Annotated in this window: 51 protein-coding genes, 2 tRNA genes and 2 pseudogenes (2 of these 55 only partly in view); 27 read left to right on the forward strand and 28 right to left on the reverse strand. The window is 48.5% G+C overall.

Annotated elements, in window-relative coordinates; translation table 11 throughout:
• Positions 1-672, reverse strand: partial view of an AAA family ATPase gene (locus tag AC0L4K_RS02350; protein WP_417224881.1) — the 5' portion only. It extends 174 nt beyond the left edge of the window; 672 of the gene's 846 nt are visible here — the first part of the coding sequence; it begins with the start codon at positions 670-672; its stop codon lies beyond the left edge, outside the window.
• A gap of 111 nt (positions 673-783) precedes the next feature.
• Positions 784-1,698, reverse strand: coding sequence for a DMT family transporter (locus AC0L4K_RS02355; RefSeq protein ID WP_473268056.1), 915 nt, complete (start codon positions 1,696-1,698; stop codon positions 784-786).
• Between the two features lie 115 nt (positions 1,699-1,813).
• Here AC0L4K_RS02355 and AC0L4K_RS02360 point away from each other — a divergent pair, with 115 nt between their 5' ends.
• Positions 1,814-2,731, forward strand: coding sequence for a LysR family transcriptional regulator (locus tag AC0L4K_RS02360; RefSeq protein WP_417224877.1), 918 nt, complete (start codon positions 1,814-1,816; stop codon positions 2,729-2,731).
• Positions 2,732-2,882: 151 nt separating this feature from the next.
• The gene (locus tag AC0L4K_RS02365; RefSeq protein ID WP_215952580.1) at positions 2,883-3,482 is read left to right on the forward strand and encodes a nitroreductase family protein; all 600 of its coding nucleotides are present in this window, start codon (positions 2,883-2,885) and stop codon (positions 3,480-3,482) included.
• 43 nt (positions 3,483-3,525) lie between these two features.
• Here the strand turns inward: AC0L4K_RS02365 and AC0L4K_RS02370 are convergent, their stop codons facing one another.
• A complete protein-coding gene (locus tag AC0L4K_RS02370) occupies positions 3,526-3,864 on the reverse strand; it encodes a DUF2956 domain-containing protein (protein ID WP_473268057.1) in 339 nt (112 codons plus the stop codon).
• Between the two features lie 78 nt (positions 3,865-3,942).
• On the opposite strand from AC0L4K_RS02370, the gene AC0L4K_RS02375 reads away from it, so the two are divergent.
• Positions 3,943-4,869, forward strand: coding sequence for a DUF808 domain-containing protein (locus AC0L4K_RS02375; RefSeq protein ID WP_473268058.1), 927 nt, complete (start codon positions 3,943-3,945; stop codon positions 4,867-4,869).
• Positions 4,870-5,009: 140 nt separating this feature from the next.
• On the opposite strand, the gene ppa is transcribed toward AC0L4K_RS02375, so the two are convergent.
• Positions 5,010-5,543, reverse strand: a complete 534-nt coding sequence (gene ppa / locus AC0L4K_RS02380) for an inorganic diphosphatase (RefSeq protein ID WP_215952577.1) — start codon at positions 5,541-5,543, stop codon at positions 5,010-5,012.
• Between the two features lie 112 nt (positions 5,544-5,655).
• Complete coding sequence (locus AC0L4K_RS02385) at positions 5,656-6,627, reverse strand: class 1 fructose-bisphosphatase (protein ID WP_417224869.1); 972 nt, start codon at positions 6,625-6,627, stop codon at positions 5,656-5,658.
• 274 nt (positions 6,628-6,901) lie between these two features.
• Between AC0L4K_RS02385 and mpl the strand changes: the two genes are divergently transcribed.
• The 5 genes from mpl to AC0L4K_RS02410 all read left to right on the forward strand — a co-directional run bounded on the left by mpl (position 6,902) and on the right by AC0L4K_RS02410 (position 11,496).
• Positions 6,902-8,290, forward strand: a complete 1,389-nt coding sequence (mpl, locus tag AC0L4K_RS02390) for a UDP-N-acetylmuramate:L-alanyl-gamma-D-glutamyl-meso-diaminopimelate ligase (protein WP_473268059.1) — start codon at positions 6,902-6,904, stop codon at positions 8,288-8,290.
• A complete protein-coding gene (locus tag AC0L4K_RS02395) occupies positions 8,290-8,928 on the forward strand; it encodes a flavin prenyltransferase UbiX (protein WP_417224865.1) in 639 nt (212 codons plus the stop codon). The genes mpl and AC0L4K_RS02395 overlap by 1 nt, the downstream gene beginning before the upstream one ends.
• A gap of 76 nt (positions 8,929-9,004) precedes the next feature.
• Entirely contained in the window at positions 9,005-9,706 is a 702-nt protein-coding gene (gene tsaB, locus AC0L4K_RS02400) for a tRNA (adenosine(37)-N6)-threonylcarbamoyltransferase complex dimerization subunit type 1 TsaB (RefSeq protein WP_473268060.1), read from the forward strand.
• Positions 9,707-9,843: 137 nt separating this feature from the next.
• On the forward strand, positions 9,844-10,647 hold the full coding sequence (locus tag AC0L4K_RS02405) for an undecaprenyl-diphosphate phosphatase (RefSeq protein ID WP_473268061.1): 804 nt from the start codon (positions 9,844-9,846) through the stop codon (positions 10,645-10,647).
• 36 nt (positions 10,648-10,683) lie between these two features.
• Positions 10,684-11,496: a class I SAM-dependent methyltransferase gene (locus AC0L4K_RS02410; protein ID WP_473268062.1), complete on the forward strand. Its 813-nt coding sequence runs from the start codon at positions 10,684-10,686 to the stop codon at positions 11,494-11,496.
• A 25-nt stretch (positions 11,497-11,521) separates the two neighbouring features.
• On the opposite strand, the gene AC0L4K_RS02415 is transcribed toward AC0L4K_RS02410, so the two are convergent.
• A complete protein-coding gene (locus AC0L4K_RS02415; protein WP_417224860.1) occupies positions 11,522-11,731 on the reverse strand; it encodes a SlyX family protein in 210 nt (69 codons plus the stop codon).
• A 200-nt stretch (positions 11,732-11,931) separates the two neighbouring features.
• On the opposite strand from AC0L4K_RS02415, the gene AC0L4K_RS02420 reads away from it, so the two are divergent.
• Positions 11,932-12,339: a cold-shock protein gene (locus AC0L4K_RS02420; RefSeq protein WP_417224858.1), complete on the forward strand. Its 408-nt coding sequence runs from the start codon at positions 11,932-11,934 to the stop codon at positions 12,337-12,339.
• Between the two features lie 81 nt (positions 12,340-12,420).
• Here the strand turns inward: AC0L4K_RS02420 and AC0L4K_RS02425 are convergent, their stop codons facing one another.
• A complete protein-coding gene (locus AC0L4K_RS02425; protein WP_473268063.1) occupies positions 12,421-13,035 on the reverse strand; it encodes a DsbA family protein in 615 nt (204 codons plus the stop codon).
• A gap of 133 nt (positions 13,036-13,168) precedes the next feature.
• Here AC0L4K_RS02425 and AC0L4K_RS02430 point away from each other — a divergent pair.
• Positions 13,169-13,245: transfer RNA gene (locus tag AC0L4K_RS02430), tRNA-Met, on the forward strand.
• Positions 13,246-13,501: 256 nt separating this feature from the next.
• Complete coding sequence (locus AC0L4K_RS02435) at positions 13,502-14,497, forward strand: IS110 family RNA-guided transposase (RefSeq protein ID WP_473269196.1); 996 nt, start codon at positions 13,502-13,504, stop codon at positions 14,495-14,497.
• Positions 14,498-15,031: 534 nt separating this feature from the next.
• On the opposite strand, the gene AC0L4K_RS02440 is transcribed toward AC0L4K_RS02435, so the two are convergent.
• Positions 15,032-15,706, reverse strand: coding sequence for a cysteine hydrolase family protein (locus tag AC0L4K_RS02440; protein ID WP_417224854.1), 675 nt, complete (start codon positions 15,704-15,706; stop codon positions 15,032-15,034).
• 62 nt (positions 15,707-15,768) lie between these two features.
• On the opposite strand from AC0L4K_RS02440, the gene AC0L4K_RS02445 reads away from it, so the two are divergent.
• Complete coding sequence (locus AC0L4K_RS02445; RefSeq protein WP_473268064.1) at positions 15,769-16,542, forward strand: DeoR/GlpR family DNA-binding transcription regulator; 774 nt, start codon at positions 15,769-15,771, stop codon at positions 16,540-16,542.
• Positions 16,543-16,583: 41 nt separating this feature from the next.
• On the opposite strand, the gene AC0L4K_RS02450 is transcribed toward AC0L4K_RS02445, so the two are convergent.
• Both AC0L4K_RS02450 and AC0L4K_RS02455 read right to left on the reverse strand, forming a co-directional pair.
• Positions 16,584-17,912, reverse strand: a complete 1,329-nt coding sequence (locus tag AC0L4K_RS02450) for an aspartate aminotransferase family protein (RefSeq protein WP_473268065.1) — start codon at positions 17,910-17,912, stop codon at positions 16,584-16,586.
• A gap of 11 nt (positions 17,913-17,923) precedes the next feature.
• Complete coding sequence (locus tag AC0L4K_RS02455; RefSeq protein ID WP_473268066.1) at positions 17,924-18,919, reverse strand: phosphotransferase enzyme family protein; 996 nt, start codon at positions 18,917-18,919, stop codon at positions 17,924-17,926.
• Positions 18,920-19,094: 175 nt separating this feature from the next.
• Here AC0L4K_RS02455 and AC0L4K_RS02460 point away from each other — a divergent pair, with 175 nt between their 5' ends.
• The 5 genes from AC0L4K_RS02460 to fabG all read left to right on the forward strand — a co-directional run bounded on the left by AC0L4K_RS02460 (position 19,095) and on the right by fabG (position 23,877).
• Positions 19,095-20,231, forward strand: a complete 1,137-nt coding sequence (locus AC0L4K_RS02460; RefSeq protein WP_473268067.1) for an ABC transporter substrate-binding protein — start codon at positions 19,095-19,097, stop codon at positions 20,229-20,231.
• 122 nt (positions 20,232-20,353) lie between these two features.
• A complete protein-coding gene (locus AC0L4K_RS02465; protein WP_473268068.1) occupies positions 20,354-21,415 on the forward strand; it encodes an ABC transporter ATP-binding protein in 1,062 nt (353 codons plus the stop codon).
• Complete coding sequence (locus AC0L4K_RS02470; protein WP_473268069.1) at positions 21,415-22,269, forward strand: ABC transporter permease; 855 nt, start codon at positions 21,415-21,417, stop codon at positions 22,267-22,269. Before AC0L4K_RS02465 ends, AC0L4K_RS02470 begins: the two co-directional genes overlap by 1 nt.
• Positions 22,269-23,084 carry an ABC transporter permease gene (locus AC0L4K_RS02475; protein WP_473268070.1) on the forward strand — a complete coding sequence of 272 codons (816 nt, stop codon included), beginning with the start codon at positions 22,269-22,271 and terminating at the stop codon, positions 23,082-23,084. Before AC0L4K_RS02470 ends, AC0L4K_RS02475 begins: the two co-directional genes overlap by 1 nt.
• Positions 23,085-23,097: 13 nt before the next feature.
• Positions 23,098-23,877 carry a 3-oxoacyl-ACP reductase FabG gene (gene fabG, locus AC0L4K_RS02480; RefSeq protein WP_473268071.1) on the forward strand — a complete coding sequence of 260 codons (780 nt, stop codon included), beginning with the start codon at positions 23,098-23,100 and terminating at the stop codon, positions 23,875-23,877.
• 199 nt (positions 23,878-24,076) lie between these two features.
• Here the strand turns inward: fabG and AC0L4K_RS02485 are convergent, their stop codons facing one another.
• From AC0L4K_RS02485 to AC0L4K_RS02500, 4 genes are all read right to left on the reverse strand, one after another.
• On the reverse strand, positions 24,077-25,129 hold the full coding sequence (locus tag AC0L4K_RS02485; protein WP_473268072.1) for a Glu/Leu/Phe/Val dehydrogenase dimerization domain-containing protein: 1,053 nt from the start codon (positions 25,127-25,129) through the stop codon (positions 24,077-24,079).
• A 33-nt stretch (positions 25,130-25,162) separates the two neighbouring features.
• Positions 25,163-28,639 carry an indolepyruvate ferredoxin oxidoreductase family protein gene (locus tag AC0L4K_RS02490; RefSeq protein WP_473268073.1) on the reverse strand — a complete coding sequence of 1,159 codons (3,477 nt, stop codon included), beginning with the start codon at positions 28,637-28,639 and terminating at the stop codon, positions 25,163-25,165.
• Positions 28,640-30,375: 1,736 nt separating this feature from the next.
• Positions 30,376-30,452, reverse strand: a tRNA-Met gene (locus AC0L4K_RS02495).
• 138 nt (positions 30,453-30,590) lie between these two features.
• Positions 30,591-31,772, reverse strand: a complete 1,182-nt coding sequence (locus AC0L4K_RS02500) for a magnesium transporter (RefSeq protein WP_417224832.1) — start codon at positions 31,770-31,772, stop codon at positions 30,591-30,593.
• 401 nt (positions 31,773-32,173) lie between these two features.
• On the opposite strand from AC0L4K_RS02500, the gene hpaD reads away from it, so the two are divergent.
• Positions 32,174-33,100, forward strand: a complete 927-nt coding sequence (gene hpaD, locus AC0L4K_RS02505) for a 3,4-dihydroxyphenylacetate 2,3-dioxygenase (RefSeq protein ID WP_417224830.1) — start codon at positions 32,174-32,176, stop codon at positions 33,098-33,100.
• 77 nt (positions 33,101-33,177) lie between these two features.
• On the opposite strand, the gene AC0L4K_RS02510 is transcribed toward hpaD, so the two are convergent.
• Positions 33,178-33,639 (reverse strand): DUF3237 domain-containing protein, encoded by a 462-nt coding sequence (locus AC0L4K_RS02510; protein ID WP_473268074.1) that lies wholly within the window; start codon positions 33,637-33,639, stop codon positions 33,178-33,180.
• 362 nt (positions 33,640-34,001) lie between these two features.
• Between AC0L4K_RS02510 and AC0L4K_RS02515 the strand changes: the two genes are divergently transcribed.
• The gene (locus AC0L4K_RS02515) at positions 34,002-35,015 is read left to right on the forward strand and encodes a TRAP transporter substrate-binding protein (RefSeq protein ID WP_417224826.1); all 1,014 of its coding nucleotides are present in this window, start codon (positions 34,002-34,004) and stop codon (positions 35,013-35,015) included.
• Between the two features lie 174 nt (positions 35,016-35,189).
• On the opposite strand, the gene AC0L4K_RS02520 is transcribed toward AC0L4K_RS02515, so the two are convergent.
• Both AC0L4K_RS02520 and AC0L4K_RS02525 read right to left on the reverse strand, forming a co-directional pair.
• Positions 35,190-36,167, reverse strand: a complete 978-nt coding sequence (locus tag AC0L4K_RS02520) for a 2-dehydropantoate 2-reductase (RefSeq protein ID WP_473268075.1) — start codon at positions 36,165-36,167, stop codon at positions 35,190-35,192.
• Positions 36,168-36,186: 19 nt separating this feature from the next.
• On the reverse strand, positions 36,187-36,957 hold the full coding sequence (locus AC0L4K_RS02525) for a class II aldolase/adducin family protein (protein WP_417224822.1): 771 nt from the start codon (positions 36,955-36,957) through the stop codon (positions 36,187-36,189).
• A 113-nt stretch (positions 36,958-37,070) separates the two neighbouring features.
• On the opposite strand from AC0L4K_RS02525, the gene AC0L4K_RS02530 reads away from it, so the two are divergent.
• Positions 37,071-38,030, forward strand: a complete 960-nt coding sequence (locus tag AC0L4K_RS02530; protein WP_473268076.1) for a LysR family transcriptional regulator — start codon at positions 37,071-37,073, stop codon at positions 38,028-38,030.
• Positions 38,031-38,195: 165 nt separating this feature from the next.
• Here AC0L4K_RS02530 and AC0L4K_RS02535 read toward each other — a convergent pair whose 3' ends face one another.
• The 5 genes from AC0L4K_RS02535 to AC0L4K_RS02555 form a co-directional block, all read right to left on the reverse strand.
• The gene (locus tag AC0L4K_RS02535) at positions 38,196-39,185 is read right to left on the reverse strand and encodes a porin (RefSeq protein WP_473268077.1); all 990 of its coding nucleotides are present in this window, start codon (positions 39,183-39,185) and stop codon (positions 38,196-38,198) included.
• Between the two features lie 241 nt (positions 39,186-39,426).
• The gene (locus AC0L4K_RS02540) at positions 39,427-40,188 is read right to left on the reverse strand and encodes a helix-turn-helix domain-containing protein (RefSeq protein WP_417224816.1); all 762 of its coding nucleotides are present in this window, start codon (positions 40,186-40,188) and stop codon (positions 39,427-39,429) included.
• A gap of 184 nt (positions 40,189-40,372) precedes the next feature.
• Complete coding sequence (locus tag AC0L4K_RS02545) at positions 40,373-41,686, reverse strand: sulfatase family protein (RefSeq protein WP_473268078.1); 1,314 nt, start codon at positions 41,684-41,686, stop codon at positions 40,373-40,375.
• Positions 41,686-43,629, reverse strand: coding sequence for a TRAP transporter permease (locus AC0L4K_RS02550; RefSeq protein WP_417224813.1), 1,944 nt, complete (start codon positions 43,627-43,629; stop codon positions 41,686-41,688). Before AC0L4K_RS02550 ends, AC0L4K_RS02545 begins: the two co-directional genes overlap by 1 nt.
• 52 nt (positions 43,630-43,681) lie before the next feature.
• Complete coding sequence (locus AC0L4K_RS02555; protein WP_417224811.1) at positions 43,682-44,677, reverse strand: TAXI family TRAP transporter solute-binding subunit; 996 nt, start codon at positions 44,675-44,677, stop codon at positions 43,682-43,684.
• Between the two features lie 115 nt (positions 44,678-44,792).
• Here AC0L4K_RS02555 and AC0L4K_RS02560 point away from each other — a divergent pair, with 115 nt between their 5' ends.
• Positions 44,793-45,716, forward strand: a complete 924-nt coding sequence (locus AC0L4K_RS02560) for a LysR family transcriptional regulator (RefSeq protein ID WP_473268079.1) — start codon at positions 44,793-44,795, stop codon at positions 45,714-45,716.
• Positions 45,717-45,740: 24 nt separating this feature from the next.
• Here the strand turns inward: AC0L4K_RS02560 and AC0L4K_RS02565 are convergent, their stop codons facing one another.
• Positions 45,741-46,361 (reverse strand): TetR/AcrR family transcriptional regulator, encoded by a 621-nt coding sequence (locus AC0L4K_RS02565; RefSeq protein ID WP_417224807.1) that lies wholly within the window; start codon positions 46,359-46,361, stop codon positions 45,741-45,743.
• Between the two features lie 150 nt (positions 46,362-46,511).
• On the opposite strand from AC0L4K_RS02565, the pseudogene AC0L4K_RS02570 reads away from it, so the two are divergent.
• Positions 46,512-48,538 (forward strand): annotated as a pseudogene (locus AC0L4K_RS02570) (2,4-dienoyl-CoA reductase FMN-binding domain-containing protein).
• Positions 48,539-48,670: 132 nt separating this feature from the next.
• On the opposite strand, the gene msrA reads toward AC0L4K_RS02570, so the two are convergent.
• Both msrA and AC0L4K_RS02580 read right to left on the reverse strand, forming a co-directional pair.
• On the reverse strand, positions 48,671-49,141 hold the full coding sequence (gene msrA, locus AC0L4K_RS02575) for a peptide-methionine (S)-S-oxide reductase MsrA (RefSeq protein WP_473268080.1): 471 nt from the start codon (positions 49,139-49,141) through the stop codon (positions 48,671-48,673).
• 398 nt (positions 49,142-49,539) lie between these two features.
• Complete coding sequence (locus tag AC0L4K_RS02580; RefSeq protein WP_473268081.1) at positions 49,540-50,265, reverse strand: SDR family oxidoreductase; 726 nt, start codon at positions 50,263-50,265, stop codon at positions 49,540-49,542.
• A gap of 113 nt (positions 50,266-50,378) precedes the next feature.
• Here AC0L4K_RS02580 and AC0L4K_RS02585 point away from each other — a divergent pair, with 113 nt between their 5' ends.
• Positions 50,379-51,293, forward strand: a complete 915-nt coding sequence (locus AC0L4K_RS02585) for a LysR family transcriptional regulator (RefSeq protein WP_473268082.1) — start codon at positions 50,379-50,381, stop codon at positions 51,291-51,293.
• 85 nt (positions 51,294-51,378) lie between these two features.
• On the opposite strand, the gene gatB is transcribed toward AC0L4K_RS02585, so the two are convergent.
• From gatB to gatC, 3 genes are all read right to left on the reverse strand, one after another.
• Entirely contained in the window at positions 51,379-52,836 is a 1,458-nt protein-coding gene (gene gatB, locus AC0L4K_RS02590) for an Asp-tRNA(Asn)/Glu-tRNA(Gln) amidotransferase subunit GatB (protein WP_473268083.1), read from the reverse strand.
• A gap of 84 nt (positions 52,837-52,920) precedes the next feature.
• Positions 52,921-54,369, reverse strand: coding sequence for an Asp-tRNA(Asn)/Glu-tRNA(Gln) amidotransferase subunit GatA (gatA, locus tag AC0L4K_RS02595; protein WP_473268084.1), 1,449 nt, complete (start codon positions 54,367-54,369; stop codon positions 52,921-52,923).
• Between the two features lie 39 nt (positions 54,370-54,408).
• Complete coding sequence (gene gatC, locus AC0L4K_RS02600) at positions 54,409-54,696, reverse strand: Asp-tRNA(Asn)/Glu-tRNA(Gln) amidotransferase subunit GatC (RefSeq protein ID WP_126158413.1); 288 nt, start codon at positions 54,694-54,696, stop codon at positions 54,409-54,411.
• 156 nt (positions 54,697-54,852) lie between these two features.
• Here gatC and AC0L4K_RS02605 point away from each other — a divergent pair.
• The 4 genes and pseudogenes from AC0L4K_RS02605 to AC0L4K_RS02620 form a co-directional block, all read left to right on the forward strand.
• A pseudogene (locus AC0L4K_RS02605) lies at positions 54,853-55,897 on the forward strand (rod shape-determining protein).
• Positions 55,898-55,976: 79 nt separating this feature from the next.
• Positions 55,977-56,882, forward strand: a complete 906-nt coding sequence (mreC, locus tag AC0L4K_RS02610) for a rod shape-determining protein MreC (RefSeq protein ID WP_473269197.1) — start codon at positions 55,977-55,979, stop codon at positions 56,880-56,882.
• Positions 56,875-57,360, forward strand: coding sequence for a rod shape-determining protein MreD (gene mreD, locus AC0L4K_RS02615; RefSeq protein WP_417224792.1), 486 nt, complete (start codon positions 56,875-56,877; stop codon positions 57,358-57,360). Before mreC ends, mreD begins: the two co-directional genes overlap by 8 nt.
• 60 nt (positions 57,361-57,420) lie before the next feature.
• Positions 57,421-57,671 carry the 5' end (the start) of a Maf family protein gene (locus AC0L4K_RS02620; RefSeq protein ID WP_417224790.1) on the forward strand. It continues 379 nt past the right edge of the window, so the window shows 251 of its 630 coding nt (coding positions 1-251); its start codon is at positions 57,421-57,423; the stop codon falls past the right edge of the window.

A 57,671-nucleotide genomic window follows, 5' to 3' on the forward strand; every position in this document is an offset into this window, starting at 1 on the left:
CGACGTGGAAGGTTTTTTCTTCAGGCCGTTGACCTCCCGTACCTGAAAGAATACTTCGAGTGCTTCATTCACCAGCGACTTTTGGATATCCGGGAAGTGGACATCAACGATCTGCTTCATGGTCTCGGCATCGGGGAAGTTAATATAGTGGAAGAAACAGCGGCGCAGGAACGCGTCGGGCAGTTCTTTTTCGTTGTTGCTGGTGATGATGATAATGGGACGGTGTTTCGCGACCACGGTTTCGCCGGTTTCGTAAACACTGAATTCCATCTTGTCGAGTTCGACCAATAGGTCATTGGGGAACTCAATATCGGCTTTATCGATCTCATCAATCAGCAGTACGACCTGCTCATCGGCATCAAAGGCTTCCCAGAGCATCCCTTTACGGATGTAATTCTTTATATCATGCACCCGATCATCACCGAGTTGGGAGTCTCTTAGACGGGATACGGCATCGTATTCATACAATCCCTGCTGGGCTTTGGTGGTCGATTTAATATGCCAGCGCAGTAATTTTTTACCAAAGGCTAACGCCACTTCATCGGCGAGCATGGTTTTACCGGTGCCAGGCTCACCTTTGATCAGTAGGGGGCGTTGCAGTGTGGCGGCGGCATTAACGGCCATTCGCAGGTCATCCGTTGCAACATAGCGCTCAGTACCTTCAAATTTCATCTGACTTAACCTCTGAGAAAACTGTTACCAAAGAGGAATATCTTAGCAGAAAAATAGTATCGGGATATGGGCTCTAATTGACTATTTAGGACAATAAACCCTACATCTAGGCTATGCGGTATGGGGCGAACGTTGCTCTTTTTGTACCAGTAACATGGCGATAATAACAAGCACAATGCCGGGTATTAGTGGCCATTGTAGCGATGTAGAGCCCATCAATATATTTAGGATTACCACGAACAAAGGGGTTAAAAAGCTATAGGCTGCCACTTGAGTTGCGCCCAAGATAAGCGTGCCGAGTTGTAATAAGAAAAAACTGACTAAGGTGGTGAAGATAGCCAGATATAAAATGCCCAGATAAACATTCATATCGACGGCGCGCCACTCAATAGCGGCTAAGCTAGGAAGTGATAGTAACAGTAGCCAGAAGCCGCCAATCGATATCACCCAGAATGTCATTACTTCCATCGGCTCGCCAGCATAAAATTTTCGTATCAGTGGGTTATAGGCTCCCATAAATAAGCAGCCGAGTATAAATAGGAGGTCTCCGCGATTCAGTTGTAGTTGCAGCAAGCTGCTTATATCGCCCCGTACGATAATCCACAGGGCGCCTAAGGTGCCCAGTAGTAAACCGGCTGCTCGGCGTTTGCTAGTTTTTTCTCGGTTGATAAGAAACACATAGAATGCGGTCATCGCGGGCACCGTGGTATAGATGGCACCGGTATTGAGTGCGCTGGTATAGCGTAGCGCTTCAAACATACACCAGAAAAACACCACTAAAGGGATGCTTAAAACAGCATACCCGAGCAATTGCTTACCTTTTGGGCGGTGCCAGCCGTTTTTAACGAAAACATAGGGTGCGAACATCAGTGCGGCCAGCAGAAAACGGATAAACATCATTACCTCGGGAGGCAGGGCGGTGGTAATGAGTGCGCCAACAGGAAATGAGCTGGCGATAAGCGCGACCATCAATAGCATCAGCAAGTGAATCACAACGCGGGGTGTCTGTTGGAATGGGTTGTTCATAAGGCGCTCTATGCAAAGGGATCTGAGGCTTGCTAGGTTAACTTGTTTTTAATTAGCTGATAATCTGTGTTTTTGGACAATAACTGTTGAATAAAAGCGAACAAAGGTTGGTGTGATGGATACGATTGCTGCAATTCCCGTTTTTGTTGCTGTGGTTCAGTATGGTGGATTTTCCCCTGCGGCTCGCTTTTTGGGTATCTCTAAATCGGCGGTGAGCAAGCGTATTACGTTGTTAGAGCAGCAACTGGGGGTCAAATTATTGCATCGGACAACGCGAAAGCTGAGCTTAACGGAGGTGGGGGAACGTTATTTTGAGCATGCGCTTAAAGCGACCGAGGCCGCCCGTGATGCAGAAGATGCAGTGGCCCAACTTCAGGGGGAGCCGCAGGGACGTTTACGAATAAATTCACCGATGTCGTTTGGCCGGTTGCATATGGCACCGATGATCCCTGAATTTTTAAAACGCTATCCCAAAATCAGTATCGACCTGGTGATGGATGATAAACGACTCGAGATGGTGAGTGGCGGGTTTGATATCGCCATTCGTGGTGGTGAATTATCGGATTCTAGCCTGATTGCCCGTCGACTTGGCCGTTTTAACAGTGTTTTATGTGCCTCTCCTGAATATCTAGAGACTCAGGGTTATCCGTTAGTACTGGATGACCTGTTAGAGCATAACTGTCTCTCTTTTAGTTACTCCAATGATGTGCGTGAATGGCACTTTACGAAAGATAACCAGCGGCAGTCGGTAATGGTGTCGGGTAACTATCAGGTTAATAACAGTGAGGCGTTGCAGGAAGCGGTGCTTAGAGGGTTGGGTATTGCGCGCTTACCGACCTTTGTGGCTGGGCCGGATATTCGCGCTGGCAGACTGGTGGTCTTGTTTCCTGAATATCAGATGCCGGTGCAGGATTATAACGCGGTGTTTATTGAGCGACAGTATATGCCTGCGAAGGTGCGGGTATTTTTAGATTTTGCCATCGAGTATTTTGGCAGTGAGACGCCCTATTGGGAGCAGGGTATCGCTATCTAACGCAGTATTGTTGTCTTTTGCTCAACATTGTTTTTATTTTAAGAGTGGTTATTAATCATTAATAAACAATCTAATCTATTTGTCAGATGTGGTGATCACGGCGTTGAGTGGTGACACCTTTAATAATCGATCAATAGATGAGGGTTTAATAATGGAATTTTTTGCAACCGTTGCAGCACGTCGCGCGATCAAACACTATGCCGATAAACCGGTGACTGAAGCTGACTTTGAACGCATCATGCAGGCAGTATTGCTTTCACCTACTTCATATAATATTCAGCATTGGCGGTTTGTTCGGGTCACTGATTCGCAACTACGTACTGAACTTCAGGCTGCTGCTTGGGGACAAACACAGATAACCGAGGCTGCTGAGTTGGTGATTGTGTGTGCTGACACTCAAGCCTGGTCAGATAACCCTCAGCGTTATTGGGCCAATGCTCCGGCGGATGTGCAGGCGATGATGTTGCCTATGCTGGCCTCTTTTTATCAGGGCAAAGGGTTGTTACAGCGTGATGAGGCGATGCGTTCTAGCGGAATGGCGGCACAAACCTTTATGTTGGCGGCTAAGGCCTTGGGATATGATACTTGCCCTATGATCGGTTTTGATAATGAGCGGGTGGCTGAGATGGTTAATTTACCCGCAGGCCATGTGATCAGTATGTTCATCACGCTTGGTTCGGCGGACAAGCCTGCAAACCCAAGGGCTGGGCAAATCCCGCTGACCGAGGTATTAATTGAAAACCGCTTTTAATGTTGCCGCAGGTTGCGTTATTCATCCAGCATGACGCAACCTGTTAGAAAGGGTTGTAAACAACGGCATAGAGAGCGAAGCCTATCCAGCTGAACCATAATAAGCCCCAGCTTAATCGACTCTGTTTGTAAATGGTCACTATCTCTGGAGCTTCTGAATTATTAGCGTTATTCGGCTGTTGTGCTTGTTGCAGTTTGCGCTTTTGTTTGTCTAATTCACGGGCTTTTTCTTTGTGACGCTTTTTGTATTCCTCGATTCCTTTCTGAATACCCTGAGCAATAAGCCTAGTTTGTTCTTTCGTTTGTCCTGGGCGCTGGGTAGCTTTAGCCACCTGTAATGCTTCGGTTACCACCTGTTCAGATACTTTTTGTTTCTTAGCCATAGTCACTCCCTCGGTTTGAGCTGTATTATCTCACGATAACGGGTGACAATGTCTGTTAACAGAAATAAGGATATGTACATGGCCGCTTCAAACCTTCTAGCCTTAATTGACGATATCGCGTCCCTGCTCGATGATGTTGCCGGGATGACGAAAGTCGCCGCCCGTAAAACAGCTGGGGTGCTAGGGGATGATCTGGCGTTGAATGCTGAGCAAGTCTCGGGTGTTAAAGCCGAACGAGAGCTTCCGGTGGTTTGGGCGGTGGCAAAGGGCTCTTTTGTTAACAAGGCTATTCTGGTGCCAGCGGCGCTGGCGATCAGTTACTTTATCCCTTGGTTGATCGTGCCTCTGTTGATGATTGGCGGGTTGTTTCTCTGCTTTGAAGGCTTTGAAAAAGTGTTTCATGCGTTGTTCCATTCACCAGCAGAGAAGGCGGCCCATAAAGCGGAGCTAAAACACGCACTCGAGGATAGTGCAGTTGATTTGGTTGCTTTTGAAAAAGAGAAGATCAAAGGGGCAGTGCGAACCGACTTTATACTCTCCGCCGAGATTATTGTTTTAACGTTAGGCACGGTGGCCGGCGCGTCATTGGTTACCCAGTTGGGAGTGCTGGTGGGCATTTCGCTCATAGTGACGGTGGGGGTCTATGGATTGGTGGCGGGTATTGTTAAGTTGGATGATCTCGGACTTTATATGGTGCGTAAACCCGGTGCGGCCGACCTAACTAAAACTATTGGCCGTGGCATTTTAACGGCGGCGCCGATGCTGATGAAAGGACTCTCTGTGTTAGGTACGGTGGCGATGTTTATGGTGGGCGGCGGAATCTTAGTCCATGGTTTGCCGTTTTTACATCACTTTATCCAGCATTTGACCGAGGGGTTGAATGCGGTTGTTGTGATGTTGTTACCGGTATCGTTAGAAGCGTTGATCGGTGTTGCCGCTGGCGGCGTTGTCTTTATGGTGATTAGCTTGGGAAAAAAACTGGTGGGGAAAACCGAGGCGGCTTGATCTTTAGCCGTTGGTTTTCTGACTGGAGGAGGGGCACAGGTGTTTGGGTTAAATAACCCTGAGCTAAGATAAAGGCAAAAAGTAAGCTACAAAAAGGGCCGATGCATTATACATCGGCCTTTTTTGTTTCGAGCAGCTAATTACTTAGCGGCTTCGTAAGCTTTTTGCGCTTCGATGATCGCAGCTTTGGCGGCGTCAACGCCTTCCCAGCCTTCAACTTTAACCCATTTGCCTTCTTCTAGACCTTTGTAGTTCTCGAAGAAATGCTTGATGCGGGCCAATAGAATGTCTGGCAGGTCAGTGACGTCTTGCACGTCTTTGTAGGCTTTGCTCAGTTTGTCGTGTGGTACGGCAACGAGTTTAGCATCTTCACCGGCTTCGTCGGTCATGTTCAGTACGCCAACGGGGCGGCAGCGAATCACAGAACCGGGTACTACTGGGTAAGGTGTTACTACCAGTACGTCCAGTGCATCGCCATCATCAGCCAAGGTGTTGTTGATGTAACCGTAGTTGGCTGGGTAGAACATAGGCGCCGCCATGAAACGGTCAACGAAGATTGCATCAGAATCTTTGTCGATCTCGTATTTAACCGGATCGCTATCCGCTGGAATCTCGATGATTACATTGATGTCGTTTGGCAGATCATTGCCAGCAGGGACTTTTTCAAAGCTCATGTGTCGCCTTCCTGTTTAAGTGTTAAATCTGTTTAGAATTCTAGGGCTGCATTATATACAGCCCTTGATCATAAGTTGAATACGACTTAAAGATCATAAACTGAGAATTCAGTTAGTCCTTAGCGTGATATTTCATCATGGTTTCGACTTCAGCTTTTGAACCTAGGCCGACGGAAACGCGTTGATGAATTTTTTCTGGCTGGACATCCATAATATGCCCGTAGCAAGTTGTGCTTAAGCCGCCAGCTTGTTCGATAAGGTAACTCATTGGATTACCTTCATACATCAGACGTAGCTTGCCGGGCTTGCTTGGATCACGATTATCCCATGGGTAAAGGAAGATGCCGCCACGGGTGAGGATGCGATGAACTTCGGCCACCATAGAGGCAACCCAGCGCATATTATAACGTTTGCCCAGTGGGCCTTCTTCACCTTGAAGCAGGTCGGAAACATAGGCTTGCATTTCGGGTTCCCAGAAGCGCTGATTTGACATGTTGATGCCAAATTCTTGGGTATGCTCAGGCACTGTGACATTCTCTTCGGTGAGAATGAAATCGCCACCGTGGCTCAGCGTAAACATCTGTACGCCGTTACCGGTAGTGAGAACCAATACCGCACAAGGGCCATACAAAACATAACCGGCGGCGATCTGCTTGCGGCCGCATTGCATGAAGGCCGCTTCTGAACCGCCATCAAGACCTTCAGGGCGTTCTAAAATAGAGAAAATAGTACCGACGGACACGTTAACATCGATATTGGATGAGCCATCCAATGGGTCGAACGTGACAAGGTATTTACCCTCTGGGTTACCGGCAACAGGGTAGTCTTCCTCTTCAGAAGCGATACCCGCAACAGTTGAGTTATCTAACAGCACGGCTTTAAGAATATCGTTAGAGATGATGTCCAGTTTTTTCTGGGTTTCACCCTGAACATTAACGCCTTCGGAGGTGCCCAATACGCCCGCCAGAGCGCCTTCACGCAGTTTAATGGCGATCTCTTTACAGGACAGCATCAGGCTGTCAATCAGTTCAATAAGATCATCGGGAGTGTCGTGGTGCTTGAGGTACTGGTTCAGCAGTCGCATGTGGCCAAAAAACCTGTGGATTTGAGGGGTTAAAAGTTGTGCTGATTTTACGCTGAATTGAGGGTGAATTACACCGTTGAGCGGGTAATTAACGTAAAAAAACGACAATTGTGTGAATCGTGATTTATTTTTTGCAAGTTTTTTTGTGATGCTTCAATAACCGGGTAGCTGAGTTGCTATGATCAACAATGAAAAAGAGCATAACAGAAGTGTCTTAACTGTTATTATGCTGACATTATTTTAGAGTCTAATTGCTGATTTGGAGAAGCTATCCGTGCATGTTCATATATTGGGAATTTGTGGCACCTTTATGGGTAGTTTGGCGGTGCTGGCAAAGGAGCTAGGCCACCGGGTGAGTGGTTCCGATGCCAATGTTTATCCGCCCATGAGTACGCAACTCGAACAGCAGGGAATCAGTTTGATTGAAGGCTATGATCCAGCTCAGCTCGATCCCGCGCCGGATATGATTATTGTTGGTAATGCGATGACTCGGGGAAACCCCTGTGTTGAAGCGATGTTAGACCGTGGCCTACCTTATACCTCAGGCCCCCAGTGGTTATCAGATAACTTATTACGGGACAAATGGGTATTGGCGGTTGCAGGGACTCATGGCAAAACCACCACTGCGACGATGTTGGCTTGGCTGTTGGAATTTGCCGAGATGTCACCGGGTTTTCTGATTGGTGGGGTGCCGAACAATTTTGACCGCTCCGCGCGGGTGGGTGAGAGCCCCTTTTTTGTGATCGAAGCGGATGAATATGACACCGCTTTTTTTGATAAGCGCTCTAAGTTTGTTCATTACCATCCGCGTACCTTAGTGCTGAATAATCTTGAATTTGATCATGGCGATATCTTTGATGACCTCGCGGCAATTCAGCGGCAGTTTCATCATGTGGTCAGAATAGTACCCGCTAACGGTCAGGTGATTATGCCGGCAGGTGTCGCCGCGCTGGATCAGGTAATTGAGCAGGGGTGTTGGACGCCGCTTGTGAAAACCTCGGTGGGCACCGCTCAACAGCTAGATAGTGCAGCTGAATGGCAGGCACGTTTGCTTAAGGATGATGGTTCTGAGTTTGAGGTGTTGCATCAAGGCGAACTCGTTGGCACGGTGCGTTGGCAGATGACCGGCTTACATTCGGTTAATAATGGCTTAATGGCGCTGGTAGCAGCCCGTCATGTGGGCGTACAAATCACCCATGGGATTGAAGGCTTATGTCAATTCGGTGGTGTGAAGCGGCGCATGGAGCTGATCGGTGAGGTAGCGGGCGTTCGGGTATATGATGATTTTGCCCACCATCCCACCGCTATCGAAACCACCCTGCAGGGGATTCGCGCCCAGGTAGGTGATGCGCCGGTGATCGCCGTGATTGAACCCCGTTCTAATACCATGCGTATGGGTATGCATCGGCAGGCGTTAGCGGCCTCGGCAAGACTGGCGGATAAGGTTTATTGGTATCAGCCGGCTGGCTTGGAATGGTCATTACAGGATGTGGTTGATCACTGTGAGAACCCCGCAGTGTTGATGCGAGATACGGCGGATATTATTACTCAGTTGGTTGCTGATGTTCAGCCGGGCAGCCATATCGTGATTATGAGTAATGGTAGTTTTGACGGAATTCACCTGCGTCTGGTCGACGCATTACAAATACAGCAGCAAGGCTGATGGAGTCGAACGTGGCAGAGGCTTATAAAGACAGAATTACGCTCGCCATCACCGGGGCGTCAGGTGCACAGTATGGTTTACGCTTGCTGGAATGCTTGATTGCCGCTCGGTGTCAGGTGTTGGTGATGATCTCGAAAGCCGCACAGGTGGTTATCGCGACGGAAACCGATGAACGATTGCCCGGTTCTGCTAAAGAGCAGGAGGTCTGGTTGACGCAGCGGTTTGCGGCGACGCCGGGGCAACTGCGGGTTTATGGCCGAGAGCAATGGATGGCACCGGTGGCATCGGGGTCAGGCGCGCCGAGTAAAATGGTGGTGTGTCCCTGTTCGACAGGTACATTGTCGGCTATCGCGACGGGGGCGAGTAACAACCTGATTGAGCGGGCGGCAGATGTGGCTCTTAAAGAGCGTCGGCAGTTAATTCTTGTGCCACGGGAAGCGCCTTATTCTGAAATCCATCTAGAGCATATGCTTAAATTGACGCGGATGGGCACGGTGGTAATTCCCGCAAGCCCTGGTTTTTATAACCGTCCACAAAGCGTTGAAGATATGGTCGATTTTGTCGTGGCGCGGATTCTTAATCAGTTGCAAATAGAGCAGCAGCTGATGCCGCGTTGGGGTGAGGATAGCCTTTCCTGATCATAGCGCTTAAAATGCAGCGCTTTTGAGACGTTGCTGCGTCAACCTGTTTACTTTGACATACCGGATAATTGAGATGGCCAAAATTCTTGCCCTGGATACATCCACAGACGCCTGTTCTGTCGCGCTTTCGATTGATGGCGAAATTCAGGAAGATTTTCGTATTATTCCACGCCAACATACCCGCCAGTTATTACCGATGGTCGATGAGATGCTGACTACGGCAGGGCTTAAAGTTAAGCAATTGGATGCCATCGCGTTTGGCCGAGGACCGGGTTCTTTTGCGGGTATTCGTATCGCCACCGGTGCCGCCCAGGGATTAGCATTTGCGGCTGAGCTGCCGGTCTTGCCGATATCGACCTTGGCGGCGATCGCCCTGAAGGCTGCTCGGGAATATCAGGTTGAGCGGATTGTCAGTACGCTGGATGCGCGGATGAACGAGTTGTATAGCTGTGATTACGAAATGCGTGACGGTTTGCCCGTTGCGTTGCGTCATGAAACGGTTAGTGCACCAGAAAATATAGTTGTGCCTGCCGGCGAACGGTGGTTTGCCGCAGGAAAAGGCTGGGTCTATCTCGATAATATGTCGGCTGAGGTACAGCACGCGGTCGGCACCCCGGTACTCGATATCTATCCTTCGGCAGGGCTGATGTGCGAGCTGGCGATAGATGCCTTTGCCCGTGGCGAAGGGGTGTCAGCGGAAGAGGCTCAACCTATTTATTTGCGCGATACCATCTCTTGGAAAAAAATCAGTGAGCAAAAAAAGAAAGGCCAGTAAACCTCTGTTTTTAACAGAACGATTTTATATTCACGGGCTGTGCTAGTTAAGCGAAGTGCGTAGCTTTGGTTGTTCAACATCCTGTGCGCAGTTAATAAGTGCTTTCAATTTAAAAGATTATTAGGAGATTCTTTATCATGGATTGGTTTCAGGTGGTATTTTTGGCGTTATTGCAGGGCCTGACTGAATTTTTGCCGATCTCAAGTTCTGCGCATCTGATTTTACCGTCACAGCTGTTTGGCTGGACCGATCAGGGCTTAGCATTTGATGTGGGTGTGCATATTGGTTCTTTGACTGCGGTAATGATCTATTTTCGTCAGGATATCTGGCGCATGATTGTCGCTTGGACCGGCAGTTTGGCCGGGCGGGGCAAAAGCACCGATTCTCGCTTGGCTTGGTATGTGATTTGGGCGACCTTGCCGGCGGTTGTGGCTGGTTTTATGTTTAACTCGGCGATCGATCATTATGGGCGCAGTATTTTAGTGATCGCTGGTGCGACCCTTATTTTTGGTGCACTGCTTTGGTGGGCTGATTTTAGTCGGACAGAGGTTCGTCCGTTAGAAAAAATTACCCTTAGGGATGCCGTTATTATTGGTTTAGCCCAAGCGGTGGCGTTGATTCCAGGAACATCTCGTTCCGGTATTACTATTACGGCAGGGCTGATGTTGGGGTTGACTCGCCAATCGGCCGCCCGGTTCTCTTTTTTGCTATCAATTCCGGTTATTCTTGGGGCTGGTTTACTCAAAGGCGTCGAGCTGGTGCAGACCGGTACACTGGACCAATGGACAATGGTGCTAGGGGGAACCGTACTTGCCGCGATCAGTGCCTATGCCTGTATCCATCTGTTTTTGCAGTGGTTGGATAAAATCGGCATGTTGCCCTTTGTTATTTACCGCTTGTTACTGGGCTTTGTGTTGCTCGGTGTTTATTTTATGGTCTGACCTGATGGCAGACGTTGATTTTAAAAAGGTGCCGTTTTGACCCCGCAATCCGAACCCGTTAACTCCGCTGGTATTGCCCTGTGTTATGTCGATGAAGCAGGGCAAGAGGACGCTCAGCAGTTAGCGAGTCGTTTGAGCCTGCCGTTGTTAGACCAATATGATCTTAGGGATGAGCAGTTTTCTCAGTTGCTGATCTGCGAGTCTGGTCGTCGCTGTTTGCAGCAAACGGGCCGTAAAGCGCCGGGCCCGGTGTTGGCGGATTTTGTTTCGGGGGCGGTGGCACATCGGCGAAAATTTGGTGGCGGTAAAGGGCAGATGATTGCCAAAGCGGTCGGAATTAAAGGATCGGTACGTCCACAGGTAGCCGATGTTACTGCCGGGCTTGGGCGAGATAGTTTTGTGCTAGCAACCTTAGGCTGCGAGGTGCAGATGGTGGAGCGTTCACCGATTATTCATGCGTTGCTAGAAAGTGGCTTGCAGCAGGCGCAGAGGGATCCAGACGTGGCGGACATTGCGGCTCGGATGCAACTGGTGAATGCCGATAGTATTGACTGGCTAGCCGATCAGTTAACCACTGAGTGTAAGCCGCAGGTGATCTATGTCGATCCGATGTTTCCGCATACCGATAAGTCAGCATTGGTGAAAAAAGAGATGCGGGTGTTTCGTGATATTGTTGGTGACGATCAGGACTCGGCGACTCTGCTTGAGCGGGCGTTAGCACTTGCGGAATATCGGGTGGTGGTTAAACGTCCCCGTAAAGCGCCCACCATTGAGGGGCAGGCCCCCAGTTATCAGCTTAATGGTAAATCCAGTCGTTATGATATTTACACCTTAAAAAGCTTGTTATAACCGGGCGGCTTCTGGCGGTATTCGCTTAATAATGGGGAGGTGGCACATCATCTTCAGGTGCACTGATTTGATCGGGTGCAAACTGTTTCACCTGCTGGTGGAGGGTTTTAATAATTTGCGTTAAGCGTGCAATTTCAGCCCCCTGATTAGCCATCTCTGCACTCATTTTATCTAGCGCATCTTCCTGAAAAGCGACCCGTGATTCCAGATCTTCGAGTAACTGTTGTAGCTTCATAAAATTGTCATTTCCCCTGCGTGTTTTGCCCAGTGGCAATTAATTAGTCGTAATTATACCTTATTCTGGTGCTGTATCAGTGTTTGGGTGGCTAAGCTATTGAAAAAAAGCATAAAACTATGTATATAGAATGGTCTGGGTTCTATTTATCCTGAACTCTGTTGATATTCAATAACTTTAATTAATTATAAGAGATCTATATGAGTGTTAATCAACTTATACGTAGTGTAGTTGTCAGCGCACTCGCCACTGCCATTATCCTTTTTGTACAAGGATCATTGCCAGGTGAAGGCGGGCTGCCGGTTTTTAATATTCTTGTTGTGTTTGCGGTTGTACTCGTTAGCTGTGTTATTGCTGGCTGGGGTTCCGGTAGTGAAGAGGAAGCGGATGAAAATGATGATCGCGAGTTAGGTACTGTAAAGTGGTTTAATGTGTCAAAGGGGTTTGGCTTTATTACCCGTGAAAATGGCGACGATGTGTTCGTTCATTTTCGTAATATTCGGGGGCGCGGTCACCGTTCGCTGACCGAAGGTCAGAGTGTTCGGTTTACGGTGAAAGAGAGTGATAAAGGTTTACAGGCAGAAGATGTGTCTGTTGCCCGCACCTAAGCTAGCCTTTGATTAAAAACGGGAGCATTGGCTCCCGTTTTTTTATGCCTGCGAAAGTCTTATCGCCATCGGTTATATCGATTAGATTAAATTAAGATCGGCGCAACGCTTAAATAAGGCTTCCCGGCTGCAATAACCTGCGCTAATCATCTCCAGCCCAGCATCAGTTTGCACGCCGAGGAAAGGAAATCCTTGGACACCATGCTGCTGACAGAAGCTAAGATCATCAAAGAATGTTTGAGCTGTTTTCTCGCTGCTCATTTGAGCGATAAATTGTTCGCGGTTTAAACCGATCTTTTCTGCCAGGCCCGCCAATACTGGAACATCGGATGGGTTCTGTGCTTCTTGATAGTAGGCTTGCTGAATGGCTTCAGTCATCAGCATGCCGTTGCCCGTCATCATCTGTTCGGCGCTGATGACCGCCCGGCAAGCAGGGTAGGTGGATCTACGGGGTTGGCATCTCTGCCAAAATTCATAGTTAAACGGTGCCCCTGTGCGTTGCTCGATGTTGCGCCATGTTTGGGCAATCGCTGTTTGCATCTGTGGCGGCATGGGTTGGTCACTGTCGGGCGCTAAGCCGCCCATATGGCAAACAAGCTTTATCCCCGGACGTAACTGGCTGATCATCTCTTTTAGTTGAGGGTGAAAGGCGTAACACCAGCTACACATAGGGTCCATAACGTAAATCAGCGTCATATAAGGCTCCGCCCAGAAGGCTTCATTAATTGAGGTTTTAGTTATATCAGATAAAAAGACGTAATTAATGATAAATATTGTTTATTTGCATTGCATAAGTGCCGATGTATCAGTAGTATACGCCCCACGTTGATGCGGGGTGGAGCAGCCTGGTAGCTCGTCGGGCTCATAACCCGAAGGTCGTCAGTTCAAATCTGGCCCCCGCTACCACAACGGAAAATCAGGCTAACCGAAAGGTTGGCTTTTTTTTCGTCTGAAATTTGGCAAGAAAAGCGTCGGGCTCGGCTCTTTATAAACGCTCGGGAAGGTCATCAGTTCCAACTTAGCCCCCGCTACCAACGTAATAATTAAAGGTGTATCGAAAGATATGCCTTAATGAGATGGTTCCCCTCGCTTTTAACCAGCTATGCTGGAAAGGTGACGAAACCAACAAGGAGAACCATCTCATGTATATCAAAGTCCTTAGATCGATTTAGGCAAGTCTTCTTTTCATTTAATGGGTCGTGACGCCCAAGATCAGCAAGTTTGCAAAAAGAAACTCTCTCGTCAAAAACTCATTACGTTTATCGCTCAACTCCCACCATGTCTCATTGCATTTGAGGCCTGCGGCGGTGCTTATTGGTTAGGTCGCCTCTGCTTGGATCATGGTCATGACGTTCGATTAATCCCACCTCAATACGTTAAACCTTTCGTTAAAGACAACAAAAATGACTTTATCGATGCATTGGCGATTACTGAAGCGGCCCGTCGTCCTGACATGCGTTTTGTCGCCGTTAAGTCGATTGAGTCACAAAGTCAGCTCATCATACACCGAGTGCGTGAAGGCTTTGTCGCCGATCGTACCGCCTGTATGTCGCGTATAGGTGCGTTATTATTAGAGTTTGGATTATCTTTCCCGCGTGGGCACTCGGCCATGAAAAGACTGTTTTCATGGTTAAGTATGCAAAAAATAACACGATGCCCAGCCATCATTGGTGAGCTTCAGGTGCTGCATGAGCACTACAGTTATTTAAATGAAAAAATCGCCGCTCAGGACGCAAAAATCGTTAAACAGGTTAAGGAAAGTAGTCGTTGTCAGCTATTAAAAACGGTTCCAGGCATTGGTGACATGACAGCAAGCCAGTTAGCGGCAGAAGTAGGCAATGCGCATCAGTTTAAAAACGGTCGGGAAATGGCTGCCTGGTTAGGGTTGGTGCCACGGCAATATTCAACAGGAGGAAAACCGACATTATTAGGTATTAGTAAACGAGGTAATAAGCGCCTCAGGTGTTTACTGGTACAGGGTGCGAGAGCGATCTTATCGCGATTAGACAGTTATCGAGGCGTAATGTACGACTGGCTAAGAAAGCTACGCGCAAAAAAATCATTTAATACAGTGTGCATTGCCTTAGCGAATAAGCTATCGAGAATAGCCTATGCCATTTTAAGTAAGAATGAGCCTTATCAGGTGCAACAAGTTTAATCGGGTTTGCAATAATAGAGCGTGATGATGAAAACGGTTGACCGTCTGGGTAGTAAACCTGTCACAAAAAACAGCTGTTATAAGCTGTCGGCTTTTTTAAGGGCTATCTGGCGCGGATGCTCATCGTGGAGCGGGAATAAAAGCTTCCCAACTTAAGACTCCGAATACATTAGCGCAAAACCACCTCACGATCACAAATCTATGTTGCAATCATGAGGGGAACCATACATTTTTGTGCCTGAAATTTGAGAATACATGATCATTGTAAGAAAGGCGTCGGGCTCGACTCTTTATAAACGCTCGGGAAGGTCATCTGTTCCAACTTAGCCCCCGCTACCAACGTAATAATTAAAGGTGTATCGAAAGATATGCCTTTTTTTGTGCGTGAAATTTGAGAATACATCGATCATTGTAAGAAAGGCGTCGGGCTCGGCTCTTTATAAACGCCTGGGAAGGTCGTCAGTTCCAACTTAGCCCCGGCTACCACAACGGAAAATCAGGCTAATCGAATGTTCAGCTGTCCAAAGAGTTGATTTACCCGATCATACTGTCGAGGTCTGCTTTGCGGATAACATGACAGTAGATCATATTGATGATTTCTAGTTCCTGTTGGTGAATCTCATCAGTTGCGGCGGCACAGCAATCATCAACCACCAGTACTTCAAAGCTTTCATCGGCTAGGCTTCGTACCGTCGATGAGATGCATTGATCGGTAAAAATGCCCGCGACAATGACCTGCTTGATCCCTATATTATGAAGTGTCAGTCGTAGGTTGGTGCCGGTGAGGGCTGAGTCTGTGGTCTTTAACACGGTGATTTCATCGCCGATCGGGGAAAGCGCTGACACAATCTGACTATCTTCACGTGCCTGTGGTAAAAGTAAGTAGTTAAAGCCAGGTTTTTTCTGACTAAGAGAGCGGTCTCTGCCATTCTCTGTTTGGCAAGCGATACGGGCAAAGATGACTTCTATATTATGTTGTCGTGAAAAGGCGATTAACTCGGCGGTGTTAGGGATAACGGTGTTATTCATCCGCTGGAAAAATGGCTGCCAGCGCCGATTTTCTTGCGTATCGTCTTTCGCCTCAAGGTAGGTGTTCTGTATGTCGACGACCAATAGGGCTGTTTGCTGAGGTTGCAGATGGATATCTTCCGGTTCCTCTGCGGTGGCATAGTAAAAAGATCGATAGGCTGTTTTCCAGTTCCACGTCATTTGTTTCTCCTGAGTAATATCAATATGTTGCACAACTACATAGACTGAGTTAATTTAATTTCATGGTTACCAATAAAAAAACAAAGCGTCAGAAACGCATCATTGAAGAGCTTGGTTTTCAGCCTGGATTGCGTATTACTGAGTTGGCTGAAAAGCTGAGTGTCTCGGCAGAAACTGTTCGTCGAGATCTGGATGAGTTGACCGAGCAGGGGATTATTGATCGAACCTACGGCGGTGCTGTGATACGCAAAAATATGCAAGAGCCGGTGTTGAATGAACGTCAGAACTTGATGGTGGAGGAGCGTCAGAAGATTGCCCGCGCCGCCGTGCCTGTTCTGATGGGTGGTAAGCATTTTATGATCGGTTCGGGTGCGACTACCGTGCATCTCGCTAGGCGTATGGCGTACGAGATGAATAATATTACCGTGTTTACGCACTCTTTTGGGGTTGCTACGGTGTTGTCGCTGAATCCGACCATTAAAGTGTTGATGGCGCCAGGCTGTTATTTTGCGCCAGAAGGCGCGTTGCATGGATCGCAAACTATTCGTTACTTGCAAAATTTCCGAGCTGATTGGGCGATCTTGGGAGCCAGTGGCCTTGATCTGGATGGCGGAAGTGATGCCGTCATTGAGGCCGGTGAGGTGTACGGCGCGATGATTACCCGTTCGACCCGCACCATGATTGTGGCGGATCATAGTAAGTTTAATCTGACTTTTGCCGCTAATTATTGTCGCTGGGAGGAGGTAGATGCGCTGGTCTCTGATGTTCGCCCGACGCAAGCATTGGCCGATGTTATTGAGGCGGCAGGAACATCGGTCGTCACGTTTGATAAGTGAGTCACCGTGTAAGGCGGACGCCTCTGTATATGTCATACAATTCAACTAGGTAGCCTGCCCAGCACTGTTTTTATTGCCTCGATGAAATAATCGGCTTCTTTAAGGTTCAGGCATAAAGGCGGACGTATTTTGAGGGTATGGCCATAGGGGCCTGCAGCACCGATTAATACGTGCTCATCACGCAACCCATTGATAACCTGTGTTGCCAGTGACGGGGAAGGCTCGGCCGTAAGTGGGTCGCACAGGTCTAGGCCGATAAATAGGCCTGCACCTCGAACTTCACCGATACGTAAGTCAGTTTCACTCAGCTTGGTGAGTTGCTGTTTTAAGTAGCCACCAATATTTTTTGCATTCGCTTGCAAGCCCTCCTGCTCGATAACATCCATAACGGCCATTGCTGCTGCCGCGGCGGCGGGTGTGCCTCCAAAAGTATTGAAATAGCCTACATCGTGACAAAATGTTTCCAAAAGGTCTGGTTTGACCACCAGAGCGGCGACGGGGTAGCCATTGCCCATCGGCTTTCCCATGGTGACCATATCGGGTATCACGTTATGCCGCTGGAAACCCCAAAAGCAGTCACCGGTGCGGCCAAAGCCGGGTTGTACTTCATCGGCGATATAGAGACCTCCCGCCTGGTGTATGGTCTCGATGGCGGGCTTTAAAAATCCGGCGGGATCACTAAACACCCCATCACTGGAAAAAATAGAATCGCACAGTAGTGCGGCAATGCCATAACCCCTTGTCTTTAATAGTGCTATCGCTTCTGCTACGGCTTGATTAAAGCCTGTTTCAACATCATTACCAAAGGCGGCGGTACAGGGGGCAGGCACTGTTACCACGTAATCGGGGCAGGAGCCGTTTTTAAGCGCGGAAGGCGACACCTGTGTGACATATTCTGTATTGCCGTGGTAAGCGGTTGAGGTGACGATAAAACCTTGAGAGCCGGTATTGGTTTTCGCGATACGCATGGCTAGATCATTGGCTTCGCTGCCGCTACAGGTCATCACGACATTTTTTAATGTCGATGGCAAAGTCGACTTTAGTTTTTCCAGATAGCTTTCGGTGACATCACTCAGGTAGCGAGAATTGGTGTTGAGTGTTGCTAATTGTTTGGCAATTGCCGCGGACACCTGCGGGTGGCAATGACCAACAGAGGGCACATTGTTATAAAAATCAAGATAGCGAACGCCGGCGGCATCCGTCATCCAGCAGCCGCTGGCGGATACCATCTCTATGGGTTGTTTATAGAACAATACTGAGGCGGCGCCGATATTCTCGGTACGGCGTTTTAGCAGAGGGTTGGCGATAGCTTCCTGATTTCTGGCATCGAAAGCATTCATATCCAGAATGCCACGTTTATTATTCGACATGCGCTTTACCACTATTGATGACTAGAGATGTATTGTGCCGCCATATTGACGGTGACAGCAGTGAATTCGGTACCCAGCTCTTGGGCTGTAGGTGTTTCACTATGACTGGCGAGCCAGGCTGTTAACAACACGCGGCGTAAAAGAATAAAGGTTGGAAACATCGCTTCATCGACGGCTGAAAGCGGGCGGTGATCACGATAACCTTGAATCCAGGCTGATTGCAGGCTGGGTACAAGAGGATCGTCCTCTATAAAACTGATGGCTGCAGCAAAGTCATACATAAACCAACTGAGGCCGCAATCATCGAAGTCAATCACTCCTAAGCGGTTACCGTCGACCAGTAGGTTGGCTAGCCGCAAATCGGCATGTACTAGGCCAAAGCGACGATCTCCCATGCCGTATGCTTCGAGTTGATGGCGGATAATCAAGCAGGCTTCTTCGATAGTTTGTCGGCCGGAGTCAGTCAGGCCAGCAGCGGCGCGCCAATCACCCCATAATGGGCTGGCACCTAACATGGTGTCGAAGTTCCACGTTTTGCGGACAAAGGTAACTGGCCGAACCCAGTTTTGTGAATGATTGTGCAGCTTGGCGCTAATGCTCCCCAGTTGCTGAAAGCCATTGATGAGCTCGGAGTCGGTGGAGGGTTCTTTTCCCGACATAAAGCTGAAGGCAACCACATCGCGTATTTCATTGTTAGTGCTAAATGAAGCAATGGCGGTCCCCGCCTGTGTAGCGATGGGCTTAGGCGTGTCTACAATCTCTTGCTGTCTTAGATCATTAATCCATAACAGTTCTGACTGAATCTCCTCTCGGGTGTGATAGCCCGGGCGATGAACCCGTAGTATGAGCTGCTTATCTTGTGTTGGGTCATAGGCTAGGCAGGTCATATTTTCCGAGATGGTTAATAGTCGTACTTCAGTCTGGTTAGATAAACCCCATTCACCGACCAAGCTCTGAGTCCCACGAAGCAGCTCATCTAGTAATTGATCGTCATATAAACCACTCATAAAGGGTTTCTCCTGGGGCTATTGTTTGATTATTGTTGTTGAAGGTTAAACATAAAATGTTTGACTTACAACAATTATTGATGCAATTTGTGTGTACTTGATCAAAATGTAGCCTGATTTGTTGCAGTGTAACCCATTGCATTTGAATCCTGAGAATTGATAAGAGGGATAGACAATGAAACTTTCTAGACGTGATTTCGCCAAAGCATTGGCGGCTTCAGCCGGTATGGCTGCACTGGGTAATCCTTTTGGGCATTTGAATGCAGCTGAGAGTGATCACCTGAACATTCTTTGTTGGGAAGGTTACAACACGGATGAGGTTTTGGGACCGTTTCGTCGGCTCAACCCGGGGGCAACTATCCGCGCAGAGAGTGGGACATCCGACCCCGATATGATTAATAAGTTACGTGCCGGAGAGGTTAATGTCTGGGATCTGATTAACGTTAACCAGCCTTGGGCTCGGGCTCAGCTTTACCCTGCTGGCTTGATTAAGCCGCTTAATAAAGAACGCTTTATGCCTTACTTTGACAAGATGGCCCCTGCTTTTAAAGAACCTTATCCATTGGCGTTTGCTGACGATGGTGAGTTGATTGGGATGCCGCAACGTTATGGTCCTTTCTCCTTTGTTGTCAATACCGACAAAATAAGCCAGAAAACCGCTGAAGAAGAGGGCTGGAACCTGTTTCTTGACCCGAGTATGAAAGGTCGATATGGCGTTCTTACCTATGATAATTGGAACGTCATTCATATGTGTATTACGGCGGGCGTGAATCCGTTTAAACCTCTAAAAGAGGCCGATTTTGTTGCCTTTAAAGAGACCGCTGAAACCATCTTCGGTGGCGCTAAGCTGCTATCAGATGACTTAGTGGCGATGAATACAGCACTGGTGAATGGTGAAATTGACGCATACTTCACCGGCGGGACCTATACCGCTAGCCCTGCTCGCCTCGATGGTTTGTCAAATATTCGCGCCATTACGCCGAAATCAGGCCCGATTGACGGTAAAGGCGGCGTTGCTTGGATTGAGTTGACCTCTTTGGTGAACAACCCTAAGCCAACAACCTTGGCGGAAGACTTTCTTGAGTTTGTGCAACAACCAGAAATTGCTAAAGCCGTCGGTTTTGCCGAAGGCACCTATAACCCAGTAAGCCAGATGGGTGACCCGAAGGTATTTAGTTTGTGGTCTGCTGAGGAGCTGGATGCGATCCAATGGGACACTATTGAAGAGGAGATGTCGCTATCGGTTGAGTATGACAAAGTGGCGTCATATGACGAACTGATCACCATTTATAACGCCGTGAAACGGGCTTGATGCTATGCCGGCAACCTTAAATCATTAGCTAAGTCTGTAATAGTTTAAGGCTGCCGGTTCGGTTGAGGCCGGAAACTTCACGCGCAACGGTTATGACATGTTTATAGTTTGGATGAGAATCAATGAAGGCATTACCGATTTTAAGCATTGCTGGGTTGTATAAAAAATTTGGTGAGTTTACGGCCCTCAATAGTATCGACCTTGATGTGAAAGAGGGGGAGTTTTTAGCCATCGTCGGACCTTCTGGCAGTGGTAAAACAACCCTGATTCGGTTGCTGGTGGGGATGGATGAAGCAAACGAAGGTACCATCTGGTTGCGTAATAAACGCATCGATACAGTGCCAGCTAATAAGCGGCCCACCTGTATGGTATTTCAATCATTAGCGCTGTTTCCCCATATGACGGTGGGGCAGAATATTGAGTTTCCTTTAAAGATTAAAGGGGTTAATGCGGCAGAGCGTAAGCAACGCGCCTTAGAATTATTAGATCTGTTGCGCTTACCTCAAGATTACTATGAAAAAGGTGTCAATCAATGTTCCGGCGGAGAGAAGCAGCGGGTGGCTTTAGCGCGGGCATTGGCGTTTGATCCTGAAATACTCTTTTTTGATGAGCCGCTATCGGCATTGGATTACCGGCTACGTAAGACATTAGAGAAAGAGTTAAAAGATCTTCATGCCCGTACCGGCAAAACCTTTATCTATATTACTCATAGCCTTGAAGAAGCGATGGGTATGAGTGATCGTATCGCGATTATGCGCAAAGGTGAATTTGAGCAAATAGCGCCTGCCGATGAAATTTATACTCAGCCTGTCAGCCGTTTTGTTGCCGAGTTTATGGGTGATGTAAATTTGTTTGATATCGGCCATTCAGCGGCAGATGAACTTCAGATCTCTAAGGCGGCAGCTAGTTCGCTGAGTTTACAGGATGAGGTGGGGGCACTTATGGTGCGCCCAGAAAATGTAAAATTTATCAGTGCGGATGGTGATGCCGACCTTAAAATACAGGGAACAATTACAGCCGACTTTAATCTTGGTTCACGCATTCAGTATGAGGTCCACACCCCTCATGGTAAGCGCTTAATTGTTGAGGCTCTGCGTGATGATATGTATCAGGGAGCGCTGAATGATGAGGTCACATTAGGCTGGAGCGCCAACCACAGTCACTTGATTAGGGAGAGGGTCTAATGCAACGTTTAGATCAACGCTTAGGTGCCTTGTGTGCGTTGCCGATTATAGTGCTGTTAACCTTGTCATTTTTGGCGCCTTTAGGCGTGGTGGCAGCTTTTTCTATTATGCCGGAGAAAGTCTTCTCACTGGCTAATATGCCGGATTTCTCAGCCTACGCAGAGATTTTTAAACAGGGTTATTGGAAATCGCTGGCGTGGTCTTTAGGAATGGCGTTTGCGGCGACGTTATGTTTGCTTATTATTTGTTGGCCGTTAGCCTTTGCCATGGCCAAAGTGTTTAAAAAGTTCACGCTTGTGCTAACCATTGGTGTGGTGATGACGCTGTTTGTCTCTGAAAATATCCGCATGTTTGGTTGGGTGCTGACACTCATGAAAGGTGGGCTGGTTGAAGGCTATCTGCGCCATTGGTTTGGGCTTGGCTTTGATGGACTGCTGTATAATGTGCCCATCATCGTTTTTGGTCTCGTCTATGTTTACTTTCCCTTTATGCTATTTCCTCTGGCGCAGGGTATTTCGATGGTGCCCGATGATGCTCGTCAGGCGGCAGCAGATTTAGGTGCTAGCCGCGTACGGATTTTTTGGGAGATTGATTTACCGCTGGCCGCACCTGGCATTGTGGTTGGTGCGTTACTCACCTTTGTATTGGCCGCTGGTGCACTGGCTGAATCAAAGCTGTTGGGCGGGCAGGCGGTGATTGTGATCGCCGATGAAATTGAAACTGCCTTCACCTATGGGCAAAACTGGCCCCTAGGGTCCGCTTTATCAATGCTGCTTATTACGCTGATTGGTGGGTTGTCATTGTGGGTGGTTAGCCGTGTCGATCTGGATACGATTATGGGAGGTAAGCGCTAATGGCTCAGTCATCACGAACAAATCGAGCATTATTGGTTTACGGTATAGCGGCACTGGTGTTTCTTTACCTACCATTAATTGCGGTGTTTTTTGCTTCTATATCGAAAGGGCGTTATCTCTCGTTCCCTATTCGTGCGTATGACACCAAGTGGTATGGCGCAGCATTGCAAAGTGATACGGTGACTGAATTGTTACGTATCTCGTTACAGGTTGCCGGCATCGTAACCATTATTAGTATGGTCGTGGGGTTCTTTGGCGCACTGGCGTTTGCCCGTTACCATTGGCGTTTTAGGAAGCTTTATCAGAAACTGATTCTGCTGCCGATTTTCTTTCCCCAAACCGTTTTAGGCTTGGCTCTGTTGATGTGGTTTAACGCCCTTGAGGTGATTCCGACCTGGCATACGGCGGTGATTGCGCATCTTGTTTGGATCTCACCAATCGCAACACTAATTATCTCGATCAGGGCGTTTAGTTTTGATCCGACACTGGAAGAAGCTGCGCGTGATATGGGCTGCTCAACATTTCAGATCATGAGGGAGGTTACAATTCCTTTGTTGATGCCGGGTGTTATTTCAGCAGGATTGTTTGCTTTTCTACTGAGTTGGGGGAATTTCCCGCTATCGTTATTTACCACGGGGGCGGATTCAACGTTGCCGGAATGGTTATACGCCAAGATGGTGTCTGGTTATTCACCGCTGGTGCCGACGGTCGGTATCTTGACGGTACTTTCTTCCGCCTTGGTGTTAGCGATTGCACTGATAGCGCCCTCTGTGCCGGCGTTTTTAGCACGTTTTAAAAAGACAAATACCCCTTAAGGAGATGAGTGATATGTTAACTTCTATTGCAGGGAAAACCTGTATTGTAACCGGTGCATCGAAAGGCATTGGTAAAGGCATTGCTCACGTTTTTGCCGCACAAGGGGCAAAGGTGATGGTCGTTGCTCGTGGAGAAGCCGACGCGGTAAGCGCCGTTAAAGAGATTGTGGCGGCAGGCGGCGAGGCCGACTACTGTTGTTGCGATATGTCTGAATGGAGCCAGGTTGAAGCGATGTTCGCTAAGACTGCTGAGGTGTTTGGTAGTGTCGATATCGTTTGTGCTAATGCCGGTATTTTTCCACAGGTGAAAATTGCCGATATGAACCCGGACGATTGGGATCATGTGATGTCGACTAATTTGAAAAGCACATTTCTGACGGTGAAAGCAGCAATCCCTTATTTTGAAAAAGCTGGAGAGGGTCGAGTGGTGGTTACTTCATCCATTACGGGTCCTGTCACTGGGTTTCCTGGTTGGTCTCATTATGGCGCATCAAAAGCTGGGCAGTTGGGCTTTATGAAAACCGCCGCGATGGAACTGTCACGCTATAACACCACCATCAATGCGGTAATGCCTGGCAATATCTATACGGAGGGTTTGCAGGGATTAGGGCAGGATTATCTGGATACCATGGCTGCGTCTATTCCACTGAAGCGGTTGGGAACAGTGGCGGATATTGCTAATGCGGCACTGTTCTTTGCCTCTAAAGAAGCGGCGTATATTACCGGTCAGCAGATCATTGTTGATGGCGGTCAGATTTTACCTGAATCGTTGGAAGCGATCGCCGAGATTTGATTGGCTAAGGGAAAGGCACTTATTTTAAGTCGAACTGAATGATGTTGCGGGCGTATCGGGTGGCCTTGAAGGCGTTGTTGTAAGCTGTCGTGATAGTGAGGTGCTTAGGCCGTTTGGTCATTCGGTATTACCCGATATGATTTGTTAGGCAGAAAAACTAGCCCATCAATGATGGGCTAGGTAGAAGCGGAGAGCGTGGTTACTTTTTGAAGCGCTCTTCCGCTAGGGTATTCGCAATCTCACCGGTGGGGCGTTGTTGTTCGTTGGCGCGATTGAAAATCTCGCTGAGAGTGTCGTCAATCGTTTCGATATGAGCACGCACTTTGTTGTGATCATGGCCGATACGATCATAGAAAATATCGATGATACCTCCGGCATTCAGCACATAATCGGGTGCATAGAGAATGCCCCGTTCACGTAACATCTGATCATGGCGCGGTGCGGCCAATTGATTGTTGGCTGCTCCTGCTATAACACGGGCTTTGATCTGTGGAATAGTGTCATCGTTGAGGATTGCGCCGAGTGCACAGGGCGCAATAACATCCACATCCAATGATAAAATTTCACTTTGTGCCACTGGGGTAGCGCCAAACTGCTGCACCGCCCGTTGTACCTGATCTGGGTGGATATCGGTGACATAGAGTTCTGCGCCAGCGTGGTGTAGATATTCTGCCAGCCGATAACCGACATTACCGATTCCTTGAATGGCGACTTGAAGGCCGTTCAGTTCAGTGCGGCCTAGTTGATGGCGCACCGCCGTTTTTAAACCGATAAAGGTGCCATAGGCAGTGGCAGGTGAAGGATCGCCGTTACTCGGTTGACCATCGATACCTAAGTGCGCGGTGATACCGGCCACGTTGTGGGTATGTTGTGCCATGACTTGCAGGTCGGCGACAGAGGTTCCCGAGTCTTCAGCGGCAATATACTGATGCCCAGTGCGTTCAAGAAAACGCCCCATCGCGGCTAACAGATCCGCCGTTTTATGCTGGCGCGGATCGCCGATAATGACGGATTTACCGCCGCCGAGATCTAGGTTGGCGAGGGCTGATTTATAGGTCATTCCCCGGGATAGGCGCAGTACGTCGTTGAGGGCTTCCGCGTCCGAGCGGTAGTTCCACATGCGACAGCCACCTAGCGCTGGGCCGCGATGGGTATTATGGATAGCGATAATGGCTTTTAGGCCGGTTATCTTATCGTGGCAGAAGACTACCTGTTCGTGGTTATCAAATTCGGTATGACTAAAAACAGACATAACGGTTTTCCTGAAGCTGCTGAGTGTTGATGTTTAAACCGCGACCTGTGACTGTGTGCTGTCCAGTTGGCGAATGCGTCCTAATAGTTGCTGACGTGTCTGCTGTGCTTTTTCGTAGGCGGCATCTTTCACCGGACCATAGCCACGAATAACGGCGGGCAGTCTCGCCAGTTCAACGGCATCTTGAAGGTTATCAACACTAAGATTGTTCATGATGGCGGCGATATCCTGTTCATATTCACGGATTAAGCGTCGTTCAAGGCGACGGTCAGCGCTGTAACTAAAGATATCCAGCGGTGTACCTCGCAAGGTTTTGGCGCGCGCCAGCAGACGGAACAGCGGTAGAATCTTTTCGCTGAAGGTGCGTTTTTTAGGTCGCCCTGTGGCGCTATTAATACGTGATATCAGTGGTGGTGCTAGATTAAATTCGAGTTTGAAATCGCCTTCAAACTGGCTTTCTAGCTGCTGCCTGAAATCGGCAGACGTGAGTAAGCGCGCCACTTCATATTCATCTTTATAGGCGAGCACTTTGGCATAGTTTTCAGCCACGGCTAGACTCAGTGAGTGGCCTTTTCCCAGTGTTTTTTCAGCATCACTGACCTGTTTGACCAGCGTTGCATAGCGTTTTGCCAGTGCGGCATTTTGATACTGTTGCAGGTGCTCAGTTTCCAGGCTGACCAGTTCATCGAGTCCTGGCATCATTTTGACTGGCTCGATATTGGTTGCTGGGGTGGCGATCTGCTCAACTTGTTGCAGATTATGGGCGGCACGACGTCCCCATAACAGTGCTTGTTTATTGGCATCGGCGGCAACACCGTTCAGTTCGATCGCCTGTTCGATAGATGCCAGTGTGAGTGGAATCAACCCTTGTTGCCAAGCATAACCGATGCAGAAAAGGTTAACCGCCATACCATCACCGAGTAGATTGGTGGCGAGGGTGGTGGCATCGAGGCAGAAACTGCTCTGTGGCTTAGCGGTATTACGGATAACCTGTTCCATCGCTGCATTGGGCACCTGCACATCCGGATCTCGGGTAAACGCAGCGGGCATGGTTTCATGGGTGTTGATGACCACTTGGCTGCGTGCGCGGTCGAGTTTACCCAGTGCCTCTTCACTCGCGCCGACCATCAAATCAAAGCCGATGAGTAAGTCTGCCTCGCCCGCAGGAATGCGCACGGTATGAATCTGCTCCTGCGTATCGGCAATACGTATGTGACTCATGACGGCGCCAAACTTCTGGGCTAGACCGATCTGATCCAATACCCCAGCACCTTTACCTTCGATATGTGCTGCCATTCCGAGCAGGGCGCTCACGGTGACAACGCCGGTGCCACCAACGCCGGTGAGTAGAATATTGTAGGGCGTAGAGCATTGAGGAAGCTGTGGGGTGGGCAGTTCAGGGAAGCTGCTGAGCTTGCCTAAAGGTTCCGGTTTGCGCAGCTTGCCGCCCTTGACAGTGACAAAACTGGGGCAAAAACCACGCACACAACTGAAGTCTTTATTACAGGCGGATTGATCGATCGCCCGCTTACGACCACGGCTGGTTTCTTTGGGCAGTAACGATAGACAGTTAGATTGCACGCCGCAATCGCCACAGCCTTCGCAGACATCCTGATTAATAACGACTCGTTTTTGCGGATCGCTTAACTCTCCGCGCTTGCGGCGACGACGTTTTTCGGCGGCACAGGTCTGATCGTAGACCATCGCGGTACAGCCGGGAATGTCACGTAGTTCTAGCTGAACCTGTTGTAAGTCATCTCGATGGTGAAAAGTAACGCCTTCAGCAAAGGCTGAACGGCTAGGGTATTTATCCGGTTCATCACTGACAACGGCGATGCGGTGCACCCCTTCGCCATAGAGCTGGTGGGTAATCTGTTGTACGGTGAGCTGACCATCGATCGGTTGGCCGCCCGTCATGGCGACGGCATCGTTGTATAGCACCTTATAGGTGATATTGGCCTTAGAGGCGATCGCGGCTCTGATGGCTAATAAGCCTGAGTGGAAATAGGTACCATCGCCGAGGTTTTGGAATACATGATTGTTGTCGGTAAAGGGGGCTTGGCCTATCCAAGTTGCGCCTTCGCCGCCCATTTGGGTAAACGTATCGGTGCCGCGATCCATCCACGTGGCCATATAATGACAACCGATTCCGCCTAGCGCGCGGCTGCCTTCGGGTACGACGGTCGAGGTGTTGTGCGGACAGCCAGAGCAAAAGTGAGGCGTACGCTCTAATAGTGCCCGAGGCTGTGACAGTTCATATTCTTTCTCTGTCAGGAAGGCGAGCCGCTGAGTAACTTGTTCACTGTTATAAAACGGTGCGATACGGGCGGCAATGGCACGCGCAATCATCGCGGGGGTGAGTTCGCTGAGGCTGGTCAGTAGCTCATTACCAAGCGTATCTTTTTTGCCGACAATGGTCGGGCGGGTCGTTTGAGCACGATCTTGCCAGCTATAGAGGTGTTCTTTGAGCTGGTCTTCGATAAGACCGCGCTTCTCTTCAATGACCAGAATTTCATCTAAACCATCGGCAAACTCATAGATGCCTTCGGGTTCTAGCGGCCATGGCATCGCCACTTTATACAGGCGGATGCCGAGTTCGGCGGCTTGCTGGTGGCTGATACCCAGGTCTTCCAATGCTTGTAAGACATCCAGATAGGATTTGCCGGTGGTGACAATGCCAAAACGAGGCTGCGGGGTATCAATAATAATTTTATCTAATCGATTATGGCGGCAAAATGCTTGTGCGGCACGAATTTTATAGCGATGTAGGCGCTCTTCCTGCTGCATGGGTTTGTCGGGCCAGCGGGCATTAAGGCCGTCGGCGGGTAGCTCGAAATCATCAGGAGTATTGATGGCTAAGCGATCATGATCGAGATTCGCTGAGATCGCTGAATCCATCACTTCTGCCAGCGCTTTTAAACCAACCCAGCAGCCGCTGTAGCGTGACATTGCCCAACCGTAGAGACCGTAATCCAGCATCTCTTGGATTCCGGCAGGATAAAGCACCGGGATCATCGCATCCATAAAAGCGTAATCGCTTTGGTGTGGTAGGGTCGATGATTTGCAGGCATGATCATCGCCGGCAATCGCTAGCACACCACCGTACTGAGAGGTACCGAAGGCATTGGCATGTTTCAGCACATCGCCAGTACGATCGACACCGGGGCCTTTGCCATACCAGAGGCCGAACACGCCATCGTAACGAGCACCTTCAAAGACGTTAACCTGTTGTGATCCCCAGACCGCCGTTGCGCCGAGGTCTTCATTTACCCCCGGTTGAAAGACGATATTTGCGGCTTCTAAGTGGTCGCGTATCTGCCACAGTGTTTTGTCAAAGTTGCCTAATGGCGATCCCCGGTAACCAGAAATAAAACCAGCGGTGTTGTGGCCTGCTTTTTTATCGCGCGCGGCTTGCAACATCGGCAGTCGAGCTAACGCTTGGCTACCGGTGATATATACTCGGCCCGATTGCTTGTCCCACTTATCTTGTAAAGAAACAGAATTTGTCATGCGGATGGCTCCAGGTTCTGAACGGCACAGGTCTGTGTTTCGTTACAGAACGAATCAGAAAATAGGTCAACAGATCAATGATGGATCAGATGCTAGACGGCAAACTATGTCGATGATGGATAATCGGTTTTCGCGCAGCGAAAGATGCGTTGGAGTAGGTTATTGCAAAAGGTAACGCAGATTGGCACAGCAGGGTGCGCCGAACAGAGTGGCGGTTATTCATGGTGATTACCTTTAGCCTTCGCTGGATCACAGCTAGGTCTATATATTGTTTTTATTTTACCGGGGATAAGCCGGTTGGTATTTTAGGCTCTAGTGTCACCCTTCTGAGGTGCACTTGAGCTAAACATTAGTCCGGGTTGTGGGGCAAGTCAACCAAGAAAATGATCTGTGATATGGCTAATATTTAAAATTAAAGTTGTAAAAAGCGATAGATGCAGGAAATTATCCTGTTTTGGTAATTTGAGATAACTCCCGGCTTTCGTTGAAATTCAACGGATATCGCTGATGATCAGCATTTTTAGCGCTTAGAAGTTTGTACTGAAGTTTTTTTGATTTTAGAGGATATTCATTTTTACAGAATCGCTGTTTTTATCGCGGTGTCATGCTGAGTTAACTACTTTATCAGGGTGCTTATTAAAGAATCGAATCGGAGGCGTTTCTTGTTTTATTTCAGGCTAAGCAAGCCGGTTCTCGATGAGCTTATTTTTCCGTTGTGGTAGCGGGCTAAGTTGGAACTGATGACCTTCCCAGGCGTTTATAAAGAGTCGAGCCCGACGCCTTTCTTACAATGATCGATGTATTCTCAAATTTCAGACGAAAAAAAAGCCAACCCTTCGGTTAGCCTGATCTTCCGTTGTGGTAGCGGGGGCTAAGTTGGAACTGACGACCTTCCCAGGCGTTTATAAAGAGCCGAGCCCGACGCCTTTCTTACAATGATCGATGTATTCTCAAATTTCAGGCACAAAAAAAGGCATATCTTTCGATACACCTTTAATTATTACGTTGGTAGCGGGGGCTAAGTTTGAACTGATGACCTTCCCGAGTGTTTATAGAGGGTCGAGCCCGACGCCTTTCTTACAATGATCGATGCATTCTCAAATTTCAGACGAAAAAAAGCCAACCTTTCGATTAGCCTGATTTTTCGTTGTGGTAGCGGGGGCTAAGTTGGAACTGACGACCTTCCCAGGCGTTTATAAAGAGCCGAGCTCGACGCCTTTCTTACAATGATCGATGTATTCTCAAATTTCAGGCACAAAAAAAGGCATATCTTTCGATACACCTTTAATTATTACGTTGGTAGCGGGGGCCAGATTTGAACTGACGACCTTCCCGAGCGTTTATAAAGAGTCGAGCCCGACGCTTTTCTTACAATGATCGATGTATTCTCAAATTTCAGGCACAAAAAAAGGCATATCTTTCGATACACCTTTAATTATTACGTTGGTAGCGGGGGCTAAGTTGGAACAGATGACCTTCCCGAGCGTTTATAAAGAGTCGAGCCCGACGCTTTTCTTACAATGATCGATGCATTCTCAAATTTCAGACGAAAAAAAAGCCAACCCTTCGGTTAGCCTAATCTTCCGTTGTGGTAGCGGGGGCTAAGTTGGAACTGACGACCTTCCCGAGTGTTTATAAAGAGCCGAGCCCGACGCCTTTCTTACAATGATCGATGTATTCTCAAATTCCAGGCACAAAAAAAGGCATATCTTTCGATACACCTTTAATTATTACGTTGGTAGCGGGGGCCAGATTTGAACTGACGACCTTCGGGTTATGAGCCCGACGAGCTACCAGGCTGCTCCACCCCGCATCAACGTGGGGCGTATAATACAGAGCACCCACCCCCTTGGCAAATGTTTTAGCTAAATTTATTCAATAATCTTAATAAATAGATTTGGTCTCGCCAAAATCGGTCGGCAAGAGGATAGGCAACACTATCGGCACACGGCTACATTAACAGATTGGTTGCCAGTAATAGCATAAGCCCCATCCCCAGCACATCGGTGAAGGTGGTGAGAAAAATACTACTAGCCATGGCGGGGTCGGCGCCCCATTTCCTTAAGGTCAGCGGTACCAGTACGCCAAAAATACCACTGCCGATACAGGCACCTATCATTGCGATAAGAATAACTAAGGCAAGGGTTGCTGGGTCGCCAGTGTTGCTCAGGGTGGCGTAGACCCACATGGCTAAAGCGGCAACTAAACCCACGAAGAAGCCATTCATCGCGCCGAGAATGACTTCTTTTCTTAATATTTTAGTCAGAGGCATGTCGCGAAGCTCACCCAATGTCATACCTCGTAAAGTGATCGCTAGGGCTTGGCAGCCGGTGTTACCACTTTGGCCTGCCAGCACGGGTAAAAAAACCGCGAGGACAACGATACGCGCGATGGTGTCTTCAAACATTCCGACAACAAAGGCCGCAGCAAAGGCGGTTAGAAGGTTGATTTGTAACCAAGGGTGGCGCATCCGAAAGGCTTTAAGGATGGGGGTTGATATGCGCTCCTCTTTATCTACACCGACCATTGCACCCGCTTGGGCACTGATCTCGGTGGCGACATATTCAAATAATCGCCAGCCATAGATGAGCCCTAGCAATACCCCTTTTTCATCGGTGACGGGGTAGAGGCGGTGTCGTCTGGCCAGAGCGGCGTTCACCGCTTCTGGCATGCGCACCTCTGGGGTGAAACGAAACGGTTGTGGTGTCATGATCTGCTCTAGTGTTTGCCCTGGACTAGCGAGCAGTAGATCGCGCATGGCCAACACGCCAAGCAGTATATTGCTGTCGTCGGTGACATAGAGGTAAGTGATGGTGATCGATGGTGGCATTTTTACAATATAAGCGAGGGCGCTGGCAACAGTATCATCCGGCGATAAAATGCCAAAGGGCTCGACCATTAAGGGGGCGATGGTGCCGTCGATACCTTCAAGAGGTTCCGTGGGGTTGTTCTCCGTTGGCGTATGGTCGGCGAGGTGGGCCGCTATATCGAGCGCGCAGTCATTGGGAAGCTGATTGAGTGTATGACGAATCTCATCGGGTGTTTCCTGAGCCAATAAAGACGCAGCTAATGCTGGATCCATCTCGGTTAATGCCGTAGGGCCTGCAGGTGTTGCGGAGTGTTCGGTATTCATTCAAGCGATCCTTTAGCCGTTAATGCCAGCGCCGGCTTAATATTCTTGATCTTACCGTGATGGAGTTGTTGTCTGAACCATAGTTCAGGCAGCGGGGATGCGCCATTAATGATGGTTCATAGAATGATATGGGTGATGCCTCTCTGGGGGTATGAAGAGAGGCTTTCTTTACGGCGAAGGTTAGAACGCGGTGAGTAAAGAATAGACAATTGAGATATTTATACTTGTGAAAATAGGGTAATATTAGTTAAGATGTTAATTATAACTGAGCTAGGTATCCAACCGCCGCTAATGGCTGGTGGAATCGCTCGAATGAAAGCAGCCTATACTGGTAGGTCGAATCGATAACGGTTTGATGGGTTCAGGAATCGCCTGCAGCAATAAAATAAGAGGATAGTGAGATGGGCAAACTGGCGCTCGTAGCTAAGATTACACATGTTCCAAGTATGTATCTGTCTGAGCTAGACGGTCCGCAGAAAGGTACTCGTCAATCGGCCATTGATGGTCATATCGAAATCGGTAAGCGCTGTCGAGAACTCGGGGTTGATACCATTGTCGTATTTGATACCCACTGGTTAGTGAATGCTAACTACCACATCAATTGTGGACCTCATTTTAAAGGTAATTATACCAGTGGTGAACTGCCGCACTTTATCTCTAATATGGAGTATGAGTACGATGGTAATCCTGAGTTAGGCAAGATATTGGCAGAAGAATGTAACCTGCAGGGTGTTGAAACTCTGGCTCATGATGCGACCTCTCTAGCGCCTGAGTATGGCACATTGGTACCTATGCGTTATATGAACGAAGACCGTCACTTTAAAGTGATTTCGGTATCGGCGCTGTGTACTGTTCATTATCTCAATGACTCAGCTCGTCTCGGTTGGGCGATGCGTGAAGCGATTGAAAAGCATTACGATGGTACGGTGGCTATTTTTGCCAGTGGCTCTCTTTCACACCGCTTTGCTCAGAATGGTCAGGCGCCCGAGTTTGCCAATAAAATCTGGAGTCCGTTCCTCGAGACGCTGGATAAAGAAGTGGTTGAAATGTGGCAGCGGGGTGATTGGAAAACCTTCTGCGAGATGCTGCCTGAATATGCCGCTAAAGGTCATGGTGAAGGCTTTATGCATGATACCGCAATGATGCTGGGCGCATTGGGGTGGTCTGATTATGAAGGTAAGTCTGAGATCCTGACACCGTATTTTGGTAGTTCAGGTACTGGTCAGATTAACTGTGTCTTCCCTGTGACGGAGCAGGATGGTTCTGCCGTGCCAGGCCCTCAGGCATCGGTAACAGGTAAGTTTGAGCCGGGTTCCAGCCGTTTGTAAAGTGTTGATTGAGAAGGCTTAACGCTTTTTCTTTCCCTCTGAAAAAGGCTCGCACATGCGAGCCTTTTTTGTGGTTTTTATAACACTTCAAAGAAGTGCATTTCGACGAGATCGGGCCTGCGAATGCCGGTGCCGATAAACATCCGTTCACAGATCCATTTTAAGGAGGGGGAGTCGGTTTCAAATGTTGGGCTGCATCTAAAATAGATTTCTGAAGGATCAACCGGCTCCCCTTTGATCAAGCGCGCCGTTATTTCCGGTTCTGCTACGCGAATCGCACGGTTGTGCACATAGATACGCTCACCGCTGTTTAACTCTAAGACGTAATGGGCATCGAGGTTCGCCATGCGAGGAGTGAGGATGAGCTGATAGTCGGCCCCGCCTGAGAGTACTTTGCCGGACCACCCATGACCTTCCACAGTACCTCCCGTAATAGGAATGACCCGTCGTTGCCCATGTTGAGCATGGCCAATTTCTTGAGGAGTATCGACCTTCACCTTTAATTCGGCAAAATGTTTTAGCGTCGGTACTGTATGCATAATAGCGGTTTCCTTGGTAGGTTGATGATGTTGAGTGTTTCGTATATCGATAACTTTTGAAAGTAATAATGACCATGTTTTGCCTATAGGAAAAATATTGAGGGGGCCTACATTACTTTGTATTCTTATGTATAGTCTTTTTGTTAATATGTTAATTAGTATGTATTGTTTAGAATGTCAACAAATCATAGAATGTATCGCATTCGCGGTGATGATAATGATACTTGGCCCGAAAAATATGAGAGTCGATTCTGGTTGTTATCAAGCAGAAGTCTAAACAGCTACATTTATGGAAAGATCCCAATGTGAGTTTTGTGACGGCGGGGTTTGCTCAACGTGTAATCAATCAGGAAACTGAAAAAATGAAAAAAATAACAAAGTTGCTAGCAACCGCCGGTGTTTGTGCTGGCATGTTTATGTCTTTCAATGCTGCGGCGGTGACGACGCTTAAAGTGGGTACTTGGTTGCCTCCAACCGCTCCCCAAAACGCCGTTGTTTGGCCTACTTGGGCGAAGTGGGTTGAAGAAGCCACTGAAGGACGTGTGAAAGTCGAACTGGAATATGGCCTAGGCCATCCTAAGTCGATGTTTGACTTGGTAGAAGATCAGGTAATCGATGCGAGCTTTACCGTTAACGGTTATGTCCCGGGTCGTTTTGCATTGGGTAATATTGCTGAGCTACCTGGCGAGAGCCCTGATGCTGAAAAAGCGTCCGTTGCATTATGGAAGGTACAGCAAAAGTATTTTAATGCGGCCAACGAATATGATGGTCTGAAGCTGTTGGGCTTGTTTGTACATGGTCCAGGTCAGCTGCATACCACTTTCCCCGTGAACTCCCTCGCGGATCTAAAAGATAAGAAAATGCGCATTGGCGGCGGTGTCGTTAATGAAGTAGGGGATATATTAGAAGTGACTCAGGTTGGCGCGCCAGCACCTAAGATCTACGAGATGATGCAGCAAGGTGTTGTTGAAGGTGTTTTCTTACCGGTGCTTGATCTGAAATATCTGCGTGTGGCTGAGGTATCAAAATACCTGACCGCTTTCCCTGATGGAATGTATACCACAACCTTTAGTTTCTTTATGAATCCGGATTCCTTCGATGCATTGAGTGAGAAAGATCAGCAAGCGTTGATGAGTGTTTCTGGTGAGAAACTATCCCGTTTAGCAGGTAAAAGCTGGGGGGATGCTGATCTTGACGGCTATGCTGCCGCAGAAGAAAACGGCATTAAGGTTAATAAGCTGAGCGCAACAGATCCAATGGTTCTTGAATTTGAAGCGAAAACAGCCGGTATGGCAGATGAGTGGGTTGAACGTGCGAATGCTAAGCATGTTGACGGTAAAGCGGCTCTGGAAATGTACCGTTCACTGGCTAAATAACAGCCGGTAAAACGTATCGATCGTTTTTACCGAGGGGTTGGCGGTTATCTCTTTTATTGAGGTAACTGCCAGCCCTTTTTTTGTGCCGGGAACCCTCTTATCCGCGTTTGCAAAAGCGGGTTATTCGGCAGAGCGTTGTTAATGTAATCGTGAGTAGAAGAGGGAGTGGCGTGATTAGTTTGAATTGCTGGCTTGATGCTTATCGAGTTGTCTGATTAAACCGTAGAGCGCGGCAATATAAGGCGTTTGTTTACCGAGTTTCTCTGCTATCTCATAGACAACACCTATGAGGGCTTGATATTCCAGTGGTCGACCGGCTTCGACATCCTGTAGCATTGATGTTTTAAAGGCACCGAGCTTGCGGGTTGCGGCATTTCTTTCTTCGGGTGTTTGTTCAACGACGCAGCCTAATGCGTTACCTATCTCTAAGGCTTCGGTCATCGCTTTACAGCAAAACTGATTAAGCAGTGGGTCGTCGAGGATGCAGTCGGCGGTCGCGCGCGTTAACGCCGATATCGGATTCATGGTCATATTACCGAGTAGTTTGAACCAGATATCCTGTTGAATCTGCGGCGATATAGTTATCTCAAAGCCGGCTTGTTGAAGTAGTTCTGCGACCTGGTTGGTCGTTGGGGATATGCCGTATGGCTCACCAATAATAAGGTGGTTGCCCATATTGAGGCGAATCACACCCGGTGATATAGCGGCTGCGGCGACATGAATAACACAGCCGATCACCTGGTGACTGGGGATAACGTGGCGTAGATTGCCCTGTGGATCGACTGTTTTGAGAGTCTTATCAGCGGGGGCCTGAGTTAGGCCATCGAAGAACCACCAAGGCACGCCATTCATTGCCAGCAGTACGCGTGTGTGTTCGCCAATGAGTGGGCTGATACCTTGGATAATTTGATTGAGTGCCGGTTGTTTAACCGCAATGATAATGAGATCTTGGATGCCGAGTTCATCCGGCTGTGACACCGCCGTCACCGGATAGAAACGGGTATTATCATGCTCAGAAAGGCCCACGCCATGTTGCTGTAAGGCTTGCAGTGTGGCCCCCCGGGCAATGACTGATACGTTAGCGTTAGCCGCACTGAGTCGTGCTGCTATGAGTCCACCGATTGCACCTGCGCCGTATACGCATACTTTCATAGAGGGGGCCTGTACTCGATTAACGTTTGAATGAAGGGTCCTGTTTTTCAACGAGTCGCTTCATGGCGGCGAATACATCTTCGCCAGCACCAAATTTAGGGTCAAAATTGAGAGAATCCGCAGTGCATTTCTTCACAATTGCTTCAGGAATCTCTCGGACTTTGCCCATTGCCATTGACGCACATTGTACCTCACACGCACGGTTGACCAACCACATGAGTGAAAATGCTTGAGCTAAGCTTGCACCAATGACGACAGGTCCGTGATTACGCAGCATCAGGACGGGTTTATCGCCGGCACTGGCAAGAATGCGCTCACCTTCATCGAGGTGTACGGTGATGCCTTCAAATTCATGATAAGCCACTTTATTGTAAAGTTGTGCCGAGTAAAAGTTGCTATAGGAGAGGCCGTCTTCTAAGCAGCAAACCGCCAGTGTAGCTGTTGTGTGTACGTGCATGACGCAGTGGCCGTCGGCAACTTTGTCATGGATTTGGCTATGGAAGGTAAAGCCTGCTGGATTGATTGGCCAGTCAGAATGGTCAACGATGGTGCCATTCACATCGACTTTAACTAAGTTCGAGGCGGTAACTTCACTGTAGTGCAGCCCAAATGGATTGATTAGAAAGTGTCCTTCCTCACCGGGAACGCGCAACGAAATATGGTTGTAGATCGATTCGTCCCACTTCATATACGCAAAAATACGATACATCGCCGCTAAGTCAATACGAGCATTCCACTCGGCTTCGCTGAATCTTGATGGGCGTTCATAATAACGGTTAGATAAAGACATAGGCTTTCCTCACATTTATGCTGTGTGCTTGTTGGTTAATATATTAATCAAAACTGGCGCAATAAAAAGAATAATAAATATTGGTCGGTTCAATATTTTTCTTATATGCTGGCATGATGAATACCAAACAATTGATCTATTTCCTGAAAACCGCTGAGTTATGCAGTATAGCTGCAGCGGCTCGTGAGCTTGATATTGCTCAGCCGAGTATCAGTCTACAGCTAGAAAATCTGGAGCATGAGCTGGGCACCTCGTTGTTTGATCGGGACTATCGCGGGGTGCGGCTAACCGAAAGTGGTCAGCTCTTTAAAGCTCATGCGCAGTCCATTATGCGTCAGGTTGATCAGGCCAAGCTAGATATCCGTCAGTCGGAGCAGGAGCCTGCGGGTCGGTTAGTTTTGGGAATGACTCAGCCGATTGGTAATGTGGTGTCTGTGCCGCTGCTGAAGCTGGTTGAGCAGCGTTACCCAAAAATAGAGCTGGATCTTTTTGCCGGGCTGTCTTATAGCTTGTCTTCGCAGCTATTGAGTGGCGAGATTGATCTGGCAATCTCATCACCGGATGGTAGCGATACGAAACAGCTTACCCGCGAGCAATTATTTAAAGAGAAACTGTATTTGGCGATGGGTGATACGCCGCAAGTTAGTTCGCAGAAACCGTTACGCCAGCGCAGCTGTATATCGTTTGCCGAATTGGCAAAGCATGAAGTGATTGTTACCGGGCGGCAAGATTCGTTGGGCTATGTGTTGCGCCAGTATGAGCAGCAGGTGGGAGTTAAGGTACGGCATCGACCCGGTTTTGGGCAGTTGATGACGACACTGCGATATGTATCCGATGGCTACGGTATGTTATTGAGCCCATCCTCCTCTTTTTATCACTTAGAGGAAACGGGGCAAATTCATGCGCTTGAAATTATCGAGCCGGGTATGGAACGTGATGTTTATATCACCACCGCCGCCAACCGGCCTCGCACTTCGTTAATGCGCGCTGTTATTCCACTGATTTACGAGGTGGTGCAACAAGAGCAGCAAGCGGGTCGTTGGCGAGGGGAGTTTATTCCTGAGGTCGGCTAAGTTGAGAGGGTGGCAAGGGATGAGTTCACAGTTGATCGCGTTAAGCGAGAGAGGTCTATTTCGTTCAGGGAATAAAAAGCCACCGGTCAAGAGTGGACAGGTGGCAATGTTCAGCTGACTTTAGAAACGAAGGGGGCTTCTAATGTCAGCTAGTCCTTTATTTCATTAGAATTGAATATTGATACCCGCCGCGACATTGTCAGGGGAAGTATCATAGTCTGCGGCTTCAACCCAAGCGGATACGTGCTGACTAAACGATTTCTTTACCTGTAATACAACGCCATTATTATCATTTGTATTGATATCGGAATCCTTATTTACGTAGCCTGCGGCAAGAGATAGGCCCCCATCCAAATGATAACGGCCTACAACACCGTAAGCGTCGAAATCTCCAGCTGAGCCGAAGGTGTCTTGATTTGATTCATAGGTAGCACCGATGCTGATATGGTCAAAATCATAGCCGGCGGTTAAGGCGTAGCGGGTATAATCTTCATTGCTACCCCCTAGGGCTTGATTCGCTTGGACAACACCGAAGCCAATATTGAGTTTTTTATCGTCATACAGCGCCCGCACCGCGAGCACATCGGAATCGACTCCATTCGCTTCTGGAATCGAAATCGATGAGAAGGTCACTTTGATATTATTAACGGCGGGTGTTATGTAGGCTATCACATCCTGAGCTTCTGCCGCTTGGTTAAAAATGGGCATGCCGGAAGGTGCGACACTGCCTGAGTGGGTTTCGTTATATTCAAAGATATTGATGTTGCTGTATAGGTCTCTAAGTTGACCACTGGCTGTACGGGGTGCAATGACAAAGGTGCCATATGCGGTGGGAATGATAACTTTGGCATCTTTGATGTGAATATCAGCTTCACCTTCAGTACCGCCAGTGTCCTTGCTATTGATCGCATCAGAAATATCAGCATTGATCATGTAAATCATTTTGAAGCTATCGAGTTTAACAAGCCCTTTGATACCGAGCTCGAGTTCGAAGGCTTCTGGATCGAAATCTTTATCCTCAACAGCAACAGCACCTAAACTAGAGAATAGGGTTAGTTTAGGCATTGGGAATTCAGGCTCGGAGGCTTGAGCATGACTGGCTAGAGTAATGGCAAGGGAAAGCGAAGCAATAGAGATTGTAAGTGTTTGTTTCATTATTATAATATTCCAGTTTTTTATTTATTGTCTTTGTAATTAATATATTAAATAAATATGGAATATATGTTTTTTATATTTCACTAGATGAAATGCAAGCGGAGTTTTTTACAGTTGATTGCTTTGAGTATGGTATGTGTTTGTGAATGTGTTAATGAAATATGATTAGTTATTTGTTGGTTCAACTCTAAAGATTCTTTTAAGTTGGATGGGCGGGGTGCTATCTTAAAAATACTGTTAATTATAATAATGCTTCTATCTCATTAATCGTGTTTTTTATTTTTATAATGATTGTATTATCTACGTGTTGTTGGTCGATAGATTGTGCTTCCCAAGAGAGTAAGATAACACCGATTATGACATTGAGTTTCGTTACCGGGAACACAATGGACACTCTACTCGAACGGTCTGAGCTGACATCAGAGGTGATTGGCTTCTGATATAGATATGTTTGTGTCTTGATTAATTCAATTTTTTGCTTAAGCCAGAGAGGATCACGGTCGAGTAGAAGCGCTTCTCTGCCTCCTTGTGACCTTATCTCCTGTAGTAATGACGCGCGTGCGGCTTGCGGTAGAAATGCAAAATAGGTTAACCCCGCTTCAGAGGTTAGCATGGGCAGTGTCGTTTCATGGGAATAAGAATCTGTTAATGGCTGAGTAGCAGGCTGTGTCGAGCTAATAAGGCTCATACGGTTTGCTTGCGGAGCCCAGAGCTCGACGGTTGCCGCTAATTCTGAACAGAGTCGATTGATTATAGGCGTTGCAGCAACCGACAGCTTTAAATGGCGTGCATTTTGGTTGATGCAGTTGGAAAAAATATAGCCACCCATTTCGTCCGAGCGTTTAACCCAGCCAACATCGATTAAGGTTTTAAGAATTCGTAGTAGCGTCGCTTTATTAATTTGGGTGGAGTGGTGAAGTTCCGCCAAAGTTATGGGGTTATGTCTAATGATTTCTTCAAGAACAAACATACCACGGGCAAGCGCATTGATAGATTTACTCATTGTGTTAGCCTGAATATTGTCTATAGGGCATCTGCAGGTAATAAACCTGTCATTGAACTGGTTTAAAAAGCTGGCCCTAGACCTTCTTGCATAGAAGGTTGAAAGGCCAGAAAGTATCGCCAGGATAAAGCAAATGGCAGTGCTGAATGGTTAGCTTCAGATCTGCCGAATATTATTTATAATGTTAGCGCTGCGGCATATCGGCGGTGTTATATACCAGGCTGACGGTTGCATCGCTTGGAATAGCCGGCATCGTTTCATTCCACATTAGCCATTGATGTCGCATCTCCTCCAGTTTTTCAGGATAAACCTTTTTCAGATTTGCCCGTTCTCTTGCATCATTAGTGATATTAAAGAGATATTCATGTTCATCGACTTTTAAATATTTAAATTCACCGACGCGTAGTGCGCGCTGGTCTCGATGATTCATGCGCCAGTAGAGGGGTCTTTCAAATAGTTCAATGTCGCCGGTAATAACGGGTAGCAGCGAAACACCATCAACGGGATAGCTGGGATCAAACTCTCCTTGGCCGATTTCCAGTAGGGTGCGTGACCAGTCCATTGTCATGCAATGTTGCATGCTCGTAGTACCCTTTTCGATACCCTTGGGCCAGCGCGCGATCCAAGGAACTCGAATGCCGCCTTCGGTAAGATCCATTTTGCCGCCGACCAAAGGCCAGTTATCGGAGAAGCGCTCACCGCCATTGTCGCTGGTAAAGACAATAATTGTATCTTCAGTCAGGCCATGTTGCTCTAAGGTATCCATGATCTTGCCGATACCTTCATCCATGTGGTGAATCATCTTGCGATAGGTGTGAATATTACCGCCTTCTAGGTGATAGAGAGTAGAGATCTCTTTTGACAATTCTTCATCATCTCTGCTTTCCCAAGGCCAGTGGGGCGCTGTGTAATGAACACTCAAAAAGAATGGTTTTTGTTCGTCATCTATTGCACGTCGGTTAATAAAATCGACCGAGTGTTCTGAAATAAGATCAGTGAGATAGCCGATCTCTCGATGTTCTTCTTCATTTATCCATAGATCGTGATCACCATAACCACTCTTGTGGCTAAAGTAGTCTGCAGCACCCGCCATAATGCCAAAGAATTCATCATAGCCAGACGCCCGAGGTCCGAAATGAGGAGGGTATCCTAGATGCCATTTACCCATGAGGCCGGTGTAATAACCTGCTTTTTTCAGCTGTCCTGGTAATGTTGGGATATTGGGGGGTAAGCCAAGTACGTCGCTACCCTTGGATTTAGTGTTGATGGGCTCTTCCAAAGCACCACGTAAGCGGTACTGGTAAGCCATGCTCATTAGGGCGAAGCGGGTAGGTGAGCACACCGGTGAGTTGGCATATCCATCAAGAAATAGCATGCCCTCTTCAGCTAGCTTATCAATATTTGGCGATACCTGACCGAATTGAGCTTCTCGGCCACCATAACAACCCAGATCGGCATAGCCCAGATCATCGGCCACAATGTAGATAATATTTGTCATTAGACAGCTCCTTTTGTACGGGGCAGAAATTTAAGGTCTTTACGCTGGTGCCAGAACCAAAGAATAAGCGCGAGACTTATACCTACTTGATCCCAAATAACACCTGGGGCGAATAACATAATGGCTGCCGCTAATCGGGCAGCAATTTCGTAATAACGGAGTTTGTGAATATGAAACCCACTCAGTGCTGTGGCCGTCAGCATGATGCCAACAATTAACTTAAGCAGCAGCCAGCACCATGTCAGCAAGTCAAACTCCACACCGGCTGCGCCGACAGTCAATAACATCGGATTGAAGGCAAAGGTGAATGGAATAATGAAAATCATGATACCGACTCTAGATGCTTGTACTGATGTCCCTATTGGGCCGCCCCCGGAGATACTTGCTGCGGCAAAAGCGGCAATAGCAACGGGTGGTGTGATGGCTGATGCAATGGCGATAAAGAAGACAAACATGTGGGCGGTTAGGGGAGCTAGTCCTAGTTGTTCCATGGCAGGAATAGCAATGGTTGCAACCGTGACATAGGCAGGCAATGTCGGCATACCCATACCTAATACAATGCAGCAGAAAGCCGCGAGTAAAAGTGAAATAAGCAGCGAGTCGGTGACGAGACTTGTCAAAAGAATACCGAATTTCACCGGTACACCGGTTGCTGAAAGTGCCGATATAACGATACTGACAGCAGCGATGGCCATCAATAATCCTGCAAAGGTTTTACCCCCGTCACAAAGGCTCTGAAGTAGTATGGCGGGTTTAGTCCGAACGGCTGGGTTAATTAGGCTCAGCGGTAGCAGTAATGCGAGTGCTGAAATAGATGCGCCGGAAGGCGAGAGCCCATATATCAGTAGCGAAACAATCAGACCGATAGGTAAGAAGATGAGTAACAAGTTGAGATAATCTTGCCGTACGGGTTGATCGACACCGGCAATCTCGTCATTGGCTTTAATACCTAGGCGGCGAGACTCAAATACGATCATGGCAAACAGACTGCCATAATAAGCAATAGCCGGAACCAGTACTGCGATAATTACCGTGAGGTAGCTGACACCGACAAAGTCTGCCATGACCAGTGCCGCAGCACCCATAATGGGAGGCATAATCTGTCCGCCGGTAGAGGCAGCCGCTTCCACAGCACCGGCAAAATTAGGTGAAAAACCCCGTTTAGTGATCATCGGGATGGTGACAACCCCGGTCCCCACCACATTACCAACGGCACTACCAGAGACGGTGCCAAATAAGCCTGAAGAGAGTACAGCGGCATGTGCAGGGCCTCCCGCAGTACGTTTCATCAATGAAAAGGCAATGCGGATCATTGAGTTGCCGGCACCGACACTCTCGAGCATCGAGCCGAGGATAATAAAGGGAAATACGGTGGTAATCACAATGCTAAAAGTACTACCTAAAATGCCTGAGTCGAGGCTGTAGAGTAAGTTTTGTGCCAACGTTTCAGCGATGCCGGTGTTGATCGTTTGTAGAGGGCCAGGCCACCAGTGACCCGTCGCCATATAAAGAATGCCGAAGATTCCTAGCAGCGCGACGGGGGCTCCCCATAAGCGCCAGCAATAGAAGAGAGCACCACCAGCCGCGATTAAAGCGATCCACATCTGTTCATTATCAAACAGAAACATACCGTCATCGAGCATGATGCTGATGTTGTAAAAAGAGAGGCATGAGCCTATTAAGCCAATAGCGAGGACAACGCTCGTTAATGCGATCCAAGCATTAGTCTTTCCATCACGATATTGTTTAACAATGCCTAAGGTGACGACCAATATACAAAGGCCGAAGAATGTTGCCCTGAAGAAAATCATCGGGAAGGGACCCAAGCGAAAATCCCCAATGGCGGGCATGATGTTGGCAAGACCGTATAACGTCACAATAAGACAGAGAACGGAACTCATCCAAAATAATGGATCAAAGGATGGCTTTGATGAGGGATGCATAGATAACTCCGTAAGCAGGCGGGAGCCTGCTTATATGGCGGTAATTAAATGATTATTGAATGAGCAGCTTGGGAGGAATGGTTATACCCGCTTCTCTGTAATAGCGAATAGCGCCTGGATGAAGTGGTGCATTAACCCCGGCAAAATAGTCGGTGTCTGAAAGCTGTGAAAGCATCGCGTTGTTTTTGGCGACCTCTTCACGGTGTTCAAAGTAAGTCTTTGTTAATTTGTAGGCGATCTCTTCAGAGAAGTCTTTATGTGCTGTCATCATCATAAGTGTTTGCCAGCTTATGACGGGTGATTTATTAACTTGCCCAGGGTAAGTGTTAGGAGGAATCACAACCACTTGCAAGCCCAAACTCTCATCCGGAACCTGACTCACATCGGCTAAACTGAGTAAGCGAATGTCGTGAGACAGGCTTAGTTCGGCAAGTGTTTGTGAGCCAATGCTTGTATTGGCTACGTAAAGGTCGAATTGACCATCTTGGAAGCTTTGTGTGGCCGCTCCCCATGGCGCTTTAACCGGATCATATGTGCCCTCGACAAGGCCGCCTTTGGCGCCTAGGGCTATGACTTGAGCATTAGCAGCACCAGCAGGGGGGCCTATATAGACTCGCTTACCTGCCGCGTCAGGCCAATTTTTAATATTGTCATCGGCCCAGGAGATTGCATGATAGGTGCCACCCGGTATGCCGAACAGCGAGCGAACATTGGCGGCCAAAGCGCTAGCTTTGTCTCCCATCTGCTTATAGGGACCTGAATTTTTTGTCATTGCGTTATATGAGAGGGGTGGAGCGACTGCCAGATCCAGTTTGCCTGCGGCGACTTTAAGCAGTGATTTAGTCAGTGTCTGGTTTAGCGATAATTGCAGCTCAATATCATTATTGGCCCAGTAGCCCGCCATCGCTTGTGGAATCATTCCAAGCAAACTATTGGGGCTCGCAGATTCCATTGAAACTTGCTCTGCTTGTGAGGTGGTAGCGGCCATAGAGCCGATCAATGTTGCAGCACATAGGCTGTTACGTAGCCATTTAGTGGAGTTAGACATAGAAGTTACCGAGTTATTGTTGTTTTAAATTTCGTAGATAGGTTACGGTAGGTTGAATGCGTAGTAAAATGATTATTTGTTGCTCCAATCAATCAAAAATGAATATCTGAAGCCTATGAATCCTAAGCACCTCTCTTATCTTGCAACTATTATTGATAAGGGCTCTATCACCGCCGCATCAGATGCGTTGCGGGTGGCCCAGCCAACATTGACCCGAGCAATGGCAACCCTAGAAATGCAGGCGGGCACACCGCTATTATTGAGAAGTCGTTACGGTGTAAAAAGCACGCCTTTTGGTGAAGTATTGGCAAGGGAAGGGCGATCGATTATTCAAAGTTTACAGTTGGCGCAGGAGCAGGTGGCACATCAGAAACTGGGGGTTAAATCTGAATTTAGAATAGCAACCGGGCCATTATTAGGGCTTGGTGTCATGCCGGATATTCTTGAGCGCCTGACTCAGGCGCATCCGACTTCAGCTTGTACTGTTACCTGCGGTTCACCGGCCATTACATTACCGCAAATGTCTGAAGGCCGCTTTGATATTATGTTGGCCCCCACAACTGATGATCGTTTTATTCAAGGCGTTCAACGTCGGTTGGTGATGGAAGATCATATTGGGATCTTCTGCGATAAGAGCCACCCACTGGCGCAAAAGAAAATCGTTAAAATTGAGGACCTAGAGGCGTCTGACTGGCTCAGCCTTGGTTTAACTACTACCTTTGAAAATCAGGTATTAGAGTTGTTGATGACGGCTGGTTTAAAGGAAATTAGGACAAAAATAGCCTTTGGTAATGATGCCGCTATTTTGGCGACTATGTTGTCACGTGGTCGTTATTTGGCGGTATTACCACGTATTCCTATGGCTGCTTTGCCTGCGTCACTTGGTGATTTTGTCGAGTTAGAACTGGATCTGACAATTAAAGTGAAGCGTTATCTTTACCTATGGGTTAGGGGGGATGTATTGGATAGCCCAATTTTTCTCACCTTCGAAGAGGCTATGGCAGACTTTGTTAGTATGATAGAAGCAAAATCAGCTTGAGGACGTTGTTTTTTAGCTGAGCGATTAAGGTTTTGTTAGCATCATCGCAATTGCGCTATCGACCATTTCATCCAGTTGGCTTTGTTCAGTATAAATACCATCATTTAACAGCCGGCAAAGCCCGTGCAATGTTGCCCAACAGACTTGTGCGGTTCTTAACGGTGAGTCGCTTAAACGAATAACATCTTGTTCACAAAGGCGTTCAATCCAGTTTAACCAGCTCTTGAAGTGTTGGCGGGATATGATTTGCAGGGCTTCGGTGGGTGAGCCATGTCGCCAGATCTCCCGGCCAAACATCAGATCGTACTGCTCCCGGTGCTGATAGGCGCGTTTGATATAGTGGTGAAAATATTCGGTAAAAATGAGTTTTAATGGCTCGTTTTTCTCTCGGATTCTGACCTCTTCTAGCAGTTTTTCGACATTCTTAAACCCCTGTTCGGCAATGGCACACAATAGGGCGTTTTTATCTTTGAAGTGATGATAGGGCGCGGTGCGGGAAACACCGACGCGGTCGGCTAGTTTGCGCATTGATAGGCTTTCACTACCGCCCTCGGCGATCATATCGGTCGCGGCTTGCAACAGTGTTTGGTACAAATCACCATGATGATAATTGCGTGTGGTTGCTGAGGTATTGGTCGTTTTCATCAAGGCAATTTATCAACCAATCTTGACAGTGTCAAAATATCGCTTTATCTTGACACTGTCCAGTTCATTGTAAGCGACTTTTTTGCTGTGTCTTTAACAGCCTGTGTTGGTCGTATGATCAGAAAATAAGAATATTGAGGAACCCATAACATGAGCCATACCAGCCAGAATTTTCCACATCTGTTAGCCCCGTTAGACTTGGGCTTTACCACCCTGAAGAACCGGGTGCTGATGGGCTCAATGCATATTGGCTTAGAAGAGAAGCCTGGTGGATTTGAGCGGATGGCTGCATTTTATGCCGAGCGCGTTCGAGGCGGTGTGGGCCTGATTGTGACGGGCGGTATTGCGCCTAACCAAGAAGGTGGTGTGGTGGCTGGTGGCGCTGTCATGGCGACTGAACAGGATGTTGAAAATCACCGTATTGTGACCGATGCGGTACATGCCGATGGCGGCAAAATCTGTATGCAAATTCTGCATACGGGACGTTATGCCTATAATCCGAAATTGATCGCACCCTCGGCGATAAAAGCGCCGATTAATCCATTCCCCCCCATGAAGTGACGGTGGATGAGATTGAACAGCAGATAGAGGATTTTGTTCGCTGTGCAGGGCTGGCTCAACAGGCGGGCTACGATGGCGTTGAGGTGATGGGCTCCGAAGGCTATTTTATTAATCAGTTTATCGCTCGGCGGACTAACCAGCGAGAGGATGACTGGGGTGGTGAATATGATAACCGGATTCGTTTTGCCGTAGAGGTCGTTAAACGCGTACGACAGCGGGTTGGCACGAATTTTATTATTATCTACCGTCTATCCATGTTAGATCTGGTGGAAGGGGGTAGTAGCTTTGATGAGGTCGTTACCCTCGGTAAGGCGATCGAGCAAGCAGGGGCAACCATTATCAATTCCGGGATTGGTTGGCATGAAGCGCGTATTCCCACCATCGCGACGAAAGTACCTCGAGCGGCCTTTACTTGGGCGACCGCTAAAGTGCGGCAGGCATTATCGGTGCCGGTGATCGCTTCCAACCGAATTAATATGCCGGAAGTTGCCGAGCAGGTATTAGCCCGTGGCGATGCGGATATGGTATCGATGGCACGGCCATTTTTAGCAGATCCGGAGTTTGTCCGTAAAGCAGCAGAAGGACGCAGTGATGAGATCAACACCTGTATTGGCTGTAATCAGGCCTGCCTAGATCATATTTTTGTTGGCAAACTGACCAGCTGTCTGGTAAATCCTCGGGCTTGTCATGAAACAGAGCTTATTATCACGCCGGCCGAACAGGTGAAAAAGTTGGCCGTGATTGGCGCAGGTCCGGCAGGTTTAGCATTTGCGACCACGGCGGCTCAGCGAGGTCATGAGGTTACTTTGTTTGATGCGGCCGACGAGATCGGTGGGCAGTTTAATATTGCCCGAAAAATTCCGGGTAAAGAGGAGTTTAACGAGACGCTGCGTTACTATCGCCGCCGCATAGAGCTGGATGGGGTTAATTTAAAACTCTCCCACAGGGTGAGTGTTGATGAGCTGCAGCAGAGTGATTTCGACGAAGTGATTATTGCGACGGGTATTGTGCCTCGAGTGCCTGCGATTGAAGGAATCGACCATCCGAAAGTGATGGGGTATCTGGATCTTATTCGCGGTGCGAAGGTGGGCCAATCGGTTGCAGTGATTGGTGCCGGTGGTATCGGTTTTGATATCAGCGAATATCTGACTCATCAAGGGCCGTCCACTAGTCAGGATATTTCCGCCTTTATGCGTGATTGGGGTATTGATATGACCATGTCCTCCCGTGGCGGTGTTGAAGGGGTTACTCCCGCACCCGAGCCTGCGGCTCGGCAGGTCTACCTGTTACAACGCAAAGCCTCGAAAGTCGGCGGTGGTTTGGGTAAAACAACCGGTTGGGCGCATCGTTTAGGTTTGCAGAAGCGCCACGTAGAGATGCTTGCTGGGTGTGAGTACCAGCGCATCGATGATGAGGGTCTACACCTGAGTATTAATGGTGAAGAGCGGTTGCTAACGGTGGATAATATTATCCTCTGTGCTGGGCAGGAGCCGTTGCGAGTGCTAACGGAGGGACTGACTAAGCCGTATCATCTGATTGGTGGGGCTGACTTGGCGACCGAGTTGGATGCTAAGCGAGCCATTGATCAAGGAACACGTCTAGCGGTGCAGTTGTAAGCCCTGCTGTGTTTTAATTCATAGGGCTGCGTTGCTAGCCACTAAACTAAAAAAGCCGTCGATATCACTATCGACGGCTTTTTTGTTGGCTTTCATGTTTGCATGGGGTTTGCCCAGCAAAAGTGTTAATACTTAGATAGCGCAACCGCCGTGGCCATTCTTGGCATTATATTGTTGATGATATTCCTCCGCCCGCCAAAACTCAGCGGCTGGTGTGATCTCTGTCACGATGGGGTTGCCGAAGATGCCGCTCTTATCTAGCACGACCTTACTTTGTTCCGCCATGATACGTTGCTGATCATTATGGTAAAAAATTTCTGAACGGTACTGATCGCCGATATCAGGGCCCTGACGGTTAAGGGTGGTTGGATCATGCATCTGCCAGAATATATCCAACAGGGTGTCATAACTGACGGCCTGTTCATCAAATTCAAGCTGCACCACTTCGGCATGGCCGGTGGTTTTGTTGCAGATTTCTTCATAGGTGGGATTTTGTGTATGTCCACCCATGTAGCCTACAGCGGTTGAGGTAACTCCGGGTGTGTTGGTAAAACGTGCTTCAACTCCCCAAAAGCATCCTGCTGCAAATGTTGCGGTTGGCATACTGTGACTCCTGTGAAAAAACCAATATCTAAGTGGATATTAGACGTTTTTTGACTGTTTTGGATCACTTTTTTCATATATTTATCGATGTTTCGGTGAGATGGCTTTTTCGTTAATGGTTGATGTCCTGTCATCTGTGTTGCTCGATGATGATGGTGACGTAGGCGGGTCGTGCGTTGAAGCTGGCTATGGGGCGGTGTATCAAGGATTGAGTCGGTCTGTGCGGGGTTGTTATGTGATCATGATTTTGCCCATTACTGGAGTAGTAATCCTACTTAACTGAGCTTTTCCTTTAGTCAGCACTTTGATCTTTGTCTCTTAATATTGAATAGATTGGTTTGAGGCCCCTATCTGTGCAGGGGCTTTTTATCCGTGTAAAAAGATGAGGGATGTGTGAATTACGCTTGTTGACGGGTTGCCGTGATCAGTACATCGCGGATGTTTATATGTTGTGGCTGCGAATACATAAACATAGCCGTACGAGCGATATCATCAGCGGCTAGTATTCCGCCCATCGATTCTTTCCAAGCCTCATAGTTATCAATAATCTCCTGCGAGGTGGTGTGACTCAGTAGTTCGGTCTCTACTGCACCTGGGCAGATCGTCATGATACGGACGTTGTGATCGGCAACCTCTTCACGCACGTTCTCACTGATGGCGGAAACAGCGAACTTACTGCCCACATACGCGGCATGATTCGGGAATGATTTTTTACCGGCAATCGAACTGATATTGATGATCGTACCGCTGCGGCGGGCTTTCATATCACTGAGTACCGCCTGCATGCTGTTCAGCACGGCGAGAACATTCACCTCATACATTCTCTGCCATTCGATTGGGTCTTGAGTATCGACTTGACCCAGCAGCATTACGCCGGCGTTATTGATCAGGCAATCGACAGGGCCATGTATCCCCTCTGCTTCTTGGATGGCAGTGCGAAGCGTATCAGCATCGGTAACATCGACCTGACGGCATAGGGTATTAGGCAGCTGTAGCGCTTGCAGCTTATCAATACGACGGGCGACGAGCAGTAATGGGTGTCCGGCGGCCGAAAATTGTTGTGCCATGGCTGCGCCAATGCCAGAGCTAGCGCCGGTGATTACGATAAGTGGTTGAGTCATCATTTTATCTCGGGAGTTAAATACCAAAAGGTATTGAAGTGAATCGATGTTGCAGATAATAGACCTCTGTATTAGGGTGATAAATATCCTCAATCTGAAATAATTGTTTGGTATATATGAACAATATCTCGTGGCGCGGTATTCGTGCCTTTATCTATGTCGCCGAGTCAGGTGGTTTTACGGCGGCGGCTGAGGTTTCTGGTTTTTCTAAGGCGCATCTGAGCCAATTGGTCTCAGAACTGGAAGCGGTATTGAGTGTGCAGCTGTTGTATCGTACAACGAGGCAGTTGCGGTTGACGGAGATCGGTCAGGGCTATTATGAACGCTGTAAATTGGCGATGCAGCAGTTGGATGCGGCGGCGGAATGGGCTAGTCAATCGACAGACGAGCTGAAAGGTGTGATTCGCATGAATGCGGTGGGTGGCTTGATCGGCGAAGAGCTGTTAGCGCCGCTGGTGATTGATTTTCAACGACAGCATCCGGGGATCTGTGTGGATCTGGATTTTTCCAGTGTACAGGTGGATTTGATCGCTAATCATTATGATCTGGTGATGCGCATGGGTGAGTTACCGGACTCAAGCTTGATTGCTCGTAAGCTGCACCGGGTGACAACGCGTTATGTGGCCAGTCCCGATTTTTTGCAGGGTAATCACCCTATTGAAAATCCAGAAGATCTGAAAACATTGTCATTAATTTGTGGCAGTGTGGATCACTGGACGTTGAGTCGGGGGAGCGAGCGCAGAACCGTGCATGTTGAGCAGGGGATTAAAGTGAGTAGCGGTCGAGTGATGCGGCGAGCGGCACTGGCTGGATTAGGTGTTACGCGGCTTGCCGATGTGTATGTGCAAGCGGATCTCCAGCAGGGTCGATTAGTCGAGGTGTTGCCGGATTGGTCGGAAAATACACAGCTAACACTGTTATGTCCGCCGTTGCGACATCAGTTGAAGCGGGTGAGAGCGTTGAGCGAGTGGCTCAAAGGGCGATTCGAGGATCGTTATCAACAAGCTCTGCAACGAGGCGTTGATCACTAACGGGAGAGGGAGGCGGCATTTAAAGGTAAAAAAACCGGTCGATACGATAATATCGACCGGTTTAGACGCGTGACGGTGAAGTGTGTTAGCCGTTGGCTAATGCATCCAGTTTCTGTTTTAGTAGACCCTGTACTTGGCCAGGGTTAGCTTTGCCCTGAGACGCTTGCATCACCTTACCCATAAAGAAGCCGATCATCTTGCCGCGCTTATCGGGCTCAGCATTCACATACTGATCAACCTGTGGCTGATTAGCGGCGATGACATCATCGACCATCGATTCGATCGCACCACTATCGGTTACCTGTTTCAGGCCTTTGGATTCGATAACCTCATCCGCCGAGCCTTCGCCCGCCCACATCGCTTCGAACACCTGCTTGGCTATTTTGCCGGTAATGGTGTTGTCTTTGATGCGCAATAACAGACCGCCGAGCTGTTCAGCTGAAACCGGTGAATCTTTAATGTCGGTATCATTCTGATTAAGAAGCTTGGACAGTTCGCCCATCACCCAGTTAGCGGCTAGTTTGGCATCGCCTGCAGTGTTGGCGGCGGTTTCAAAATAGTGGCTCAGATCACGATAAGCGGATAGTACCATCGCATCATAATCACTCAGTTTATACTGCTCTAAGAAGCGCGCTTTACGAGCGTCGGGTAACTCTGGCAGCGTCTCACGCAACTGATTGACGTAGTCATCATCGATGACGATCGGCAGTAGGTCAGGGCAGGGGAAGTAACGGTAATCGTTGGCTTCTTCCTTGCTTCGCATTGAGCGAGTTTCATCTTTGTTGGCATCATACAGACGGGTTTCCTGAGTGATATGGCCACCGTCTTCGAGAATATCGATCTGGCGGATAATCTCGCCTTTGATCGCTTTTTCAATAAAGCGGAAAGAGTTGATGTTCTTACTTTCGGTACGGTTACCGAACTCTTCTTCACCCTTATAACGTACCGATACGTTGCAGTCACAACGGAAAGAACCTTCCGCCATGTTGCCGTCACAGATACCGAGGTTGGTAACGATGGCATGAATTTTCTTCACGTAGGCAACGGCTTCTTCGGCGCTGCGCATGTCCGGCTCGGAGACGATCTCTAGCAGTGGTGTGCCCGCGCGGTTAAGATCGATGCCGGTCATGCTAGGGAACTCTTCATGCAGCGATTTACCCGCATCCTCTTCCAAGTGAGCTCGGGTAACTCCGACACGTTTGATGGTGCCATCGTCGAGGGTGATATCCACATAGCCGGTACCAACGATCGGGTGGAACAGTTGGCTGGTTTGATAACCTTTTGGTAGATCGGGATAAAAGTAGTTTTTACGGTCGAACACCGAGGTGTAGCCGATCTCAGCGTCGATCGCTAAGCCAAATAATACCGCCATCCGCAGAGCTTCACCGTTAAATACCGGTAAGGTGCCTGGCAGCGCGAGATCGACCGCGCAGGCTTGAGTGTTTGGCTCGGCACCAAAGGCGGTGCTGGCACCCGAAAATATTTTGGACTTAGTCGCCAGTTGGGCGTGAATCTCAAGCCCGATGACTGCTTCCCATTCCATTATGTAAACCTCTTCTTGCAGCAAACTTACGTTACTGAGTGTAATGGTGCTGCGTTAAATTCTGTTGCGCATTAGGTCAGCAGCTTATTGACCAGGCGTTTGTGTGTGCCAGTCGGTGGCTTGCTGGAACTGATGCGCGGCATTCAGTAAGCGCTCTTCAGCAAAGTAGTTGCCGATCAGTTGCAGGCCTACCGGTAATCCGTTAGCAAAACCGCAGGGAACCGAAATGCCCGGCATACCTGCTAAGTTGAGCGATATGGTGAAAATATCTTCCATATACATGGCAACGGGATCGGAAGTCTTTTCGCCTAGTTTAAAGGCGGGATGCGGGGTGGTTGGCCCCATAATGACATCGACTTCGGACAGCGCGGTAACATAATCCTGCTGAATTAACCGGCGGATCTGTAATGCTTTCTTGTAGTAGGCATCATAGAAGCCTTCTGACAGCGCATAGGTGCCGACCATGATGCGACGCTTAACTTCTTCGCCAAAGCCTTCGCCGCGGCTACGCTTGTACATATCTTCGAGATCGACGGGGTCTTCACAGCGATAACCGTAACGTACGCCATCAAAGCGTGACAGATTGGAAGACGCTTCAGCCGGGGCAATAATATAGTATGCCGGAATCGCCAAATGAGTATTTGGCAGACTGACTTCTTTGACCGTCGCGCCGAGGGCTTCAAATTCACGGATCGCGTTTTGGACCTGAGCGGTGATCTGCGGATCGATCTCGCCGGAGAAAAACTCTTTAGGCAGACCGATCTTTAAACCCTTCAGGGAATCGTTCAGTTTAAGAGTGTAATCCGGTACCGGCTGATCCAAGCTGGTGGAGTCTTTTGGATCGAACCCAGCCATCACATTCAGCATCATGGCGGTATCTTCGGCGGTACGGGCCATTGGGCCGCCTTGATCGAGTGATGAGGCGTAGGCGATCATGCCGTAGCGGGATACGCGGCCGTAGGTCGGCTTCAGTCCGGTAATACCACACAGCGCTGCTGGCTGACGAATTGAACCACCGGTGTCTGAGCCGGTCGCCGCTGGCGTTAGGCCGCCGGCAATCGCTGCCGCAGAGCCGCCGGATGATCCACCGGGAACACAATCGGTATTCCAAGGGTTACGGGCAGGGCCGTAGAAGCTGGACTCATTAGAAGAGCCCATGGCGAACTCATCCATATTGGTTTTACCCAGGCTAACCGCGCCCGCACGATTGAAGTGCTCAATCACGGTGGCGTTGTAAGGCGAGATAAAGTTATCCAGCATCTTTGAGCCGCAACTGGTGCGAACGCCTTCGGTGCAGAAGATATCTTTATGGGCAATGGGCAGCCCGGTAAAGGCATCGGCATTGCCAGCTGCACGACGTTGGTCGGCGGCGTTGGCCTGAGCCAGAGCTTGCTCTGGGGTAACAGTGATAAAGCTGTTTAGTGTGCCGTCTTCGGCACTGATCCGGTCAAGGTAGTTCTGGGTCAGTTCTACACTACTGAATTCACCCGTTGCTAACCCCTGCGCCAGTTCGGCGAGTGTTTTGTCTAACATAACGTTTTTAAATCCTTCAAGCGGATGTCTGGTCCGGCATTACTCGATTACTTTAGGCACCTGAAACAGGCCTGCTTCAACGGCCGGGGCGACGGTTTGAAGATGATCGCGCTGGTTTCCTTCGGTTACCTCATCCAGACGTAAACGCTGAATAGCATCCATGGGATGTGCCATCGGCGTAATATCTTGGGTATCGACGGCTTGCATCTGGTCGACCAGGTCAAGAATATTGCTGAGGTTCTCGGCATATTCTTGAATATCTTGCTCGGCGATATTTAATCTTGCCAGATGAGCGATCTTTTCGACGTCTGTGCGGTCTAACGACATTATTGGATTCTCATTGCTGTGTAATTTGGTCTGATAACTAAATAAAGCGCTACGTTAACACATTTGCAGCTTGCCCAAAATCCCCGCCATTGCTACAGTGGGCCTGTTTTTTTGATCAAGTGAATGTGCAGTCGCACAATCTAAGGCGGACAACCGATGTTTAAGAAGATTCGAGGGATTTTTTCCAGTGACCTTTCCATTGATTTGGGCACTGCCAACACCCTTATTTATGTTCGCGATAAAGACATTGTACTGAACGAGCCGTCCGTTGTTGCTATTCGTCAGAGCAGCAATGGGGCACAGAAAACCGTGGCAGCAGTCGGTACCGATGCGAAACGGATGTTAGGTCGTACGCCGGGTAATATTACCGCTATCCGGCCGATGAAAGATGGTGTTATCGCAGATTTCCATGTTACTGAAAAAATGTTGCAACATTTTATCAGTAAAGTGCATGGCAACAGTTTTTTGACGCCAAGCCCACGGGTCTTGGTGTGTGTTCCCTGTCAATCGACACAGGTTGAGCGCCGAGCAATCAAAGAATCGGCCATGGGTGCCGGTGCGCGTGAAGTATATCTTATTGAAGAACCAATGGCGGCAGCGATTGGTGCGGGCCTGCCCGTTGACAGAAGCGAACGGTTCAATGGTGGTTGATATTGGTGGTGGTACCACTGAGATCGCGATTATCTCTTTGAATGGTATTGTTTACGCTGAATCTGTGCGAGTCGGTGGTGATCGTTTTGATGAAGGTATTGTTACCTACGTTCGACGTAACTACGGCAGCCTGATCGGCGATGCCACTGCTGAGCGGATTAAACAGGAGATAGGTACCGCCTATCCAACTTCTGAAACGCTTGAAATCGACGTGCGTGGTCGTAATCTGGCTGAGGGTATTCCTCGTAGCTTTACGCTCAACAGTAATGAGATTATGGAAGCGTTGCAGGAGCCTCTTTCGGCGATTGTTCAATCCGTCAAGAGCGCTCTGGAACAGTGCCCACCGGAACTGGCCTCTGATATTGCTGAACGCGGTATTGTGCTGACCGGTGGTGGTGCGTTATTGCGTAACCTCGATAAGCTGATCAGTGAAGAAACCGGTCTGCCGGTAATTGTTGCCGATGACCCGCTGACATGTGTTGCTCGTGGTGGTGGCCGTGCCCTAGAGTTGCTAGATAAGCATGCATTTGAACTGCTCACCTTTGAATAAGTCTGACTGATCTGAATGCTTGATTTACCCGATGTAACGGAACAGTTCCACCAGGGGGTGTTCCATCGCTAGTATCTTCATTAGCGGGTCCTTACGGACCCGCTTTGTTGTTCTTGTCGTGTTATCGCTGCTGCTGATTGTATTGGATCTAAAATGGTCCAGCATGCATCAGACACGCTCCTATCTTTCTTTGCTGATCACGCCGTTGCAATGGCTTGTCGACACACCGGCTCAGGTTGCTGATGAACTCAGTGATGTGCTGGTGGATCGTAGTCAGCTGACCGATGAGAACCGTCGTTTACGTCAAGAAGCGTTGCTATTAAAGCAACGGGTGTTACAGGTATCTGCCTTGACCGCAGAGAATGTTCGCCTGAGAGAATTGCTTAATGGTCGGCAGCGACTGGAGCAGGATGTCTTTTTGACCGAGTTGATTGGGGTGAATCCCGATCCGTTCCAGCACCAAATTGTCCTTAATAGGGGATCGGAAGATCACGCTTATGTGGGACAGGCGGTATTAGATTCCGGCGGTATTATGGGCCAGGTGGTCGAAGTAAGTCACTATACCAGCCGGGCGATGTTGATTACCGATTCACGTCACGCCATACCCGTTGAAGTGAACCGTAATGGTTTTCGCTCGATTGCGTTAGGTAATGGCTCGGTGAATCAGCTTGAACTCGTGCATGTGCCTGATACCGCCGATATTCGTGAAGGTGATTTGCTGGTCTCCTCCGGTTTAGGTGGGCGCTTTCCCCGCGGGTATCCGGTAGCGAAGGTGGTGAGTGTGCAGCGAGACCCGGGTGAGCCTTTTGCCCTAGTTAAGGCCGAACCTGCCGCGATGCTGAATAAAAGCCGTCATATTTTGCTGGTGGATATGCCGCCTAAAGCAGATGAATTGCCGGCGGTGGTCGAACCTGTTCATAGTGAAAAGATAAAACCAAAGCCGGAAGATGCTGAATCTGAAACGGCGGAGAGTGCCGGTGAATAATCAGGGCGGTGGCGGCTCGATTATACTAGCGACCTTTTTATTGGGTTATATACTCAGTCAGATGCCGTTGCCGCAATTTGCGGAATGGTTCCGTCCAGAGTGGGTCGCGATGATTTTGATTTACTGGGTTATGGCCTTGCCAGAACGAGTTGGCTTGGGCACGGCTGCGGTGGTCGGATTAGGGTTGGATCTTATCAAGGGCAGCCCAATGGGATTGAATGTTTTATCGCTGTTGATTATTGCCTATCTGACGTTGCTGTTATACAAACGTTTGCGCATGTTTCCGTTGATTCAGCAGGCGATCATGGTGATGATCCTCGTGGGCATTAATCAGCTGATTTTCAATTGGGTGCACAGCTTAATGGGCACTCGCAGCGATAGTCTGATTTTTCTTCTTCCTGCGGTCATGAGCGCTATTTTATGGCCCTGGTTATTTATTGTTCTAAGAGGCTTACGCAGAGCTTTTAGAGTCTCCTAATGCTGGCAGGCCTAGGTGAGTTCAACTGATCAAGGCCGCGTTTTATCCCCGGTGCTACCCATGTCTGAAACTACCTACAATACGCCTGAACTCATATTGGCTTCGGCATCCCCTCGTCGCTTAGAACTGCTGCAACAGATTGGTGTTGTTTGTCAGGTAAAGCCAGTTCATATTCCTGAAGTGCCACAACCCGGAGAATCCCCCGCTGCTTTCGTTGAACGTCTCGCGCGGGAAAAAGCTTGTGCTGGATTAGCATCTACGCTTGCCGGTGAGGTGGTGCTGGGTGCCGATACGGTAGTGGTGAGTAATGG

The organism is Amphritea sp. GJ51-11 (genome assembly GCF_055808735.1).

Excerpts from the sequence above, each read along its gene's own strand:
- AC0L4K_RS02355 (WP_473268056.1), bottom strand. The coding sequence starts at position 1,698 with ATGAACAACCCATTCCAACAGACACCCCGCGTTGTGATTCACTTGCTG.
- AC0L4K_RS02360 (WP_417224877.1), top strand. The coding sequence starts at position 1,814 with ATGGATACGATTGCTGCAATTCCCGTTTTTGTTGCTGTGGTTCAGTAT.
- AC0L4K_RS02365 (WP_215952580.1), top strand. The coding sequence starts at position 2,883 with ATGGAATTTTTTGCAACCGTTGCAGCACGTCGCGCGATCAAACACTAT.
- AC0L4K_RS02370 (WP_473268057.1), bottom strand. The coding sequence starts at position 3,864 with ATGGCTAAGAAACAAAAAGTATCTGAACAGGTGGTAACCGAAGCATTA.
- AC0L4K_RS02375 (WP_473268058.1), top strand. The coding sequence starts at position 3,943 with ATGGCCGCTTCAAACCTTCTAGCCTTAATTGACGATATCGCGTCCCTG.
- ppa (WP_215952577.1), bottom strand. The coding sequence starts at position 5,543 with ATGAGCTTTGAAAAAGTCCCTGCTGGCAATGATCTGCCAAACGACATC.
- AC0L4K_RS02385 (WP_417224869.1), bottom strand. The coding sequence starts at position 6,627 with ATGCGACTGCTGAACCAGTACCTCAAGCACCACGACACTCCCGATGAT.
- AC0L4K_RS02395 (WP_417224865.1), top strand. The coding sequence starts at position 8,290 with ATGGAGTCGAACGTGGCAGAGGCTTATAAAGACAGAATTACGCTCGCC.
- tsaB (WP_473268060.1), top strand. The coding sequence starts at position 9,005 with ATGGCCAAAATTCTTGCCCTGGATACATCCACAGACGCCTGTTCTGTC.
- AC0L4K_RS02405 (WP_473268061.1), top strand. The coding sequence starts at position 9,844 with ATGGATTGGTTTCAGGTGGTATTTTTGGCGTTATTGCAGGGCCTGACT.
- AC0L4K_RS02415 (WP_417224860.1), bottom strand. The coding sequence starts at position 11,731 with ATGAAGCTACAACAGTTACTCGAAGATCTGGAATCACGGGTCGCTTTT.
- AC0L4K_RS02420 (WP_417224858.1), top strand. The coding sequence starts at position 11,932 with ATGAGTGTTAATCAACTTATACGTAGTGTAGTTGTCAGCGCACTCGCC.
- AC0L4K_RS02425 (WP_473268063.1), bottom strand. The coding sequence starts at position 13,035 with ATGACGCTGATTTACGTTATGGACCCTATGTGTAGCTGGTGTTACGCC.
- AC0L4K_RS02440 (WP_417224854.1), bottom strand. The coding sequence starts at position 15,706 with ATGACGTGGAACTGGAAAACAGCCTATCGATCTTTTTACTATGCCACC.
- AC0L4K_RS02445 (WP_473268064.1), top strand. The coding sequence starts at position 15,769 with ATGGTTACCAATAAAAAAACAAAGCGTCAGAAACGCATCATTGAAGAG.
- AC0L4K_RS02450 (WP_473268065.1), bottom strand. The coding sequence starts at position 17,912 with ATGTCGAATAATAAACGTGGCATTCTGGATATGAATGCTTTCGATGCC.
- AC0L4K_RS02455 (WP_473268066.1), bottom strand. The coding sequence starts at position 18,919 with ATGAGTGGTTTATATGACGATCAATTACTAGATGAGCTGCTTCGTGGG.
- AC0L4K_RS02460 (WP_473268067.1), top strand. The coding sequence starts at position 19,095 with ATGAAACTTTCTAGACGTGATTTCGCCAAAGCATTGGCGGCTTCAGCC.
- AC0L4K_RS02465 (WP_473268068.1), top strand. The coding sequence starts at position 20,354 with ATGAAGGCATTACCGATTTTAAGCATTGCTGGGTTGTATAAAAAATTT.
- AC0L4K_RS02470 (WP_473268069.1), top strand. The coding sequence starts at position 21,415 with ATGCAACGTTTAGATCAACGCTTAGGTGCCTTGTGTGCGTTGCCGATT.
- AC0L4K_RS02475 (WP_473268070.1), top strand. The coding sequence starts at position 22,269 with ATGGCTCAGTCATCACGAACAAATCGAGCATTATTGGTTTACGGTATA.
- fabG (WP_473268071.1), top strand. The coding sequence starts at position 23,098 with ATGTTAACTTCTATTGCAGGGAAAACCTGTATTGTAACCGGTGCATCG.
- AC0L4K_RS02485 (WP_473268072.1), bottom strand. The coding sequence starts at position 25,129 with ATGTCTGTTTTTAGTCATACCGAATTTGATAACCACGAACAGGTAGTC.
- AC0L4K_RS02490 (WP_473268073.1), bottom strand. The coding sequence starts at position 28,639 with ATGACAAATTCTGTTTCTTTACAAGATAAGTGGGACAAGCAATCGGGC.
- AC0L4K_RS02500 (WP_417224832.1), bottom strand. The coding sequence starts at position 31,772 with ATGAATACCGAACACTCCGCAACACCTGCAGGCCCTACGGCATTAACC.
- hpaD (WP_417224830.1), top strand. The coding sequence starts at position 32,174 with ATGGGCAAACTGGCGCTCGTAGCTAAGATTACACATGTTCCAAGTATG.
- AC0L4K_RS02510 (WP_473268074.1), bottom strand. The coding sequence starts at position 33,639 with ATGCATACAGTACCGACGCTAAAACATTTTGCCGAATTAAAGGTGAAG.
- AC0L4K_RS02515 (WP_417224826.1), top strand. The coding sequence starts at position 34,002 with ATGAAAAAAATAACAAAGTTGCTAGCAACCGCCGGTGTTTGTGCTGGC.
- AC0L4K_RS02520 (WP_473268075.1), bottom strand. The coding sequence starts at position 36,167 with ATGAAAGTATGCGTATACGGCGCAGGTGCAATCGGTGGACTCATAGCA.
- AC0L4K_RS02525 (WP_417224822.1), bottom strand. The coding sequence starts at position 36,957 with ATGTCTTTATCTAACCGTTATTATGAACGCCCATCAAGATTCAGCGAA.
- AC0L4K_RS02530 (WP_473268076.1), top strand. The coding sequence starts at position 37,071 with ATGATGAATACCAAACAATTGATCTATTTCCTGAAAACCGCTGAGTTA.
- AC0L4K_RS02535 (WP_473268077.1), bottom strand. The coding sequence starts at position 39,185 with ATGAAACAAACACTTACAATCTCTATTGCTTCGCTTTCCCTTGCCATT.
- AC0L4K_RS02540 (WP_417224816.1), bottom strand. The coding sequence starts at position 40,188 with ATGAGTAAATCTATCAATGCGCTTGCCCGTGGTATGTTTGTTCTTGAA.
- AC0L4K_RS02545 (WP_473268078.1), bottom strand. The coding sequence starts at position 41,686 with ATGACAAATATTATCTACATTGTGGCCGATGATCTGGGCTATGCCGAT.
- AC0L4K_RS02550 (WP_417224813.1), bottom strand. The coding sequence starts at position 43,629 with ATGCATCCCTCATCAAAGCCATCCTTTGATCCATTATTTTGGATGAGT.
- AC0L4K_RS02555 (WP_417224811.1), bottom strand. The coding sequence starts at position 44,677 with ATGTCTAACTCCACTAAATGGCTACGTAACAGCCTATGTGCTGCAACA.
- AC0L4K_RS02560 (WP_473268079.1), top strand. The coding sequence starts at position 44,793 with ATGAATCCTAAGCACCTCTCTTATCTTGCAACTATTATTGATAAGGGC.
- AC0L4K_RS02565 (WP_417224807.1), bottom strand. The coding sequence starts at position 46,361 with ATGAAAACGACCAATACCTCAGCAACCACACGCAATTATCATCATGGT.
- msrA (WP_473268080.1), bottom strand. The coding sequence starts at position 49,141 with ATGCCAACCGCAACATTTGCAGCAGGATGCTTTTGGGGAGTTGAAGCA.
- AC0L4K_RS02580 (WP_473268081.1), bottom strand. The coding sequence starts at position 50,265 with ATGATGACTCAACCACTTATCGTAATCACCGGCGCTAGCTCTGGCATT.
- AC0L4K_RS02585 (WP_473268082.1), top strand. The coding sequence starts at position 50,379 with ATGAACAATATCTCGTGGCGCGGTATTCGTGCCTTTATCTATGTCGCC.
- gatB (WP_473268083.1), bottom strand. The coding sequence starts at position 52,836 with ATGGAATGGGAAGCAGTCATCGGGCTTGAGATTCACGCCCAACTGGCG.
- gatA (WP_473268084.1), bottom strand. The coding sequence starts at position 54,369 with ATGTTAGACAAAACACTCGCCGAACTGGCGCAGGGGTTAGCAACGGGT.
- gatC (WP_126158413.1), bottom strand. The coding sequence starts at position 54,696 with ATGTCGTTAGACCGCACAGACGTCGAAAAGATCGCTCATCTGGCAAGA.